The sequence below is a fragment of the Leisingera sp. ABD4_442 genome, assembly GCF_056160905.1.
The window spans coordinates 1-56,361 of sequence record NZ_JBSWYB010000022.1; the positions used below are offsets into that span (position 1 = coordinate 1).

General features: G+C 59.2%; 52 protein-coding genes and 5 pseudogenes (1 of these 57 only partly in view). 28 read left to right on the forward strand and 29 right to left on the reverse strand.

The window, feature by feature from the left end; all coding sequences use genetic code 11:
- Positions 1-158 precede the first annotated feature (158 nt).
- The gene (locus ACXAHG_RS15440) at positions 159-356 is read left to right on the forward strand and encodes a hypothetical protein (protein ID WP_475058825.1); all 198 of its coding nucleotides are present in this window, start codon (positions 159-161) and stop codon (positions 354-356) included.
- Between the two features lie 296 nt (positions 357-652).
- On the opposite strand, the gene ACXAHG_RS15445 is transcribed toward ACXAHG_RS15440, so the two are convergent.
- Positions 653-982: a hypothetical protein gene (locus ACXAHG_RS15445; protein ID WP_475058680.1), complete on the reverse strand. Its 330-nt coding sequence runs from the start codon at positions 980-982 to the stop codon at positions 653-655.
- Positions 983-1,028: 46 nt separating this feature from the next.
- On the opposite strand from ACXAHG_RS15445, the pseudogene ACXAHG_RS15450 reads away from it, so the two are divergent.
- Positions 1,029-1,124: pseudogene (locus ACXAHG_RS15450) on the forward strand (transposase); the annotation flags it as partial.
- Here ACXAHG_RS15450 and ACXAHG_RS15455 read toward each other — a convergent pair.
- The 6 genes and pseudogenes from ACXAHG_RS15455 to ACXAHG_RS15480 all read right to left on the reverse strand — a co-directional run.
- A pseudogene (locus ACXAHG_RS15455) lies at positions 1,098-1,391 on the reverse strand (transposase zinc-binding domain-containing protein); the annotation flags it as partial. The pseudogenes ACXAHG_RS15450 and ACXAHG_RS15455 sit on opposite strands and share 27 nt — an antisense overlap.
- 12 nt (positions 1,392-1,403) lie before the next feature.
- A complete protein-coding gene (locus ACXAHG_RS15460; protein ID WP_475058683.1) occupies positions 1,404-2,291 on the reverse strand; it encodes a tyrosine-type recombinase/integrase in 888 nt (295 codons plus the stop codon).
- 353 nt (positions 2,292-2,644) lie between these two features.
- The gene (scpB, locus tag ACXAHG_RS15465; RefSeq protein ID WP_475058685.1) at positions 2,645-3,244 is read right to left on the reverse strand and encodes an SMC-Scp complex subunit ScpB; all 600 of its coding nucleotides are present in this window, start codon (positions 3,242-3,244) and stop codon (positions 2,645-2,647) included.
- A 1-nt stretch (position 3,245) separates the two neighbouring features.
- Entirely contained in the window at positions 3,246-4,151 is a 906-nt protein-coding gene (locus tag ACXAHG_RS15470) for a DUF1403 family protein (RefSeq protein ID WP_475058687.1), read from the reverse strand.
- 264 nt (positions 4,152-4,415) lie between these two features.
- Complete coding sequence (locus ACXAHG_RS15475) at positions 4,416-4,709, reverse strand: CcdB family protein (RefSeq protein ID WP_475058689.1); 294 nt, start codon at positions 4,707-4,709, stop codon at positions 4,416-4,418.
- Positions 4,710-4,720: 11 nt separating this feature from the next.
- Complete coding sequence (locus ACXAHG_RS15480; RefSeq protein ID WP_475058691.1) at positions 4,721-4,942, reverse strand: type II toxin-antitoxin system CcdA family antitoxin; 222 nt, start codon at positions 4,940-4,942, stop codon at positions 4,721-4,723.
- A 44-nt stretch (positions 4,943-4,986) separates the two neighbouring features.
- On the opposite strand from ACXAHG_RS15480, the gene ACXAHG_RS15485 reads away from it, so the two are divergent.
- Complete coding sequence (locus ACXAHG_RS15485; protein ID WP_475058694.1) at positions 4,987-6,033, forward strand: tyrosine-type recombinase/integrase; 1,047 nt, start codon at positions 4,987-4,989, stop codon at positions 6,031-6,033.
- A 124-nt stretch (positions 6,034-6,157) separates the two neighbouring features.
- Positions 6,158-6,436 (forward strand): annotated as a pseudogene (locus tag ACXAHG_RS15490) (DDE-type integrase/transposase/recombinase); the annotation flags it as partial.
- Positions 6,437-6,444: 8 nt separating this feature from the next.
- Here ACXAHG_RS15490 and ACXAHG_RS15495 read toward each other — a convergent pair.
- From ACXAHG_RS15495 to ACXAHG_RS15520, 6 genes are all read right to left on the reverse strand, one after another.
- Complete coding sequence (locus ACXAHG_RS15495) at positions 6,445-7,251, reverse strand: IS5 family transposase (protein ID WP_475058696.1); 807 nt, start codon at positions 7,249-7,251, stop codon at positions 6,445-6,447.
- Positions 7,252-7,832: 581 nt separating this feature from the next.
- Positions 7,833-8,993, reverse strand: a complete 1,161-nt coding sequence (repC, locus tag ACXAHG_RS15500) for a plasmid replication protein RepC (RefSeq protein ID WP_475058698.1) — start codon at positions 8,991-8,993, stop codon at positions 7,833-7,835.
- 248 nt (positions 8,994-9,241) lie between these two features.
- Entirely contained in the window at positions 9,242-10,249 is a 1,008-nt protein-coding gene (gene repB, locus ACXAHG_RS15505) for a plasmid partitioning protein RepB (protein WP_475058700.1), read from the reverse strand.
- A complete protein-coding gene (gene repA / locus ACXAHG_RS15510) occupies positions 10,249-11,457 on the reverse strand; it encodes a plasmid partitioning protein RepA (protein ID WP_475058702.1) in 1,209 nt (402 codons plus the stop codon). The genes repB and repA overlap by 1 nt, the downstream gene beginning before the upstream one ends.
- Before the next feature lie 699 nt (positions 11,458-12,156).
- A complete protein-coding gene (locus tag ACXAHG_RS15515) occupies positions 12,157-13,269 on the reverse strand; it encodes a Fic family protein (RefSeq protein ID WP_475058704.1) in 1,113 nt (370 codons plus the stop codon).
- 382 nt (positions 13,270-13,651) lie between these two features.
- Positions 13,652-14,461, reverse strand: coding sequence for a helix-turn-helix transcriptional regulator (locus tag ACXAHG_RS15520; protein WP_475058707.1), 810 nt, complete (start codon positions 14,459-14,461; stop codon positions 13,652-13,654).
- A 116-nt stretch (positions 14,462-14,577) separates the two neighbouring features.
- Between ACXAHG_RS15520 and ACXAHG_RS15525 the strand changes: the two genes are divergently transcribed.
- The 3 genes from ACXAHG_RS15525 to ACXAHG_RS15535 all read left to right on the forward strand — a co-directional run bounded on the left by ACXAHG_RS15525 (position 14,578) and on the right by ACXAHG_RS15535 (position 17,708).
- Positions 14,578-15,525, forward strand: coding sequence for an ornithine cyclodeaminase family protein (locus ACXAHG_RS15525; RefSeq protein WP_475058709.1), 948 nt, complete (start codon positions 14,578-14,580; stop codon positions 15,523-15,525).
- Positions 15,526-15,543: 18 nt separating this feature from the next.
- Complete coding sequence (locus ACXAHG_RS15530) at positions 15,544-16,665, forward strand: aminotransferase (RefSeq protein WP_475058711.1); 1,122 nt, start codon at positions 15,544-15,546, stop codon at positions 16,663-16,665.
- A gap of 815 nt (positions 16,666-17,480) precedes the next feature.
- A complete protein-coding gene (locus ACXAHG_RS15535; RefSeq protein ID WP_475058714.1) occupies positions 17,481-17,708 on the forward strand; it encodes a hypothetical protein in 228 nt (75 codons plus the stop codon).
- A 5-nt stretch (positions 17,709-17,713) separates the two neighbouring features.
- On the opposite strand, the gene ACXAHG_RS15540 is transcribed toward ACXAHG_RS15535, so the two are convergent.
- Complete coding sequence (locus ACXAHG_RS15540; RefSeq protein ID WP_475058716.1) at positions 17,714-18,592, reverse strand: LysR family transcriptional regulator; 879 nt, start codon at positions 18,590-18,592, stop codon at positions 17,714-17,716.
- Positions 18,593-18,849: 257 nt separating this feature from the next.
- On the opposite strand from ACXAHG_RS15540, the gene ACXAHG_RS15545 reads away from it, so the two are divergent.
- Both ACXAHG_RS15545 and ACXAHG_RS15550 read left to right on the forward strand, forming a co-directional pair.
- Positions 18,850-19,650: a 3-methyl-2-oxobutanoate hydroxymethyltransferase gene (locus ACXAHG_RS15545; protein ID WP_475058719.1), complete on the forward strand. Its 801-nt coding sequence runs from the start codon at positions 18,850-18,852 to the stop codon at positions 19,648-19,650.
- 97 nt (positions 19,651-19,747) lie between these two features.
- Positions 19,748-20,566, forward strand: coding sequence for a phytanoyl-CoA dioxygenase family protein (locus ACXAHG_RS15550; RefSeq protein WP_475058723.1), 819 nt, complete (start codon positions 19,748-19,750; stop codon positions 20,564-20,566).
- Positions 20,567-20,768: 202 nt separating this feature from the next.
- Here ACXAHG_RS15550 and ACXAHG_RS15555 read toward each other — a convergent pair whose 3' ends face one another.
- From ACXAHG_RS15555 to ACXAHG_RS15565, 3 genes are all read right to left on the reverse strand, one after another.
- Positions 20,769-21,503: an NAD(P)-binding domain-containing protein gene (locus ACXAHG_RS15555; protein WP_475058726.1), complete on the reverse strand. Its 735-nt coding sequence runs from the start codon at positions 21,501-21,503 to the stop codon at positions 20,769-20,771.
- Positions 21,504-21,781: 278 nt separating this feature from the next.
- The gene (locus ACXAHG_RS15560) at positions 21,782-22,477 is read right to left on the reverse strand and encodes a GntR family transcriptional regulator (RefSeq protein WP_475058729.1); all 696 of its coding nucleotides are present in this window, start codon (positions 22,475-22,477) and stop codon (positions 21,782-21,784) included.
- A gap of 44 nt (positions 22,478-22,521) precedes the next feature.
- A complete protein-coding gene (locus tag ACXAHG_RS15565) occupies positions 22,522-23,247 on the reverse strand; it encodes a maleate cis-trans isomerase family protein (protein ID WP_475058732.1) in 726 nt (241 codons plus the stop codon).
- Between the two features lie 275 nt (positions 23,248-23,522).
- On the opposite strand from ACXAHG_RS15565, the gene dctP reads away from it, so the two are divergent.
- The 15 genes and pseudogenes from dctP to ACXAHG_RS15640 all read left to right on the forward strand — a co-directional run bounded on the left by dctP (position 23,523) and on the right by ACXAHG_RS15640 (position 39,756).
- A complete protein-coding gene (dctP, locus tag ACXAHG_RS15570; protein ID WP_475058735.1) occupies positions 23,523-24,425 on the forward strand; it encodes a TRAP transporter substrate-binding protein DctP in 903 nt (300 codons plus the stop codon).
- A 65-nt stretch (positions 24,426-24,490) separates the two neighbouring features.
- Complete coding sequence (locus tag ACXAHG_RS15575) at positions 24,491-25,102, forward strand: TRAP transporter small permease (protein ID WP_475058738.1); 612 nt, start codon at positions 24,491-24,493, stop codon at positions 25,100-25,102.
- Between the two features lies 1 nt (position 25,103).
- Entirely contained in the window at positions 25,104-26,399 is a 1,296-nt protein-coding gene (locus ACXAHG_RS15580) for a TRAP transporter large permease (protein WP_475058740.1), read from the forward strand.
- 125 nt (positions 26,400-26,524) lie between these two features.
- Positions 26,525-27,679 carry a M24 family metallopeptidase gene (locus ACXAHG_RS15585; protein ID WP_475058743.1) on the forward strand — a complete coding sequence of 385 codons (1,155 nt, stop codon included), beginning with the start codon at positions 26,525-26,527 and terminating at the stop codon, positions 27,677-27,679.
- 11 nt (positions 27,680-27,690) lie between these two features.
- Positions 27,691-28,860: a M24 family metallopeptidase gene (locus ACXAHG_RS15590; RefSeq protein WP_475058745.1), complete on the forward strand. Its 1,170-nt coding sequence runs from the start codon at positions 27,691-27,693 to the stop codon at positions 28,858-28,860.
- A gap of 108 nt (positions 28,861-28,968) precedes the next feature.
- On the forward strand, positions 28,969-29,127 hold the full coding sequence (locus ACXAHG_RS15595) for a hypothetical protein (RefSeq protein ID WP_475058747.1): 159 nt from the start codon (positions 28,969-28,971) through the stop codon (positions 29,125-29,127).
- Positions 29,128-29,131: 4 nt separating this feature from the next.
- The gene (locus ACXAHG_RS15600) at positions 29,132-30,538 is read left to right on the forward strand and encodes an amidase (protein ID WP_475058749.1); all 1,407 of its coding nucleotides are present in this window, start codon (positions 29,132-29,134) and stop codon (positions 30,536-30,538) included.
- A 2-nt stretch (positions 30,539-30,540) separates the two neighbouring features.
- Positions 30,541-31,779: an FAD-dependent oxidoreductase gene (locus ACXAHG_RS15605; protein ID WP_475058752.1), complete on the forward strand. Its 1,239-nt coding sequence runs from the start codon at positions 30,541-30,543 to the stop codon at positions 31,777-31,779.
- Between the two features lie 11 nt (positions 31,780-31,790).
- On the forward strand, positions 31,791-32,069 hold the full coding sequence (locus tag ACXAHG_RS15610; protein ID WP_475058754.1) for a sarcosine oxidase subunit delta: 279 nt from the start codon (positions 31,791-31,793) through the stop codon (positions 32,067-32,069).
- On the forward strand, positions 32,066-34,945 hold the full coding sequence (locus ACXAHG_RS15615; RefSeq protein WP_475058756.1) for a 2Fe-2S iron-sulfur cluster-binding protein: 2,880 nt from the start codon (positions 32,066-32,068) through the stop codon (positions 34,943-34,945). The genes ACXAHG_RS15610 and ACXAHG_RS15615 overlap by 4 nt, the downstream gene beginning before the upstream one ends.
- 2 nt (positions 34,946-34,947) lie before the next feature.
- Entirely contained in the window at positions 34,948-35,574 is a 627-nt protein-coding gene (locus ACXAHG_RS15620; protein WP_475058759.1) for a sarcosine oxidase subunit gamma family protein, read from the forward strand.
- Between the two features lies 1 nt (position 35,575).
- Entirely contained in the window at positions 35,576-36,637 is a 1,062-nt protein-coding gene (locus ACXAHG_RS15625; RefSeq protein ID WP_475058761.1) for a threonine aldolase family protein, read from the forward strand.
- 102 nt (positions 36,638-36,739) lie between these two features.
- A complete protein-coding gene (locus tag ACXAHG_RS15630; RefSeq protein ID WP_475058763.1) occupies positions 36,740-37,549 on the forward strand; it encodes an aspartate dehydrogenase in 810 nt (269 codons plus the stop codon).
- A 2-nt stretch (positions 37,550-37,551) separates the two neighbouring features.
- Complete coding sequence (locus ACXAHG_RS15635; RefSeq protein ID WP_475058766.1) at positions 37,552-38,526, forward strand: threonine/serine dehydratase; 975 nt, start codon at positions 37,552-37,554, stop codon at positions 38,524-38,526.
- 261 nt (positions 38,527-38,787) lie between these two features.
- Positions 38,788-39,756, forward strand: a pseudogene (locus ACXAHG_RS15640) (IS5 family transposase).
- 536 nt (positions 39,757-40,292) lie between these two features.
- Here the strand turns inward: ACXAHG_RS15640 and ACXAHG_RS15645 are convergent.
- The 6 genes from ACXAHG_RS15645 to ACXAHG_RS15670 form a co-directional block, all read right to left on the reverse strand.
- Positions 40,293-41,228, reverse strand: a complete 936-nt coding sequence (locus ACXAHG_RS15645; protein ID WP_475058768.1) for an aminotransferase class IV — start codon at positions 41,226-41,228, stop codon at positions 40,293-40,295.
- A 220-nt stretch (positions 41,229-41,448) separates the two neighbouring features.
- Complete coding sequence (locus tag ACXAHG_RS15650; RefSeq protein WP_475058771.1) at positions 41,449-41,787, reverse strand: SDR family oxidoreductase; 339 nt, start codon at positions 41,785-41,787, stop codon at positions 41,449-41,451.
- Entirely contained in the window at positions 41,787-41,897 is a 111-nt protein-coding gene (locus tag ACXAHG_RS15655) for an SDR family NAD(P)-dependent oxidoreductase (protein WP_475058828.1), read from the reverse strand. The genes ACXAHG_RS15650 and ACXAHG_RS15655 overlap by 1 nt, the downstream gene beginning before the upstream one ends.
- A gap of 64 nt (positions 41,898-41,961) precedes the next feature.
- Positions 41,962-42,171, reverse strand: coding sequence for a hypothetical protein (locus ACXAHG_RS15660; protein ID WP_475058773.1), 210 nt, complete (start codon positions 42,169-42,171; stop codon positions 41,962-41,964).
- Positions 42,168-43,346: a TauD/TfdA family dioxygenase gene (locus tag ACXAHG_RS15665; RefSeq protein WP_475058776.1), complete on the reverse strand. Its 1,179-nt coding sequence runs from the start codon at positions 43,344-43,346 to the stop codon at positions 42,168-42,170. Before ACXAHG_RS15665 ends, ACXAHG_RS15660 begins: the two co-directional genes overlap by 4 nt.
- Before the next feature lie 83 nt (positions 43,347-43,429).
- A complete protein-coding gene (locus ACXAHG_RS15670) occupies positions 43,430-44,392 on the reverse strand; it encodes a GlxA family transcriptional regulator (protein ID WP_475058778.1) in 963 nt (320 codons plus the stop codon).
- Between the two features lie 107 nt (positions 44,393-44,499).
- Between ACXAHG_RS15670 and ACXAHG_RS15675 the strand changes: the two genes are divergently transcribed.
- Together ACXAHG_RS15675 and ACXAHG_RS15680 are read left to right on the forward strand one after the other, a co-directional pair.
- Positions 44,500-45,540 (forward strand): zinc-dependent alcohol dehydrogenase, encoded by a 1,041-nt coding sequence (locus ACXAHG_RS15675; RefSeq protein WP_475058781.1) that lies wholly within the window; start codon positions 44,500-44,502, stop codon positions 45,538-45,540.
- Positions 45,540-46,484: a peptidyl-alpha-hydroxyglycine alpha-amidating lyase family protein gene (locus ACXAHG_RS15680; protein WP_475058783.1), complete on the forward strand. Its 945-nt coding sequence runs from the start codon at positions 45,540-45,542 to the stop codon at positions 46,482-46,484. Before ACXAHG_RS15675 ends, ACXAHG_RS15680 begins: the two co-directional genes overlap by 1 nt.
- A gap of 181 nt (positions 46,485-46,665) precedes the next feature.
- Here ACXAHG_RS15680 and ACXAHG_RS15685 read toward each other — a convergent pair whose 3' ends face one another.
- Complete coding sequence (locus tag ACXAHG_RS15685; RefSeq protein ID WP_475058786.1) at positions 46,666-47,505, reverse strand: LysR family transcriptional regulator; 840 nt, start codon at positions 47,503-47,505, stop codon at positions 46,666-46,668.
- 62 nt (positions 47,506-47,567) lie between these two features.
- Here ACXAHG_RS15685 and ACXAHG_RS15690 point away from each other — a divergent pair, with 62 nt between their 5' ends.
- Together ACXAHG_RS15690 and ACXAHG_RS15695 are read left to right on the forward strand one after the other, a co-directional pair.
- Positions 47,568-48,824: a TauD/TfdA family dioxygenase gene (locus tag ACXAHG_RS15690; protein ID WP_475058788.1), complete on the forward strand. Its 1,257-nt coding sequence runs from the start codon at positions 47,568-47,570 to the stop codon at positions 48,822-48,824.
- The gene (locus ACXAHG_RS15695) at positions 48,821-49,582 is read left to right on the forward strand and encodes a class II aldolase/adducin family protein (protein WP_475058791.1); all 762 of its coding nucleotides are present in this window, start codon (positions 48,821-48,823) and stop codon (positions 49,580-49,582) included. Before ACXAHG_RS15690 ends, ACXAHG_RS15695 begins: the two co-directional genes overlap by 4 nt.
- Before the next feature lie 80 nt (positions 49,583-49,662).
- Here the strand turns inward: ACXAHG_RS15695 and ACXAHG_RS15700 are convergent.
- The 5 genes and pseudogenes from ACXAHG_RS15700 to ACXAHG_RS15720 all read right to left on the reverse strand — a co-directional run.
- A pseudogene (locus ACXAHG_RS15700) lies at positions 49,663-49,776 on the reverse strand (IS110 family transposase); the annotation flags it as partial.
- 384 nt (positions 49,777-50,160) lie between these two features.
- On the reverse strand, positions 50,161-52,161 hold the full coding sequence (locus ACXAHG_RS15705) for an ABC transporter ATP-binding protein (RefSeq protein WP_475058793.1): 2,001 nt from the start codon (positions 52,159-52,161) through the stop codon (positions 50,161-50,163).
- A 17-nt stretch (positions 52,162-52,178) separates the two neighbouring features.
- The gene (locus tag ACXAHG_RS15710) at positions 52,179-53,339 is read right to left on the reverse strand and encodes an ABC transporter permease (protein WP_475058796.1); all 1,161 of its coding nucleotides are present in this window, start codon (positions 53,337-53,339) and stop codon (positions 52,179-52,181) included.
- Positions 53,340-53,342: 3 nt separating this feature from the next.
- Positions 53,343-54,335, reverse strand: a complete 993-nt coding sequence (locus ACXAHG_RS15715) for an ABC transporter permease (RefSeq protein ID WP_475058798.1) — start codon at positions 54,333-54,335, stop codon at positions 53,343-53,345.
- 89 nt (positions 54,336-54,424) lie between these two features.
- On the reverse strand, positions 54,425-56,361 hold the 3' portion of the coding sequence (locus tag ACXAHG_RS15720; RefSeq protein ID WP_475058801.1) for an ABC transporter substrate-binding protein. The gene runs 118 nt beyond the window's last position; 1,937 of the gene's 2,055 nt are visible here — the last part of the coding sequence; its start codon lies beyond the right edge, outside the window; it ends in the stop codon at positions 54,425-54,427.

Below are 56,361 nucleotides of genomic sequence, written 5' to 3' on the forward strand. Positions count from 1 at the left end.
ACTATTTCCTCCGGCTTGTGCCGCTTGTTCGCCATTCTCAGTCCTCCGTTTCCTAAACATAACGGTGGGCCAATTCAGATGGGGCACTCCACTCGATAATACGGCTCCGGCCGACGCATCCCAACCATGTCTGGAGTGTCGATTTCGTTCACGACAAGCTGAGCAATGGGCGGAGCTACAAGATGCTGACGGTTCTGGATGAATACACCCGCCAGGCACTTGCGGTGGCCTGTGAGGGCCGTAGACACCCCGCCCGCGACTTCGGAACCTGTGGCGATAACCGGATGGGCCTCCCGGTTGGCTTCCAGTTCTGCTCGCTGACGTGCCAGCGCGTAATCGTAATTCTCCTGATATGAGCCAGGGCCAAGAGCGCCGTAGACAGCGCCCACAGCCTCGTCGCCGACGCCAAAGGACACGCCTTGGCCCACTCCTTGCAACGCTGCATTCTCCGGGCTGACGTTCACGTGGTTGCGCATCGCATCAGGGTCAACCATCTGCCCGGTGCGCGGATCGGTCACGGTCCCCACAGGTGGCTGTCCGTAGGTGCCATCAGCGTTGCGCTGTGGGGCAGCGGTGCTACCGGCGGCCATTTCATGCTCTTGGCGGCGTCTGCGTGCTCTCGCCAGGGCCAGTGCTTTCTGCTGTTCAGGTGTCATTGAAACAACGCCCTTTCCTCTGGGGTTAGGAACTCCCAGTCTTCTGCAGCGACACCCGCCGGGATGCCTCCGGCGCTACCGTCTGGTGCCCCCCCTGTTTCCTGTGGGATAGCACCGCCGGTCTGCCATGCGTTGCGCATGTCCCGGAACATGCTGCGCAACTGGTCGATGTTTGCCAGGGATCGCTCACGGATGCCGTCACCGCCAAACAGCCCGCCAACAGAGCCTTCAGCGACGGTCAGCGGGTCTGTCGGGTCCAGCATCATCTGGTTCATTAGGTCAAGGTCCGGGCCGTTCAGCACACCGAGATTGAACAACTCTTTCATTTGCAGCTGGATGTTCCGGCGCTCGGCAAGGATTGCGTCCTTGGGCTTACCCGAAGAGTTCGGCAAATGGTCAAGTGTCTACCGCCAGTTCCGGCGTTGGACCCTGGCCGGGCTCTGGGAGCAGATCATGGATGTGCTGAACGCAAGCGGCGCGGGCCGCCATCCAGTCGCGTGCAGCAGGCCCCTGGCATTTAGGGCAGTGCCGGTTTTTGCAGGAATTGTACGCGATATGCTGGTGGCCGCACTTGGCGCAGGCCGCCACATGCCCGCCGAGCGCCTCGGTCCGGCAGGCTTCAATCGCTGACATCACCCTGAGCTGGGCAAGGCTGACATGCCCCGCATTGGCTTGCCGCCACGCAGACCCATAGGCCCGAAAGATGTCCGCAACCTCCAGCTTGGGCCGGGCCACTGGCCCCAGGCGCTACTCCAACCCTCGTCGGAGGGTCTCGTCCTGAAGCAGCTTGATCTGCTCATAGGGGCTGACAGTGCTCTGGATCGTCTTGGTGGCCACCTGGGTGTAGCGCGCCGTGGTTGATAGCTTGGCATGGCCGAGCAGCACCTGGATCACCCGCACATCGGTGTTGGCCTCAAGCAGATGGGTGGCAAAGCTGTGCCGCAGGGTGTGCAGTGTTGCTGCCTTCTTGATGCCCGCCATGTGCTTGGCCGAGGTGAACGCCCGGTTCAACTGCCGCGGCGACAACGGGTTGATCTTGGGCTTGCCCGGGAACAGCCAGCCCTCAGGGCGGGACTCACGCCAATAGTCCCGCAACAGCGCAAGCAGATTGGGCGATAGCATCGCCTTACGATCGCGCCCGCCCTTGCCGTCATCGACGTGGATCAGCATACGGTCGCTGTCGATATCCGCGACCTTGAGATTGCAGACCTCGGAGGCGCGAAGACCCGCGCCATAGCTGATGCCGAGAGCCGCGCGATACTTGAGCCCCGGGCCGGGAACGGCGGCCAGCAAGTCGGCCACTTCCTCGACGCTGAGGACTACGGGCAGTTTGCGGGGCTTGCGATGAAACTGCATGAAGCGCTTCATCTCCGCGCGTCCGCAGGTGATGCCAAAAAAGAAGCGAAGGGAAATAATGCGCACGTTGAAAGTGCTGGCCGAAACACCGTCTTCAGTCATCTTGAGCTGATACAATCGCAGTTCTTCCGGCGTCGCCGTATCCGGGGACCGGCCGAGAAAGGCTGCAAAATGCTTCACGTTGCGGATATGGGCTTTCTGGGTCTTCTCCGCCAGACCCCGGATGTTCATATCCTCGATCATCCGTCGGCGCAGCGGCGTTCCTCTGTCCTTTGTCATGGGAACCTCCTGTCTGAACGATTGGGAAGAACCCAATCGTTCAGACAGGCGACGAACATCGCAAATTACGAACCGCTACGGGCGGTTCGAACCATCAGCAAAAAGCGCTGATGCCGCGGAGCGGCTTAGTCCTCCCGCCCTTCTGTTGAAAGACAACGTGTTGCTGACGCAGAGTGTTCAGCGCTGCATGAAACGCGAGCATCTTTCTGATCAGGCTTTGCGCGTTGGCTTCGGTGCGGAAGATGTCTTGGCCAATTTGCGGAAGTTCAGGAGCTAGCGTGAGGAGGAATTCGTAATTTGCGCCGCATGGGCCGTACAGTCAGAGGCGCCTTAATCAATTCCCTAGCCCTGCATCAACTTTGCGCCAGCCCGATCCCTGCATCTTCCAGCTGCTCCCTTTCGGGCAGATCGCGCAGGCTTTCCAGCCCGAAGGCCATCAGAAACCGCCCGGTTGTCACGAAGGTATACGGCGCGCCGCGGCTGGGGCTGCGGGGGCCGGTTCCGATCAGGCCCTGCGCATGCAGCCGGCCGGTCAGGTCGCGGCTGATCTCCTTGCCGAAAATGTCCTTCAGCCCCTCGCGGGTGACCGGCTGGTGGTATGCGACGGCAGCCAGCACTGCCACATCGAATTCGCTGAGATCCAGCGCTTGCCCCCCGGCGTCTGCAGCCGCCTGGATAACGGGAGAATAAACACGCCTTGTGCGCAGGAACCAGGCGCCGCCGGCACGGGCGATTTCATAGGGGCGCTCTGCCAGCTCCGCCGCCAGATCCTCAACCAGAAGATCGATTGACGCCCCCTGCCCCACTACCCGCGCAAGATCTTCCCGGGGCACCGGTGAGGCAGAGGCAAAGAGCACGGCCTCGATGCGCCGCATCCATTCGCGCCAGCGCGGCCCCGGTGGCAGGTCTGCGAGTTCGCGGTCAAAATCCGGCTCAGCGCGGTCCTTTGCCATATCAAACCCCGTACAGCCGGAACGTGCCGCGTCCGGTCAGCTCTCTCACCACGCCAAGCTCTACCAGCCGGCTGCATAAGCGCCGCGCCGCGCGGCCGGACATGCCGGCACCGCTGGCAGCGCCTGTGAGCACAGCGGGCGCCACAGCATCCCGGGTCAGGAACCATTCCACCGCCTCCCCTGCCCCTATGGCGCGCAGCTTAGCGGCGGCGGCCTTGAGGTTTTCCGACCTGCGGGCCAGATCCACAGCCAGCCTTGCCGTCTCAACGGCCGAAGACAGCAGCGCCCGGTGCACCGCCAGCCGAAGTTCCTCTCCTGACTTGCGCAGATCCCGGGGGGTCAGGCCGGCGGCCAGCAGCGGAACCATATGATCCCAGCCTAAGGCGCAGGCCAAAGCGGCCTCCCCCAAAACCAAGGCCTCTGTCTCCGCACGCGGGGCCTCAGCCGAAACCGCCTCCAGCACAGCCGCCGCCTGCTGGACGGGCGGCCCCTGCCCTGCATCAAGCCAGGCTGCAATCTGCTCCGGTGCGCACGCCGGCAAGGCCCGCTGCAGCGATCCGGCGGCAACCGGCCGCTCTGCGGCACGCTGCCAGGACAGATAGATTTCCCCCGCCGGCCCGGGCTTATCCCCGGGACGCAGCAGATGCACCGCATCGCGCAGCTCGGAGGCCCTTTCAGAACGGCCGGAGAGCGCTGTGCAAGCTTCCGCCGCCCGCAGCGCCAGCCTGTCCCGCAGCAAGGCTTGGGGCACGTCCTCCCGCTGCAGCACCATATGCAGGTGGCTGAGCGCGGCGCCTGACAAAAATGCCGCATCTTCAAGGGTGTCCGCCCGGGCCCGGGTGATCCAGAGCGGCATCCGGGGTATCCTCTGCAAGCCGGGGTTCAGGTTCGGGCGGGCGTAGATCATACCCCGACATTATCCGCTGACGGCGCTTTTGGCCACAATATAGAGTATAAACCGCCGCACTTTGCCGGATTGAGTTACGTCCGATAACGTTGCCTTACCGGACATGAATGAATACCCTCCAGAAGCATGAGCAGAGCTGCAAAGAACAGGCCGAAACCACCCGCTTCAAATCCCTCCACGGCTGAGGTTTCCGTCTCAGAGCACCGCAGCGCGATGAATTGCGGTCAGCGGCACCAGACGATTGTGCTGCTCAGGAAGGCACTGTCAAAAGCCGTCAATAAGGATATCGAGGCCGCGCTTCAGCTGATCCCGCTCATTGTGCAGGGATCCAACCCGTTCCTGCAGTTCTGCTGCCGGAACAGCCGCCAGTTCCTGAATACGGACAATCCAGCTCTTTCCGTCTATCCGGACCCTCGGCGTCAAACCGGGAAAGACAGTATATGCACCCTCTTCCCGCAAAGGCGCCACGATCCTGGACGCATCAATGCCAATCAAGCCGGTCTGAAGATCGACGACAAGAATGCCGCTTTGCATACGAAACACATCGAACTGAGCCATCAGAACACCCGTCAGAACGTGCGGTATCCGGCAAGCGGCAAGCCGTTTTCCTCGACTTCCCGGGCGTACGCTTCAAGCGCCTCCCGGTTTTCCTCGCGCCAAACCCGGTTCCGTTCAAGCCGTATGGCATCCGAAATGGCTGCTTCCGCCAGACGGGACATGTTGAGACCGAGGGCTCTCGCCTCCGCGGTCACACCGCTGTCGAGCGTGAGGTTCACTTTTACGCGTCCCATGGCAGGCGTCCTTACTATCCGTATAACTAAGGAGTATACTACATATGCCTGATGATCTCAAATCCCAAAAGAGCTCCGGCCCGGAAACCGCTGTTCCTGAGGGAGCTGCCGCCTCGGGGTCATTGGAGCGGCTGGCCGAAACTGCCCGCGGCTATGCCAGCCAGGCAACGGCCGAAAACACCAGAAAGGCTTATGCCAGGGACTGGGCTCATTATTCCAGCTGGTGCCGGCGCCGCGGTGCGGACCAGTTCACGCCGGATCCGCAGCTGATCGGCCTCTACATCACCGAATGCGCCGCGCCTCAGAACGGCTCCCCTGCCCTCTCCGTTCCGACCATAGAACGGCGCCTGGCGGGTTTGTCCTGGAACTATCAGCAGCGCGGCCAGAGCCTCGACCGCAAGGACCGGCACATTGCCAGCGTGCTGGCCGGAATCCGCCGCAAGCATGGGCGGCCTCCGGTTCAGAAAGAACCGGTCTCACCGGACGAATTGCTGGCAATGGCCGCCTGCTTCTCCTTCGATCTGCGCGGCATGCGCGATCGCGCGATCCTGCTGATCGGCTATTCAGGCGGCCTGCGCCGCTCTGAAATTGTTGGCCTGGACGCCGGCCGCGGCGATACTGATGACGGCAAGGGCTGGGTTGAAATTGAGGATGGCGGTGCTGTCATTGTTCAAAGGACCAAAACCGGCTGGAAGGAAGCTGAGATTGCCCGCGGCTCATCCGAACAGACCTGTCCTGTGCACGCTCTCGAACAATGGCTCCACTATGCCAAAATCGATCATGGGCCGGTATTCCGCCGTGTCGCCCGGGACAACAGCAAGGTCCTGGCAGACCGTCTTTCAGACAAGCATGTTGCCCGGCTGATCAAACGGACCATGCTTGAGGCCGGCCTTCGGCCCGATCTTCCGGATACAGAACGGCTGAAGCTGTTTTCCGGCCATTCCCTGCGGTCCGGGCTTGCTTCTTATGCCGATGCTGATGAACGATTTGTGCAGAAACAGCTCGGACACGCATCCCCGCAAATGACCAGGCGCTACCAGCGCCGCAGAGACCGCTTCCGGGTGAACCTGACTAAAGCCGCAGGTCTGTAACGAGTCCGTTGCATTAATCATCGAGATGTCGGAGACATCGTTGCCCCAAGCTGAGGAATGAGCGACGTCCCCGCGCAATCCGTTCAAGCGGCACCGGTTTCCGCGCGAGGTCATCCTGCTTGCGATGCGTTGGTACTGCCGCTACCCGCTTTCGTGCCGGGAGGTACGAGATATGCTTGCCGAGCGGGGCGTTGATGCCTTGACGGTTCACCGCTGGGTGCGAAAGTTTGGTCCCGAAATCAGGAAGCGGGCCCAAGTCCGGCACAGCTTCTGGCGCGGGTGGCAATGGCATGCCAATGAGACATACCTTCGTGTGGACGGGTGCTGGCGTTACCTTTGGAGGGCCGTGGATCAGTTTAGTCAGCTGATCGATTTCAGCCTGACGACGCGGCGGGATGCTAGGGTCAGGTTTCATAACCAATAGATGACGATAGCTGCGAGAGCGATGGCCGAGAGGAATACCTTGGGACAGCGGTCATAGCGTTTTGCGACGCGCCTACAGTCCTTGAGCCTGCCGAACATAATCTCGATCCGGTTTCGCCGCTTGTACCGGCGCTTGTCATATTTGACCGGGGTTTTGCACTGCTTCCGGTCGGGGATGCAGGCGCGTATCCCTTTATCTTGCAACGCTTCTCGGAACCAGTCAGCGTCATAGCCGCGATCTCCGAGCAGCCATTTGACGTTTGGCAGACCGCAAAGCAACGCCCGCGTGCCGATGTAGTCGCTCACCTGACCGGCGGTAACGAACAGGTCGAGCGGCGCCCCTGGCTGTCGCAGATGGCGTGCAGTTTGGTGTTCATACCACCCTTGGTTCGACCGATCAGGCGGCCACGCCCCCTTTTTCGCGGCCATGCTGGTCGCTGTGCGGTGGGCTTTGAGATAGGTAGCGTCAATCATCAAGGTCTGTTCTTCGCCGTGCCCGGCGGCCAGATCCGCCATCATCCGCGCGAAGATGCCTTTCTCGCTCCAGCGCTTCCAGCGCCTGTAGAGAGTCTTGTGCGGTCCATAGGCTGCAGGGGCATTGCGCCACCTAAACCCATTGCGGTTGATGAAGGTAAACCCGCTCAAAACCCGCTTGTCATCGACCCGAGGCTTACCATGCGACTTCGGAAAGAAGGGTTTAAGACGCGCCATCTGCGCATTGGTCAGCCTGAAGAGCTCAGACCTTTCAACGCTCCGTTTCCGGAACCGTGAATCACGCGTAGCAGCGGAAATCAATGTATCCTGATCCTAAGGCAGCTAGAGCATTTCTGTGCCAAGCGCGAGACACCGTGCGGTGTTATCAGCCGCTTAGACTCGTCACGGACAAGGCGCACAGCGATGCAAAGATGATAACGAGGTCGTCTTTATTGTCAAACGGTTCCAGGAGGCCGCGCGATAGGCAAGCAAAGCCAAAGTCAAACACAGCTCTCCGCCATTAAAGTTATGGATCCCCATGGGATCATACCGCTAGGTAAAAGAGCCGCTTTCAAGCGACCTGAATGCTTCAACGTGAGTGTGTAGATCTCAACTGAACTTACGTCGTACAGCCTTTCTGGTTTACCCGGGTAAACCCTTTGTGGCTTACCCTTCTTGAGACAGAGTGTTTTAGCGCTTCTTGGTTCCTACGCTTCGAAGCGACAAAATCTGAAAGCCGAGGAATGAACGCCGTATGACTAGATTGCGGAACGCATCAATCTGCCTTGTTAAGGTGTTACTAGCCTGGATGACAACCGAGCTGAACAGGTCTGAGCTAGTGTTTTCGAAGAATGCCTTCTCAATCAATTTTGCAAGCAATGCAAACGGAGTGTTTTGATGGTTTACCCGGGTAAACCATCAAGGGATGAACAGTTGCTTACTTTCTTGGTAAGGTTCTGGATCAGCCGAACTGGATCGAAGCGGCCAGTTGCAGAACCGTTTGTAAGGCTTCGCAGATAGGCACCGGGAGACCGAATATTCTTGTGCATTTGTGTCATAGCTAAAAGAGTCAAAGTCAAACCTCCCTTCCCCATTTCCCGCTCGGCGCTGTCCAAAACGTTTCGGCTCACTCCGAGCATTGGTGCGAGAAATCGCGACAACTGATGCAAGTCTACCCAATTCCGAACTGGTGACTGTGCGAAACTTAAAGCCTCAGGACAGGCTGCTAAGACGTCAGCCATAGTGAGCGAAGGTGCTTCCTTGTGGGCTGTCTTTGTCTTTTTTACTTCGCTGAATGCTTCAAGTACGATCTTGGTCTCTTCAGATTCAATTTTTTTCTGTATTGACCTCTGATGGTGGCGGACATTTTGACCGTCATCGGAGGACAAAACTTCAGCCTCAAGCAGTGTTTCGCTGCCAGACACGGTCTCGACGCAGGGTGGGGGAGGGGTTTCAGAGGGTGTGAATCGCCCAATGAGGGCTTCCAGTTCTGTACGGTTTAGGCGGCGGCGAAGTGCGAGTCGGATGATGTTGTCTTCTTCCGAGCCAATGGGCCACTGTCGCCGCAGCGTGGAAAGGTGGTCGCGCAGCAGGCGGATGCGGATGGCCTCTTCTTCGGCCTCTGCCGCAAGTGCTGCGATCTCCCTAGCACGTTCTAGAAGCGGACCCAGATCAAAGCCATAGGCCTGCAAAATGCTGCCGTCACGGGCGCGGTGCACATAGCGTTTGCCGTTGGGGGATTGAGTTCGGCGCAGAAGGCCGACCTCGAGCAACCGGGCAATCTGGCGCCGCATTGTGCGCTCTCCCATGCAATTGGCTCGCTCGCAAAGCTTTTCGTTCGAGGCAAACACCACCCAGGTGCCGGTTGCCCCGCGCTCGCGGACGAAAGAGACCAGCGCTTGCAGCAGGCTGAAATGCCGGTCCTTGAGGCTGAAGGTGTCCTTGGCTGCTTTGAGATTGGTGATCACGTCCCAAAACATTTGCCGTGGATCGCCGCCGTCCGGGCAGGAGAGATCGGCCGGGGAAGGGACCCCGGTTGCCGGAATAAGCTGTTTGAGTGCCATCTGCTCTTCACGAGGGACCAGGAAGCCACACCTTATCCTTCTTGTGCCCCGCCTAACGGCAATTTTTGGCACAAGTTACCCGTCAACCGGATGGGTTGTTGTTGACAGTTCAGAAGAGAGCGGGGTACATCTTAGGTGCAAACATAGATGGGGCTCTCTGGGATTACGGTCTTGGGGAGCTTCTCTTTTTTGGTCTCCTGTATTGTGCCTCCTTGCTGGTGTTGCCTGGTATGCCTCGGGCGCCCTTTTCAGGACGCCTGTTCCTCTTGCCACTGCGTATGCAGGCGCAGGAGGGCTTCTTCTCCGTGCCGGTCAAGCCATTCAGAGAATTCCTGTTGTTTCGGGTGTGTCCGCAGAATGGTGCGTCCTCCGGTCGTAAGAACCTCCCCAATCTTGGCGCCGCCTTCCGGTGCGCGCACGGCCCGTGCCGGTTTCGGGGTAAGGGCTTCCGGTTTCCTTGGCGCCAGTTGCGCCTCCACTCTCCGGGCAAAAGCGTCGAACCGCTTGGCCGACTCCAGCTTAGCATCTGCCTCTGTCACTGGCACAGTGGCCGGGTCGATTTCATGCTCCAGTACTTTCTCCGCCAGCGCGTGCCAACGTTTCCAGCCAACACCTGGTGCTTCGCCAATCCACTCGATCACATTGCGCGGGATCGAGTGGCGCACCTTGCGCATATGGGACAGGTGGCTCTTGCTTACCGCTAGCGCTTCGCGGATCACCGCGGGGGCGTATCCGGCTTCTTCCAAGTCACCCGCAAACACGGCCTTTTCGATGAAAGAAGGATCCTTGCGGTGGTTATTCTCCTGGCCTTGCGCAAGGATCGCTTCCTCATCTGACAGGGTGCGCACTAGTGCTTTGACCGGGATACCCAGCTGCTTGATCGCGGCGAGGCGACGGCGGCCATAGACGACCTGGTAGCGCCCGCTCAGCCGCGGATGCGGCCTGAGCAGGATCGGCACTTGCTGGCCGTGCTGGTCGATGCTTTGCTTCAGCTCCTCTAGATCGTTACCGTCCAGCTGGAACCGGTCGCGCATGCCGGTATCCTCGATCTGCTCCGGATCGATTTCCTGCACGCTGCGCTGCGCGGTTGATCGGATGTCATTTTCCAAGGCTGCTACGGGACCGCGGCGGAAGGCTTGGGGAATGGGCGCCTCGCGGGCGGCTTCGACAGGATCGCGTTCAGCCGGGGCGGCCGCTTCCTCAGCCTCGGCACCGAATTCAGCCATCAGCCCCTCAAAGACGTTTTTGCGCGCCATCAGCTTCTCCCCCAGGCCGCCTGCACAGCGGTTTCGAATTCATCCGCCACGTGGTTTACTGATTCCATCGCTCGCTCCAGCGTGGCGCGGTTCATTTCGGCTCTATTAGCTTCGTAGAGTGTCTTTTGTGACAGGCCCGCATCGGAAACTGCAGTGGACTTCAGGAACGGTTCGGTCATCAGCCGCTGCCCGAAATGCATCCGGAGGAACGATGCCATCTGCGATTGCGGCATGTCCGAAGGTTCATAGCGGCACAGGAGATAACGCTGGAAATCATAGTCCAGCCGCTGATCGTTGCGCTGTACCACTTTTAGAAGTGAGGTGGCCATTGTGAGATACTGGCTGAGGCTGGCCACGTCGATCATATTCGGGATCACGGTGATCAAAAGGCCGGTGGCGGCCACTAGCGCCGACATGGTGAGAAAGCCCAGCTGCGGCGGACAGTCGATGAACACCACGTCATAGCGGTCCTCAACCTGGTCGATCGCCGCCTTCAGCCGAAGGTAGAAGGGCGGCTGTATACCCTTACGGATCGCATGTGGGGTCTCTGTCTCGTATTCCGACAGGATCAGCCCGCCAGGCGCCAGGTCGAGGTTCTGGAAGTAGGTCTTTCGGACCACATCTTCCATCGGGGCCGGATCCTGGTACCGCACGGCGTCATAGATTGTGCCGGAATCTGTCAGATCGAGTTCGGGGTGCAGACCCAGCATGGTGGTAAGCGACGCCTGCGGGTCCATGTCAACTGCCAGCACCCTATACCCCTTGAGCGCGAAACGCTGCGCAAGATGAACGGCGCTGGTTGTCTTGGCCGAGCCGCCTTTGAAGGTCGAAACCGCGATCACCTGTAAATGGTCGGTGCCTACCCGGCCGGGCAGGAACTGCAGTGGGTCCTTTGCTGCCCGCGCCATCGCTAGGCGGATGTCCTGAATGTTTTTGCCGGTATAGAGCCTGTGCCCGCGCCCGTCGGTATTCACATCGGGAATCTTGCCGTCGAAATGCAACTTACGCAGATGCGACTGGCTCAGCCCGAGCAGCGTGGCCACTTCACCCGAAGTGAACGGCCTAAGCTCTTTCTTCGCTTCCGGAGCGAAGACGTTGCGCATATGCTTGTCCAAGGACTGGCGCAGCCGAGCTTCATCCTTAAGCAGATCGTCAAAGACATCTGCCCCTGGCGGCATCCCGATAGCGGGTTCGATTTGTGCCGTCATTCACTGCTCCTTGTCCGGCCGTCTTTATCGCGGCTCTTCCGTAACGCCAAACGGCCGCTAAGCAGCTTTGCGCGTTACGGTTTCTGTGATGCCACCAAACACCCGCTCCTTGCAAGAGATTTCCACGTAGTGATGATTGTAGTCATGTAAGCGTCTACCGCTATATCTAGAATTCTTGCACAGCTGAGTATTGTTAATATGTTGAAAAATATTAGCTTTATAACCTCTTCAGGCGGGGTGAAGGCTGACTCCACTTGAAAACTGACGAGGACGGTATAGCGGGGCACAGCGTTGGCGCGGGCCGCTTGCCTAGAAAACACTCCTTGAGCGATTCTCCTGGAGACTGCAGTAAGGGCCATAAGCTACCGCTATTAAACGCATCCTGGATGAACGCTTCCATAACGCATTCAAACCACATGGTCGCACCTAAGAGCTTCCACCGCTTTCCGACTACATCACCATTTTTTAATCTAAGCGCCTTTGGCTGGCCGCTACTAGTCGCTCTAGGATGCCCGTACATGAGTTCATCTCAATCAACCACTGGCAGGGCAAACAGAGCGAAACTTGACGAAAAAAAGATAACGGTCTGACCAGTAGAACACTGAACTATCTGAAACGAGAGCCGGACTGGGCGTTTTTTTCACTGGCCACCTGAGAAATACAGCGGACTAGCAGTAGCCGCGGAAGCAGTTGGCGTTCTTAGGTCTTATCGTCCAGGTTCAACCAATATCGCGTATAACGACGTTCGCCAGTCCGGTTGAGCGCACCCTTTTCAACGAGATCCTGCAGATCCCGGGTTGCTGTTGCCCGCGATGTACCGGTGATCTTGAGGTAATTCTCAGCACTCAGCCCGCCTTTGAAACCTTCAGGGCCTTCTCTGAACATCCGCGCAATTGCCTTGGCTTGCCGGTCGTTCAAATGGTCCCGGAGCCTGTCATAGAAGCGTGCCTTACCGATGAAGAAACCGACCCGGTCAAGTGTGACCTGCTGAGCCTTCAGCACGATCTCAGCGAACCAGACAAGCCAGGCTGTCACATCAAGCGTTTTTTGGTGCACTTCGAGCTGGTCGTAATAGGCTCTCCTTTCCCTTTCTATGGTGAAGGCAAGGGCAATGAGGCTTGGTTGACCGAGGTTCTGCGCCAAAGATTTTTCGGCCAGGGCGCGGCCCAAACGGCCGTTCCCGTCTTCGAAGGGGTGAATGCTCTCGAAGTAAAGATGGCTCAGCCCGGCCCGGGTCAGGGCAGGGAGCGGCTCAGGAGCGTCCGGCCCGGTGGTATTGAACCAGCCAACATAGCGCTCCATCTCGCGCAGGACCTGACCCGAGGGCGGAGCTTCGAAGTGTATTGTAGGCCGGTCAAGGCGGCCGGAGACGATTTGCATTGCTTCCGCGTGCCGCCTGTAGCCGCCGATGGCTTCAAGACGGCGGTCATGGGACAGGAGCATATGGTGCCAGCGAAACAGCGTTTCGTGAGAAAGCGGGCCTGCAAAGCTGGAATAGACATCCACCATCATCTCGGCGACACCTTGCTCTCGCGGCTTTGCCGGGTAGCTGTCAGGCGCCAGCCCCAGATGGCGGCGCAGCGAAGACTGAACGCTGAGCCGGTCCAGGATTTCACCTTCGATGGCACTGGTTTGCATTGCCTCATCGCTGAGTAGCTCGATGCGGATCTGCTCGCGTTCAGAGTGGCTGACTTGATGCACGGCTCCGAGAATCTCGCCGGAAGACAGCAGAAATTGCCGTTCTAGTGACTCGAGAGCTGAGGTGTCATATCGAAAACCCGGCCACCCGGGCATTTTCCAGTTCCATGGCATGAGGTATAGCAATCTCTTCTATAGCTCAAATATCGTCACATTTTGACCTATAGAGGTCAATGCTATCGATCAACAGCTATCCAGCTGGACTCGGTGCTATATGGACGCGGATGCACGACTTGTCATTCTCAAGTTAGGGGAATTCACTTTCGAATAGGGCCTTGGCTTAAGCTTGAGGCAGCGCCCGAAAAAGACTGCACTCAATTGGCATGCTAGCGGGTCAGTGCACTCACCGAACTTCTGGCCGCTACGGGCCCATTGCCATTTTGCCCGGCCGGAGAGATAGCGCGTAACGTAAGACCGTTAGGCAAAACACTCAAAATCATCGTCATTGCCGCCACGCTGTAAGCTGGTGTCTCGGAACTTGGGAAGAATACTGCTGCTAGCGCGCCTTGCTCTGCCATTGCAGGAAGGCATTGAACAGCTGCTGCTGGGTGCTGATGCCCAGTTTGGCATAGGCGTTCTTGCGGTGGGTCTTGACCGTCGGCAGGGCAATCCCGAGGGTCAGGCTGATCGACAGGCTGGAATGGCCCTTGAGGATCATCTGCACGATCTCCGCCTCCCGCGGGGAGAGGGTGCTGCGGGCAAAGTCCTGCAGCGTCCGCTCAGGTTTAGCTGCGCTGAGGTCCGGGGCCTGCCGGGACCAGAGCCGGGCGAAAGCTGCCCCGAACAGCGGCAGGAAGGGGCGCAGCCGGTCCAGCAGATCATCAGGAAAACCGCCGTCTGCCGCAGGACGGGCAAAGCTGACCTCGCCCATGGCACCATCCGGCAGTTCTGTCAGCAGGGTGAGTTCCACCAGCCCCGCGGGCCAGCCGGGGGTTCGGTAGCCGATTTCCTCGGCGTCCTCGACCAGAATGTCCGGGGTCTCCGGCGCTGGGTTCCAATTGTCGGGCGCAAGATCCGCCATCCGGTAGAGCCCCGGCTGCAGCCCGTCGAGCAGCGCGTTATAGACCGGGTTCAGCAGGTAGGTGCTGTTCACATAGAGCTGCACCGCGTCCTTGGCGGCGCCTTGCGGGTAGCTGTCATCCAGGTAGTGCGGGCGCTGGCCAGGGCGGTTCACCACGCAGAAGGCGGCGGTGAAAGGCAGAAGCGGGCGGGCGGCGGCGATCAGCCCGGCCGCGCCGCGCTGGCCGCTGATGATGCTGGCCAGCGCGCTGTTCGCAGCCGCAATGTCAGTGCCTTGAAATTCCACGTTATCCTCCCGGTCTGCCTGCCATATCACGCGGCGGGGTGGCATGCATCATCCTTGGGGATGATGGCGGCAGGGCAGGGGGGCCGCTACCCTTCGGGCAAAGAAGGAATTTGCCGATGACGAAAACCCCGATTGTGTTGGATGCCAAAGCCGTGGCGCAGCTGCTGCCGCAAGTCGATGTGCTGCAGGAAATGCGGGCGCTGTTTGCAGACCTGGGCCACGGTCAGGCGGTGCAGCCTGCGCAGACATTGACGCAGTTTCCGGAAGGGCAGGGGGATTTCATCACCTATCTGGGGGCTGCTGCAGGGGCGGGCACCTTTGGCGCCAAGCTGTCACCTTATCTGCCGCGCGAGGGCAGGCCGGTGATTGCCGCCTGGACCGTGCTGATGTCGATGGAGACGGGCCAGCCGCTGATGCTGTGCGACTCCGGCCGTTTGACCACCGAACGCACCGCGGCCACCACGGCGCTGGCGGTGGATCTGCTGGCAGGCGATGGGGCTGCGCGGGTGGCTGTGATCGGCTCCGGCGCGGTGGCGCAGGCGCATTGGCGGCATGTGCAGGGTCTGCGCGATTGGCAGGAGGTGCGGGTCTATTCGCCCGGCCTGGGTATGGATGCGGGCAAGCAGGCCGCTTGGCGCGGGATCTGCCCGAAGGCAGAGTTTGCCGCCAGTGCGGAAGAGGCCGCGCGGGGGGCGGATGTGGTGATGCTCTGCACTTCTTCGGGGACACCGGTTCTGGATGCGGCGGCGGTTGCGCCGGGGGTTCTGGTCACCTCGATCAGCACCAATGCGGCTGAGGCGCATGAGATTACGCCTGCCTTCCTGGCCTCGGCGCAGGTCTATTGCGACTACCGCGAGACCACGCCGGCAAGCGCCGGGGAGATGGTGCTGGCCGCGCGGGATCATGGCTGGAGCGCGGATCAGCTTCGGGGTGATTTGGCGGAGCTTGCTGCCGGAACCTGCGAGGGGCCTGAAGCCGGACGACCGGTGTTCTTCCGCTCCATCGGACTGGGGCTGGAAGACATCGCCGTCGCCTATGCCATCTACCGCGCCGCAACCGCTTGAGGAACAGGAGAGAGACCCATGCATATAGACCCTTTTGGCGTCGAAATCTGGATGAACGAGTGGGAGACCAAATGCGAATGGAATCTCGCAGAGACCTGTGTTGAGAGCCTGACCATAGAAGAGCTGCTGCAGCTGGCGGGTAAAAACTCTGCTGATCTGTCCGAGCTACTTGCGATGAAGATGACCTATGGCGCGATCGAAGGCTCGGACCGGCTGCGTAATGCCATTGCGGCTCTGTATAAAGGGCAAAGCCCGGAAAATGTGATCGTCACCCATGGCACCATCGGCGCCAACATGCTGGTGCACAAAGCGCTGGTCGAGCGCGGTGACCGCGTGGTGGCGGTGGTGCCGACCTATCAGCAGCATTACTCGATCCCGGCCAGCATTGGTGCGGATGTGCATCAGCTGCGCTTGCGCGGGGAGAACGGGTTCCTGCCGGATCTGGACGAGCTGCGGGCACTGGTGACGCGGGAGACGAAGCTGATTGCCATCAACAACCCCAACAACCCGACCGGCGCGCTGATGGACCGGGCGATGCTGGAGGAGATTGCCGCCATTGCCAGCGAGGCGGGGGCCTGGATCCTGTGCGACGAGGTCTACCGGGGTACTGATCAGGACGGGGACGGGATGACCGCCTCGATCGCGGATACCTATGAGAAGGGAATTTCCACCGCCGGCATGTCGAAGGCCTATTCACTGGCCGGGTTGCGGCTGGGCTGGATCGCCGGGCCGAGGGAGGTGATTGAGGCGGTGGCCATTCACCGCGATTACGACACCATCTCGGTGGGCATGATCGACGATCACTTTGCCGCGCTGGCGCTGGAAAACCGCGAACAGGTGCTGGCGCGCAGCCAGCGGATCACCCGCGGCAATCTGGAGATCCTGTCCGACTGGGTGGATCTGGAGCCGAAGATCTCCTGGGTGAAGCCGCGATCCGGCACCACCGCGCTGCTGAAGTTCGATCTTCCAATGAGCTCGCGGGAGTTCTGCGTGGCACTGCTGAAGGAGACAGGGGTGATGTTCACGCCGGGTTCGGCCCTGGGCATGGAGGGCTATGTGCGCATCGGCTATGCCAATGGGCCGGAAGTCCTGAAGCAGGGGCTGGGCCTTGTATCTGACTTTTTGGCAGCACAGGGATAGCTGCGCTCTGATTAGGCGTGGCTTTTAGCGTCTCAAAGTATCGAAACTAGAGAAATGAGGTTCGGCTTCGCGACGCTGGTGGGAGCCATCCCCCCCCTGGCTACGTCTCGCATTTTCATTCTTTTGCGATGCTGCACGATACACCAAGGACCGCTATGACGGGCTCCAAGAGCGAAGGCATGGTGCCCTTCGGGGCACTCAGATTTCTACTCTACCGGAGTGTTCTGTGTCTCCGCGTTTAGGCCCGGCGGATGAGACGATGCGTCCGAAGCCCGGATCCCCGGCCTTTGGTGGTGTGTTCCGGGGGAGGCGGCCATGGGTTCAAGTCCAAATTAGATGTGTCCGATAATTGACATTTATTGGACATAAACGGGATCCCCAAAATGCCGCGGTTTCTACTGTACACTGTGACGAAAAGCGCCGTGCCCGCATAACTTCGTGGTATGACATGTGCCCGTTCAACGTTTGGCGACGGCCTTGATCTAGTACTCCGGATGCTGCCCTGGGTCACTGCAGGCGGCCGAGGCCTGCGCGGTGCCGTGCATCTGCTGCGCCCCGGGGATCAGTCAGGGCCGGCGGGGGAGATCTACGCTGCGTTGCGCCTGGTCCGTCCCAATACTTGCGGTGCAGGATGTTGGTTATTGGCTGGGCGCTGCGGTTGAACGGGCGGCACGCCTGAAGGCTGCTGCGCCGAAGCCGCAGGCCAGAGGGCGCGAGAGGCTCCGAAAATTCCCTGAGCAGGGCTGCCGTTCTGCCTGCGATGCTGCCGTTGCCGGATAGCGCGGCACGCCGGTTTTGCGGCTGTCTGGTCGAGCTTGGCGTGGGTGTTGGGGCAGGGCGCTCGTGACCGCCATACGATCGAGGATCTGGCGGCGGATCTGGACGGGCGCGCTTTTGAAGTGGTGACGGCTAGACAAGGATGGATACTGCGTGCCAGGTCTGCCTATGCACCGGTGATCCGGGCTGCGGCCTATCCCGGAGAACAGGTGCTGGACCTAAACGAGTTCGATGTCGCGGCGCCGACGGCCACCGCCTATCACTAGAATCCTTAGTCAGAACACCATGACAACAACCAATCCCGGAATTGGCGCGCGGCAGGGCGTAGAGACGTGTGGTCGCGGCTGATCAGGAAAAAGTGCTCCGGGCCGCGGATCGGCGGGTGCCCCAGGCACGGGACTAGCCCGGCGGCTTGCATAGCCCTGTCACTCGCAGGCGCACGTGCAATGGCAATTGCATTGCCACCTTGCGCCATGCCTATCGCTGTAGAGGTGTCGTCGGTGTACACGAACTTTGGCGCTTCGGGATGCAGCTTGTAGTGATCAAACAGGAAATTCCAGCCCGCGCGCTCAGGCGCGACCTCTATCAGGCGAAACTTCAGCAGATCCGCGGGCGATTTGATGTCCTGGACGATCTCCGGACGGGCAACCGGGTAGAGGCTCTCGCCTACTAGAACATCGCTGTCTAGCCCGGCCGTTTTCTGTCGGCCAAATACGATCTCCAAATCGTTGAAATAAGGCGAATTATCCAGCCGTCGGAAACCGGTGTTCAATGTCACAGCCACGTTTTCATGCTCTTCTAGAAACTCGGGCAATTTTGAGGCCAGAAGCCCCTGCGCAAAGATCTGCACCGACTGGATGAAAACCTGCTGAGTGGGGCTCTGACCGAACAACCCCCGGGTGGCGTTCTCAACCGATTGCAACGCCTGCTGGACCAGCGGAAGATAGGCGACACCGGCATCCGTCAACACGACGGATCGCGCATGCCTTTCGAACAGAGACCGGCCTAGCCGTTCCTCCAGCGCTTTGATCTGCTGGCTTACCGAAGGGGTGGTCATATTCAATTCCTGCGCGGCGCGCGTAAAGCTTTCGTTGCGGGCTGCGGCTTCGAAGACGCGCAGCCAATTGAGGGAGGGGAGGGCAATAGGCATCCTCAAAGGTTAGGTGTTTCCTAACCTCAGTGTCCAGAAAAAGGCGTACTTGTAAGGCGAAACAACGCGCTATCCCGTCAGCGGCGGCTGAGGTTAAGGGATTTCAACTCATTCCTTGAATTACGGGCATGTCTCTCGCGACGGACCCGTCTAGCCGTATCCGGTTTTCGGACTCGATGCTGCCAATACGAATGGGCGGTGAATGCAAGCAGAATGGGAAGCGTGCGATGAAGAACATTTATACTTTTGGCCGACAGATGGCCAAACGCAACTTTACGGTAAAAGACCTTCAGGATCTGAAACACTCGGACGGTCCTGCCCTGACGATGTGCAACCCGGGCAACGCGGCCGAAATTCAGGCCTGCGTCGAGGCTGGTATCGACACACTGACTATTCGTGATGACCAGATCGAAATGGCACGCGAAATCGCGCCGCATCATTTCGCGATAAGCGGCATGAACTATTGGGGCGAATTCGTCACCAAGGATGATTTTCTGCGGCACGCCATCAGCTGTATGGAACGGGGCGCCGACGCCTATTATTGCAGCAGATCGTATGCTGTGATCGAAACCCTTGCGCGAGAGGGCATTCCGGTCCAGGCACATCTGGGCCTGGTGCCATCGCTCAGCCATTGGGCGGGGGGCCTACGTGCCTTGGGCCGCACCGCGGATGAGGCCATGAAGATCTATGAGGACTTCAAGCGCTGCGAGAACGCGGGCGCCTTTGCCTGCGAGATCGAATGTGTGGCCGATGAGACGCTGCAACTGCTTAACAAGCGCACGTCCATTGTCACCGTTTCGCTGGGCTCGGGCAGATCCGGCGATATCGTTTCGCTGTTCATGGCGGATATCTGCGGCGAGGCGGATATCAAGCCAAAACACGCCCATGCCTTTGGCGATCTCTCTCCGATCCATAAGCAGCTTTATGATGCTCGGGTCAAAGCCCTGTCTGCCTTCCAGAGCGAGGTCAGCACTGGCTCGTTCCCTTATGCCGAACAGACGATCCGCATAAAGGACGGAGAGCTGGAGAAGCTGGAAGAGGCGCTGGATAAGCTCTGATCCGGCCCGGCGCACGCCTTTGGGCGTTCTCAACCAACACAGATTTCTTTCGGCCTCCCTTTGGGATGGGGGGCACGTGATAGCAATGGAGGACAAGATGTTATCGCAAGAACAGATCAATACTTATGAAGAAGACGGCGTTGTGGTGCTGCGCGACGTATTTTCGCCCGATTGGCTTGATGTCGTGCGCAAGTCGATTGACTATGGCCGCGCCAATCCGGGGCCGATGTATCTGGATTATTCCAAGGATACAAAGCCAGGTACCTATTGCGCCGATATGTGGATCTGGCGCGAGAATGAGTACATGAAGGATTTCATTTTCAACTCTCCCGCGGCCAGGATGGCCGGCGAGGCGATGCAGGTAGAGTCCATTGCGCTGATCACCGACAACTGGATGGTGCGCGAAGCAGGCGCTGTGAACCGCGCTCCCTGGCATCAGGACAATCCGTATTTCGACGTCAGCGGCAAATGGTGCGTGCTGTGGATGGGACTGGAACCCGTTGGCAAGGGTGGCGGCGTCGTGTTTCTGAAAGGCTCGCATAAATGGGGGCGAAAGTTCATGCCGCTGAGCTTTGCTGGGGCAGGTCAGAAGGCACCGACTGTGGAGGGGTATGAGCCGACGCCCGATTTCACAGCGGATCTGGATCAACATGAAGTGCTGGAGTTCGAGCTGGCCCCAGGTGACTGCATGATCTTCGATTCACGCACTTTGCATGGCGCTCCCAATCCGGTGCCGCCAGCTGAAACGGTCAACCGCCTGACCATGCGGTTCGCACAGGGCGACGCACTTTACGAAAAGCGCGGGGTCTGGACGGATGAGCAGACCAAGTATTGGGACGCGCATGGAATGAAAGAGGGTAATCGCCTCGTAGAAGGCAGCCTGCTGCCCCTTCTCTGGCAGCGTGACTACAACTGATATTACTATAGCCCCCGGCCAAATGTACTTGGCCGGGAAAACTTGCCGGGTGGCTTCGATTGGATAACACCTTTTGAAAACTGCGGAATCTACCTCGAAGATCGGCGCGTCTGTATTTGTCACGGCACGAGCCATCAGTTGCGCCGGTGACTGCCGGCTGTTCAGCCCTGATGGCCGGAGGCGCCGCGTGTTTTGCAGCTGCTCACAACTTGGAAAGCCCTTGTTTAAGATGCTCCGCGAAGCCCGAAGTTTCCATATGCTTCCGCAGGCGCTGGTTATATCCTCCGGGCGTGTTCAGGGCCTGGATCAGATGCTGGCAATCCGAAGTGGCTTGCAGGCTAGAGCCGACTAGAACACGCAGAAACGCTTCGCCCTGCTCGGCATTTTCAATATTCTCTCCCAGCCATTCCCCGGCCTGCTGCACCATGACAGTTGCCGGTGAAAGTACCGCTTGCGCGGCAAGATAGGAGGCGAGCTCCCCTTCATCCTTTATTTGAAAGATAGAATTGCGTGCCCCAAAAAGCTCATTGGTGATTGCAGCATCGCCCAGGACCAAGATTGGAGATCCTCCGGTGGCAATGCCTGGGAAAGGGATCATATTAGCCACGGCCTCCGCCGGCGCCACCATTTCCGTCAGCTCTTTGAGCGTCGGACCGGACATGAGTGATACGATCTTTTGGTCTGACCTGAATGTCAGGGAAGATAGAGCGGACCTTGCTTGGTCAGCCATTAGGCCCAGGAAAATGATGTCACTCGCATCAAGGACCTTTTGATTGTCGGCGACGGTCACATTTTCAAATTTTCCAGCTAGCCGGGAGGAGTGCGCTTCTCCGCGGTGGGAAACAGTGATTTGGTGACCGTCCTCAGCCATCCCATCGACAACAGCGGCAGCTATGGTGCCTGTTCCAACAATTCCAATCCTCATAGCAGCACGCATTCTCCTCCAGTTTGTTGCGTTGATAAAAAATGTTAGAACTCAACGTTCTAAGCGTTTGCTAGCTCCCTGCGGAAGCGGCCGCAAATATCGCCGTACGGTCGGCAGGAATTCTAGTGAGGCGTGCCGCTGGCGCAGAGGGAGCATCATACCCGTCCCGCGCATTCTCTCGTTCCTGTTCCTTAGTCAAAGCAAAGGCCGGCTAAGTGAGGCAAAGCCAGAAGAATTGATCGGCTCATGGCTTGAAGAGCTCTTTCGATTGCGACCTCGGCCAAATGAGCCTAGTGGCTTCGGCTTTCGGTATCTGCCAGCAAGTGTTTCTTGATCAACTGGTAGCCATACCCAATTTGAATTCTTTGAATGTGCCCGATTGCAGCTATGTCTTCGCGCTCCAGAGCGATCAAAAGGTCTGAAGTCTCTTCGACCAGCGCCTCATAGACTGCAGGCCCAGCTGTTTTCTCCATGCGGTGCCAAACACTGGAGGCTTGAAAATATGCCTGGCTCCAGAACTCACGAAGTATCGTATTGCCGATCAAAGAGGCGATCAGGGTTTGCAGCCTCTGATTCAGCGACACGAACTTCAGCGAATCGGCCTGTTCATTCAGCTCGATTGCGCTTTGGTGAATCGAGCGCGCCTCCTCATAGTGGTGGCGCTCAATAACTGCAGGTGACAGCTTTCCAATCAGCGTGGCCAGCTCCATCCTCATCTCATAAAGATGGTGGATCCGCTTGTCGGAAAGCTTAATGACAACTGTTCCGACCCCATTGCGCGTTTCAACCAATCCAAGATGGCCGATACGCGCAATTGCGTCCCGGACCGGCGTCCTGCTGACCCCAAACTCCTTTGCTAGCACTGCTTCCTTCAGTTGATCGCCTGGCTGGTAGTGGGCGAAGCAGATACGTTGAAGGATCTGATGTTGAATCTGATCAACGGTCGTTTTGGGTTGTGATTCGACATTCGGTTCAGCGATAGCCAAGGTTTTTTGCCTTCCATTTTGCCGGGTCTCTTAGTGGTTTCGTTTCAATGCTCTCTCAAGAGGCGCCCGTATCCGAGGATACTATCTTCGATCCCTGCTTGTCTAAGTACATCCCAAGCCATGGCCTGGTTAGAACAGACAACCGGTTTACTCAGTGCCTTTTCGAGCTGCTCAACAACTTCAATAGAACGGAGAGCACCGCAACTGATGAATACAGCCTCAGCTTCATCAGAATTCACAGAACACGCTAGTTGCTTGATCGTTTCCGGCCGTACCCGGATCATGTCGCTGTCCCGCTCAAGGTTCAATCCATGAATATTCGTGACCTCGAATCCGCGGTCTTCGAGGTATTCCTTTTCTTGCAGATTAACCTCGTCCAGATAGGGCGTGCAAACGGCTACTTTCTTTACATTTAGCGCTGTTAAAGCGTTGATCACAGACGTGATTAGGGAAGTGGCAATGGCATTCGGCGCACCTTTGCGCAGTTCCTGAAACACCTTGTCTTCTCCGAGCACCAAGCTGCCCGAAGTGCATGCGTAGCTGACCACATCGAGACTGCCATCAGGCAGCAAGGTAGATGCTGCGCGCGCAAGATCGCCGCCCACGCCAGTCAGGCTTTCCACCGTAATGCTGTCGGGAATGGTCACGCGAGTGAAATGGGCGCCGACGCCTTTGGGCATGAGGGCCATCATGTCTTCTTCGATCGTTTGCTCTGTGGCCAACAAGACGAAACCAACCTTAGCCCGGTAGTGACGGCCTTCATCAAACATGTTTTGTGTTGGGTTTTTCTTTAGCTGCATGCATCAGACTCAATATGGGCGATTTTTGTACACATAAATCCACTGTTGACATATAGCTGTATGCAGGTCAAGTTCTCGAACAGCCTGCCAGGGGGGTCTCCATGTGCAGGCATCGTTCGCATCTAAGGGAGGTATCTTCGCAAATGCAGGTATCGAAAATTCTGAAAACTGGCGCTGTTGCGCTCGGACTGGCCGGGTTCACCGCGTCAAGTTCATCGGCTCAGGACATCATCCTCGGCCACGTCATGGACCAGGAGCACATCTTCCACAAAGTCTCGGAGCAGTTCATCGAACGCCTCGACGAATTGTCGGGCGGCACCATGACGGTTTCATATCATCCGGGTGGCGACTTGGGTGACTGGACGTCGATCGTGGAGCAGGTTGCACAGGGTGCGGTTCAGATGACCATGTCCTGGAACCACTCTGAGCTCGATCCGCGTTGGGATGTTTCGATCCTTGGCTATATCGCCAACGACTGGGAGCAAGGGAAAGAAGTCTATGGCCCCGGGTCGACCATGAATGAAGTCTACAACGGCATCATGAACGATCTGGGTATGGAACTGCTGGGCACCATCCCGACTGACTTCACCGGCTTTGTTGTCCGCAAGGGTGTCGATACCCCGGTCAACTTCCCGGCCGATGCCGAAGGCTTTAAGATGCGCGTGCCTGGCCAGCCGATGGCCATCGAGCGTTACAAAGCCACCGGCTTCTCGGCCGTTCCGATGGCCTTCTCGGAGGTGCACACAGCGCTCCAGACCGGAGCAATTGACGGCCGGGCCTATTCGCCGCCGTCTGAAGTGCTGCTGTTTAAAGACGTCTTGAGCTCCTACGTCTTCACCCGCGAAAACTTCGAACACACTTTCTGGAATGCCAACAAGGCGTGGTTCGACAGCCTGAGTGAAGAGCAGCAGGGCTGGATCAAGACCGCTGCGGACGAAGCCGTGACCTGGGCTTGGGAAAATGCTGAAGCTGAAAGCCCGAAATGGTTCGAGCAAATCAAGGAAGCTGGCATCGAAGTGGTAGAGCTGACCCCGGAGCAGCTTGAGGCCTACCGGTCCAAGATCGTCGCCGTCGAATACCCCTACATGGAAGGCATCATCGGTGCCGAGGTTATGGGCGAAATCAAGAAAGCCGCTGGTGTGGAATAACACAACCTGCTCGGGAAACGCAGCTGAGGAGTGTTGCGTTTCCCGTCACGGCGCGGGAGGAAACCATGACAAAAGAATTATTACATACTGACAGCCTTGATAATCTGACGACACCGGCACCAATCGTTCCGGTTCCGCCGGCAGATGAAAAGGGCGCTCCTGTCTATCGCGGGTTTAATGGGCTATACACCGTTGAAGCCACGATCGCTTGGGTCATGCGCGTAATCATGTTTGTTGCAATGATCTCGCTGGGGCTTGTCATGGCAGCGCAAGTGTTCATGCGTTACGTGATTTCGTCGCCCTTCCTCGGGATTGAAGAGATGGCGCCGATGCTGGCGCTCTGGATCTACTTCATCGGGATGGCCTACTGCTCACGGGAACGCGACCACATTGAGGGCGGTGTGATGTCGCTTGTGTTTCAAAACCGCAAGACCCTGCTGGCGTTCCGGCTGCTCGGATCAGTAGCCTGCCTGATCGCATTGGCTGTCTTCGCAAAGTACGCCTGGGATTTCGCGTCGTTCAATTTCAACCTGAACCGCAAGAGCTCTTACATGAAGCTGCCTAAGTATCTTTGGGACTTCAGCATGATCTTCGGCTTTGTGCTGATGAATTTCTATATGCTCCTGCAAATTTTCCTCGAAGCGCGCGCGCTTGTCACCGGCAAGGGAGGCGAATGACATGACCCTATTCTTCATCGCTATTGCACTGGTCATTATTCTGCTGCTGATTGAGGTTCCGGTTGGTTTTGCCTTCGGGATAGGGGCTCTTGCCTTCGGTAGCTTGCAAGGCACCAATATCTCGTTCCACGCGGGCTTCGGTTACTCTCAGGTTAGCGCTTTTTCGCTGCTGGCAATTCCGCTCTTCATCCTTTCGGGGACTCTAATGGGCGCTTCCGGTATTTCCGAGAGGTTGCTGGATTTCGTCAATTCCTTTGTTGGCCGTACGAAAGGCGGGCTAGGTGCAGTGACCGTTGTGACTTGCGCCTTGTTCGGAGCCATCTCCGGCTCCGCTTCGGCTGCCATCGCTGCGATTGGCAAGATCATGGTGCCGCGCATGATCAATGAAGGTTATCCGCCGGGCCATGCTACGGCGCTGGTCGCTGTGTCCTCGGTGCTGGCGCTGATGATCCCGCCGTCTATTCCAATGATCGTCTTTGCCATTGCGATCCGGGAAAGCGTGGCCAAAGCGTTTCTGGCGACAATGGGCCCAGGGATCCTGCTGGCGATCATCTATTGCGCATTGAACTTCTGGTTCTTGCGCAAGAACACCACGATCACCGTGGCCGAGAAAATGCCCTTTTCGGAAACCGTTAAGGATATCGGCCGCACCGGCAAGCGGGCGAGTCTGGCAATCATCATGCCGATCATCATTCTGGGTGGCATCTATTCCGGCATTGCGACTCCGACAGAAGCTGGATCGATGGCATTGGTCTATACGCTCGCAGTCGGCATGCTGATTTACCGCACGCTGCCGTTTGACCGCTTGTTTGACTCGACGGTTGAAGCGGCCCGGCTGACCGGTGCGATCCTGATGGTATTGTTCTTCCTGTTCGTTATGAGCCGCGGCATGGTGCTGGCTAAGGTACCGACCCAGTTTGCCGACCTGCTGCTCACGATTTCGGAGAACAGAATCGTCATCCTGCTGCTGATCAACTTGCTGTTGCTGATTATGGGCATGATCATCGACGACGTGTCGGGCGGTGTTCTGGCAGCCATCATCCTGTTGCCGGTGACGCAGAAAATCGGGCTGGACCCAATCCACTTCGCCGCAATTGTTGGGACGAACCTGGGGCTTGGCAATATCTCTCCGCCCTGTGCGCCGCTGCTCTATATGGCAGGTGGGGTCACCCGGCAGCCCTTGTCCACCTACGTCGGTCCAACCATGAAGTTCCTGCTTCTGGGGCATTTGCCGATGGTCTTCATCGTGACCTTCGTACCGCCGGTTGCCCTGTTCCTGCCGGGACTGCTGGACTGATTTTGCTCCCCGCCTGCCGGCGGGGTCCACCCCAACTTACCGGGATAAGGCGCTGCCCGCTCGGGAGGCCTGTCTTCGGCTGTGTCCGAAAGTCCCGATCGACTTAGCTAGTGAGGAAAACCAACATGCTTGAACACGCGAAACAAAGAACAATTGAACTTCAGGCCCGTATGAAAGAGGCGGGTATTCAGAAGGCCGTGTTTACCGACGAAAGCTCAATGGCGTATTTGGCCGGTTTCTGGGGTTATCTGGGGATCGAGTTCGGCCGCCCGTCGATGCTGGTCGTGGATGCGGACGATGCGCCCATCGTCATCACTCCGCTGATGGAATCTGAAATGGTCGGGGCAATGACCTGGGTTGAGGACGTGCGCACCTGGGAAGACATCGGTCAGCGCACGTGGGGCCGCGCTCTGGCTGGTGCACTGGGTGAAAACCCGTCTGAGATCTGGGTCGAAAAGGGTTCGATTCCTGCGATTGTCCGCAACCACCTGGACGAAACCTATGCAGGCGTGCCGCTCAAGGACATCTCTCCTGTGCTGGGCGCAATGCGCACCATCAAATCGCCGCTTGAGATCGAGGTGATGAAGCAGGCCGGTGAAATCGCAGGTGCGATGATGCTGGCGGCGCATAACTCGCTGAAAGAAGGCGCGCAGGAATATGAAAGCGCGCTGGCCGTGATCGATGCCGGTTCGCGCAAGGCCGCGGGTTTCCTGACCGACAAAGGCTGGGACAGCTTCGTGTCGCCGATGATCCACAACCTGCAGATCGTGCAAAGTGGCAAGAAAACCTCGATGGTGCATGGTCGTGCCAGCGTGAAGGCCTATGAAAAGTTCGATCCGGTCTATTTCTGCTTCTGCAACATGGCGCAGTTCAAACAGTACAAGCTGGGCTTTGACCGTATGTTCCACGTCGGCGACGTCAAGGATCTGGACCGCAAAGTACAGCAAGCCGCGATTGACGCGCAGCAGGCCGCGATCAACTCGATCCGTCCGGGGATTCTGGCCGAAGATGTCGCTGCTGCCGCAAACGAGGTCTATCAGGAACGCGGCTACGAGACCGGCTACCGCACCGGCCGTTCCATCGGCGTTGCCTATCTGGAAGCGCCTGAACTGAAAGCAGGTGACAAGACTGTGCTGCAGCCGGGCATGACCTTTGCCGTCGATGGCGGCATCTCGGTTGATGGCGTTACCGCAGGCCGGATCGGCGACTCGATTGTCGTGACCGAATCCGGGTTCGAATACATCACCAACTATCCCCGCGAAATTCTGCTCAGCAAGTAAGGGCACATTTGATGAAAGACATGATCATGAATTCCATGCCTTTTCCCGCGGACGAGCTAAAGGCACGCGTTGACCGCGCGTGCCAGGCCCTGGCGGATAACAATCTGGACGGTATCCTGATTTCGGTTCCCGAAAGCATCTATTACCTGACCGGTATGGATCACTGGGGCTTTTTCGCCGCGCACGTCGTGATCCTGAACCGCAATGGTGAGATGGGTCTGGCCTGCCGTGCGATGGAAAAGATCACCTATGATAATCAGGTGAACAACGCTGCGTTCTACGGCCACAAAGACCATGAGGAACTGTCTGATTACGTGCATCAGGCGATGAAAGACCTGGGCATCATGGGCGGGCGCGTCGGCATCGAAAAGCGCAGCTTGTTCCTGACCCCGCGCCATGCCGAGCGGATTCAGGACGACGGCGCCGGTACGCAGTGGAGCGATGCCTCGGGCATCATCGACGATATTCGTCTGGTGAAATCGCCGCTTGAGATGGAGTACACTCGCAAAGCCGCCCGCGCTGCCGATATGGGTACGCTGGCCGCGATCGAGGCCGTGCGTGATGGCGCATCGGACTACGAAATCTCGGCCGCTTACCACAACAAGATGATCCTTGAGGGCAGCGAGTATCCGGGTTTCGGCCCATTCTTCCGCCCCACCACCCGTCTGGGTGAGGAGCACACCACATGGCGGGGTGACACGTTCGGCAATGGCGATGCGGTCTTCATGGAAACCTGCGCGGCATACCGCAAGTATCAGGCACCGATGGGTCGTCTGGTCTATGTCGGCGATGCGCCTGACGGCGCCCATGAATCTGCTGAACTGGCTATCCGCGGCATGAAAGCCATCTGTGAGGCGCTGAAACCCGGTAACAAAGCAGGCGATGCTTATGATGCTTGGCGTGATGTTGCTGCCAGCGCCGGTCTGAACGATTACCACCGCCATCATTGCGGCTATCTCGTCGGCATCGGCTTCCCGCCCAGCTGGACCGGCGGCTCGATGGTAACCTCGCTGTTCCCCAACTCGGAACGCAAGATCGAGGTCGGCATGGTGGTGCACGCCCACTCCTGGTTCACCAACACCGAGGTCACCGACTACTTCATCTCGAACACTGTGATGGTGACAGAGAACGGCGGCGAAGTGCTGACCAATCAGACGCCGGAAACCCTGATCCTGCGCTAAAACATTATGGCGTGCCGGATCTGGCGCGCCATCCCCTCTGGACGCTTTTGCCCGAGAATCCACATGGAAAAACTGACCAAAGAAACGCTGACAGGGATCTGCAGCCAAATGGCTTCGCATGACTGGAGCGATGCTGAAATCAACGAACTCGTCGACCCGCAGCTGGGCATCATCACCGGGTTTCAGGACCTGCTGGATGAGCTGGAAGTCCTGCGCAAAATCGACCTCGGCACAACCCCGCCCGCTCTAACCGTGCAGAAACGATAGACTAATGACCACCGAGATTGCTTTTGACACTGTGCGCAGCCTGAAATACAGGCTGGCTGCCCGGGAAATCACCCCCGCCGAACTGGCCGGTGTGTTCGCTGATCGTATTGAGCAACACAACGACCGCTCAAAGGCGTTCATTACCGTCACGGACAAGACTGCGCGTGCGGATGCCGCTCAGCTGACCGTCGATGATCTGGCAGCGTCACCTTTTGCCGGTATTCCCTATGCTTCGAAAGACTTGTTCGATGTGAAGGGCGTTCTGACTTCTGCTGGTTCCCGGGTGTTCCACGATCGCATTGCAACCGAGGACGCCTTTGCCATCGCTCAGATGCGCAGCGCTAAGGCCGTCAGCATGGGCAAAGTCAACTTGCATGAGTTCGCTTATGGCGCCACTGGTGAGAACGAAGTTTATGGCACCTGTGTCAACGCCTATGACACAACCCGTCTGGCGGGCGGATCTTCGTCGGGCTCGGCCGCGGCAGTGGCCTTTGGCCTAGTGCCTGCGGCGCTTGGCACTGACACTGGCGGATCGGTGCGTGCGCCTGCCGCACTGAACGGGCTAGTCGGTCTGAAGCCCACGATTGGCCGTGTGCCCACCACAGGTGTTGTTCCTTATTGCTGGACGCTGGACCATGTTGGCCTGATGACCCGGGACGTGGCCGATTGCGCAGATTTCCTGAGCATTGTGGCGGGATATGATCCTCGTGACCCTGGTGCGCAGAACATACCTGTCGACAATTATGCCGCGGCCTTGAATCATGACATTGCAGGCCTGAAAATCGGAATTCCGTCGAATTTTTACTATGAACGCACGGATCCGGAGATTCTGGCGGCGATGGAGCAGGTCAAGTCCTTCCTCAGCCTCAAGGGTGCTGAACTGGTCCCCGTTAAATTCCCTGATTTGGAGCATAGCCGCGCGGTGTCGCTGACCGTGCAAATGCCGGAAGCATTGAGCGCGCATTCGGCCTATCTGCAGGAGCGCGGTGATCTTTATGGACAGGATTTCCGCGCCGGTCTGGCGCTGGGGCAGACCCTGCTGGCCGAGCACTATGTCCGGGCCAAACGGTTCGTGGAAATGTACCGGCAGGAAACAAATGCGCTGTTCGACGATGTCGATCTGATCCTGACCCCGGCCACTCCCGAAATCGCTCAGAAAGTCGGCACCGTGAAAACCACACGCGACGGCGTGGACGAGGCGGTTGGCAATGCGATCACCCGCTTTACCACCTTTTTCAACATGTCCGGCCACCCGGCGCTGACAATGCCCTGTGCGATGCATTCCGAAGGCCTGCCCATCGCATTGCAACTGGTGGGCCGGTATTTCGAGGAAAGCACAGTCTTGCGTGCTGCACATGTCATCGAGAGGGATGGCGCCTTTTCGATCCCGCTCCCGAAAGTGGACGGCTGACAATGGTTCTTGCTCTGCTCAAATACGGCCTGTCCCGGCGTTATCCGGCAAAGGAAGAAATCCCGCAAACGCCGGACCTGAAACCGCATTATGACGTGGTGATCATCGGCGGCGGCGGCCACGGGGCGTCTCTGGCCTATCATCTCGCAGCCAAGCACGGCATCACCAATGTGGCGATCCTGGAAAAGAACTATCTGGGCGGCGGTAACACCGCCCGGAACACGACGGTGATCCGGTCGAACTATATCGACCAGCGCTCAATCAAGTTCTATGCCAGTTCGTTGCGGCTCTATGAAAACCTGGCCAATGAGCTTGACTACAACCTGATGTATTCCCGCCGGGGCCAGCTGACGCTGTCGCATTCCGACGGTGTGTCCCGTGCGCTGCGCCTGCGCGCCGACAGCGGCACGTTCCATGGCGAAGCGAACGAGATCCTGGATCGTCAGCAGATCAGGGAGCTGGTGCCGTCGCTGAATCTGGATATCGAAGGTGCTCCGGTCCTGTGCGGTCTGTGGCACCCGAACGCAGCCACGGCCCGGCATGACGCTGTGGCCTGGGGCTATGCGATCCGGGCCTGTGACCGCGGTGTGGAGCTGCACCAGAAAACCGAGGTGACGGGGCTGGAAGTGACCGGCAACAAGGTCACCAAAATCCGCACCAATCGCGGCGATGTCTCAGCGGGAACCGTTATTCAATGCGTGGCCGGGTATTCCTCAGTGCTGGCGGCCATGGCCGGGCTGAAACTGCCGATCAGGTCCTACCCATTGCAGGCGATGGTGACGCATCCGGTGAAGCCGTTCCTTGATCCGATGGTCAGTTCCACAGCGTTGCACTGCTACATCTCGCAGTCGGCCCGCGGCGAGCTGGTGATCGGCGGCGGGTCCGACCCGTATGAGCTGTATAACACCCGTTCGACCCTTGATTTGAAGGAGGGTCTCGCGGCCTCAGCGCTGGAAATGTTCCCGTTCATTGGGGAGATGAAGATCCTCCGCCAATGGGCCGGGATCACCGACATGACGCCGGATTACAGCCCGATCATGGGGCCTTCGCCCATAGACAATTACTGGCTGGATGCCGGCTGGGGCACCTGGGGGTTCAAGTCTACCCCGGCCAGCGGATTTTATCTGGCGCAGGCGATAGCCGAAAACCGGGTACCCGACATGATCAAACCCTTCCAGCTTGACCGGTTCAGCCGGTTCGATCTGGTCAACGAAATGGGGGCCACTGCGGCCAGTCACTAAGGACTACTCCCATGAAACTGATGACCTGCCCGCTGAACGGGCCCCGCAATATCACTGAGTTCCAGTGCCACGGCGAAGTGCATGTGCAGCCTGACCCGGACAGGGTCAGCGATACCGAGTGGACTGATTTCGTCTGGATGTCGAACAACATGGCTGGTGTGGTGCGCGAATGGTGGTGCCATACGCCGACCAATTACTGGTTCCTGGCTGAACGCCACACGGTCACCGACGAAATCCTGAAAACCTTTCCCGTTCCCGTGGACGGACCCTTGGGGGATGCACCGCAATGACGATTCAGCAACGGCAGGGCGCGCTGATCGACCCGTCGAAAAAGATCAGCTTTACCTTTGACGGCCGCCGGTTCGAGGGCGCGGCCGGAGACACCATTGCCTCGGCTCTGGCGGCCAATGGCGAATGGGTGATTTCACGCTCATTCAAATACCACCGCCCGCGCGGGGTGCTGACTATGGCGGCGCAGGACGCCAACACGCTGGTGCAGATCGGCAATGAGGTCAGTGTGTTCGCCGACCGTCACCCGATCTCCGAGGGGCTGGAGGTGCGGGCCCAGAACGTGAACGGCACTGCCCGCAAGGACCGGGACTTCATCATGAACCGGTTTGGCCGTTTCATGCCTGTCGGGTTCTATTACCGGACCTTCTACAAGCCCAAGGGCATCTGGGAAAAGATCTGGGAACCGGTCATCCGTGCAAAGGCAGGTTTGGGCAAGCTGGATATCAGCAAGCCGACCGAAGGTTATTATGACAAGGCCTATGGCTGGTACGATGTGATTGTCGTTGGCGCCGGTCCCGCCGGCATGGCGGCGGCGCTGTCGGCGGCGGATGCCGGGGCTTCAGTCCTTTTGATCGACGAAAATTCGCGGATTGGCGGTGCGCTGAACTATGCCCGCATGGAAGTCGGCGGCTTGCCCGAAAAAGTTGAGCAGCACCAGAATATCGAAGTTTGGACGGATGCAGTTTGCAATGCCTGGTATGCCGATAACTGGCTGCCGGTCATTCGCGGCAACCGTCTGTACAAGCTGCGTGCCATACAAGTTGTTCTGGCAACCGGAATGATTGAGCAGCCCGCGCAGTTCCGCAACAATGACCTGCCGGGCATCATGCAAGGGTCTGCGGCCCAGCGGCTGATCAAGCTTTACGGCGTCAAACCCGGGCAGCGGGCTGTGGTGCTGGCGGCCAATGACGATGCCTATGGCGTTGCCTTGGACCTTTTGGATGCGGGCGTGGAGCTGGCGGCCATTTGCGATCTGCGCAAAACCGTTCCCGATGACCCGTTCAGGGCTGAAGCAGCCGTGCGCGGCGTCAAGATATATAGCGGCTGGTGCATCTACGAGGCATTGCCCGCTCCGCAGCACCTGCATGTGAAAGGGGTGACAATCGCGGCGATAAACGACGAGGGAGCTGCCTCCGGGCAGCAGCGGTTCCTGTCCTGTGACCTGGTCTGCATGTCGGTTGGCTATACCCCGGCATACCAGCTGCCGGTGCAGGCGGGTGGCAAGGTGTCCTACGATGATGAAAGCGCCCTGTTCACGATTTCGGGCCAAAGCGCTGATGTGCATCTGGCTGGTTCGCTCGATGGGGTGTTCAGTGAGCCGGATTGTGTAGCGCATGGCACTGCGCTGGGTGCTCTCGCCGCGCGGCGATGCGGGTTTGAGGTTCCAGAGACTCTGCCACTGCCTGGCCGCAGAGCAGTGTCGCCAAACCATCCCTGGCCGATCTTCCCGCATCCTGAGGGCAAGGACTTCGTTGATTTTGATGAAGACCTGCAGATCAAGGATATCAAGAATGCAGTGGCGGACGGCTACCGGGAACTGGAACTGGTCAAACGCTTCTCGACCGTTGGAATGGGCCCCAGTCAGGGCAGGCACGCGGCGCTGGCAACCGCCCGCCTCGTTGCAAAGCACTCTAACCGGAGTGTTGCCGAGGTTGGTGTGACGACGGCGCGGCCGCCATTCACGACGGAGAAGATTGCAACGCTCGCAGGCCGTAAATTCACGCCGCAGCGCCAGACCCCTATGCATGCGCTGCATCAGGCTGCGGGAGCTGAATGGCTGCTCGCGGGCAATTGGCAGCGCCCGGCCTACTATGGCACCAGCAGCGATCCGAAAGCTGTCATCGCCGAAGAAGTCCTGAACGTCCGCAACAATGTGGGCATGATCGATGTCTCAACCCTAGGCGGGCTGGATGTGCGCGGGCCGGATGCGGCTGAGTTCCTCAACCGCATGTACACTTTTGCCTACGCTAAGCTGCCGGTGGGCAAGACCCGCTATCTGCTGATGACCAATGAGGCAGGCACAGTGATCGACGACGGCGTCGCCTGCCGTCTGGCCGAGGACTATTTTTATGTCACGGCGACGACCACAGGCGTGGACCGGATTTACCGCAACATGTTGTGGTGGAATGCGCAATGGCGCCTGGACGTGGATATCGCCAACGTGACCGCGGCTTATGCAGGCGTGAACCTCGCTGGGCCGAATGCGCGCAAGGTGCTGGAAAAACTGACCAGTGACATTGCCGTCAGCTCAGAAGAGTTTCCTTATCTCGCCTATCGGGAGGGCCATGTTGCGGGTGTTCCGGGGCGGGTGTTCCGGGTCGGCTTCATCGGTGAGCTTGGCTATGAAATCCATGTGCCGTCGCGTTACGGCGCCGCCCTGTGGCAGGCAATTGCCGATGCCGGTCAACAGTTCGGGATCCGCCCCTTCGGGCTGGAAGCACAGCGGATCATGCGGCTGGAAAAGGGCCATGTGATCGTGGGTCAGGACACCGACGGCATGACTACTCCGGAAGAGCTGGATATGACCTGGGCTGTGGCCAAAAAGAAACCTTTCTTCATTGGCAAACGCAGCCTGGAGATCCGCGGCCAGCATCTGTCGGACCGTAAGCTGGTCGGTTTCACGCTGGAGAAAATGCCCGCCACCGGCCTGGAAGAGGGAAACATCGTCATTAAGGACGGCGACATCCGCGGCTTTGTCACTTCGGTGGCAGAGTCACCAACGGCCGGGAAAGTCGTTGGGCTGGCCTATGCTCCGCGTGAGGACGGTGCAATCGGGCAAGAGTGCACGCTGCGGGCCAGCGACGGCAGTTTGCATAAGGCTGCAGTGTGCTCGCCCCACTTCTACGATCCGGAAAACAAGCGGCAGGAGCTGTGATCATGGCAGAAACGCAGGCGCATAACCCGGTCGCGCAAAGCCCGTTCGCAGGCTGCAGCGGTATTTCCGATGCAGCCCGCCGAACAGGCGGTGTCCGTCTGGAAGATCTCTCAGCCCTGCCCAGAAACGGGTTCAAGGGAAAGGGAACGTCTGGCTGGCTGGCCCAGCAGGCCGGAAATATGCCGCAGGAACCGAACCAGGCTGTGATGCTGGGAGATGGTACAACCTTGGCCTGGCTGGGAGGCGAGGAATACCTGCTGTTGTCCGGCGCCACGGGTGGCGGCGGTTTGGCTGGCCGTATCGATCAGGACTGGGCTGCAGACCGGGCCAAGGGTGTTCAGGGGATCGGATTTCCATTGCCGCGCGCGGACACGCACAGCTGGCTGCGGGTTTCAGGCGCGAATACCCCGGAAATGATGGCCAAAATCTGTGGAGTCGATCTGCGGCCGGAGTGCTTTGCCGAAGGAGCGGTCGCTCAGACAGTTGCCGCCCGCATCGGTGTGATCCTGATCCGGGCCGATTGGGAAGGCGAATACGGGCTTCACATGCTCTCGGATTGTGCCTCGGCAGGCTACCTGTGGGCCGTTCTTCAGGATGCGGCAGACGAATACAACGGTGGGGTTTCGTAAGATGGCAGGCTATCAATTCAACTCGGATAACGGGTCGCCTGTCTGTGATCAGATCATGCAAGCGCTTATGGCTTGCAATTCCGGCATGGAAACAGCCTATGGCGCAGATCAATGGAGCGCGCAGCTCAACCAGGCCTATTCGCTATTCTTCGAGCGGGAGTGCTTTGTTTTCCCGGTGCCTACTGGGACGGCAGGCAACGGTCTGGCACTGGGGGCGGTGACACCGCCTTATGGAACGATTTTCTGCCACCGGTCTGCTCATATCGTTACTACCGAATGCGGCGCGCCTGAATTCTACTCAGGCGGCGGCCGGATGACACTGATCGATGGCGAGCATAACAAAATTCGGCCTGACGCCTTTGCGGCTGCGCTCGAGGATCATGGCATAGGTAATGTGCACCATATGCAGGCAAGTTCGTTGAGCCTGACCCAGGCTACCGAAGCCGGGGTCACGTACTCGCTGGCGGAATTGACGGAACTGGCAGCAGTTGCCCGGGAAGCAGAGTTGAAGGTTCATCTGGATGGGGCCCGGTTCGCCAATGCTTTGGTGCATCTGGGCGCGTCTCCGGCAGAGATGACCTGGCAGGCCGGTATCGACGTGCTGACATTCGGCACTACCAAGAATGGCACGATGAATGCCGAGGCCGTTGTCACCTTCGATCCGGAGATCGCCAAGGTGCTCCGTTTCATGCACAAGCGTGCAGGCCATCTTTCTTCCAAGATGCGTTATTTGTCCGCGCAACTGCTCAGCTATCTTGAGGGAGACCTATGGTGGTCCAATGCAGCAGTGGCAAACGGTCATGCTGCCCGCGTAGCTAAGGCGCTGTCCAGCTGCCCGGGAGCGCAACTGGTAAATCCCGTGCACATCAATGAGATCTTTGCAGTATTGCCCGCCGGATTGCAGCAGGCCTTGGCTGACGCAGGGTTCAATTTGAGGCCCTGGAACTGTGGCGCGGCTGGCCAGGGTATCCGCATGGTGATGTCCTACTGCGAAAATCCAAGCAGCATTTCAGATTTTGAATCCGTTTGCCGTCAGGCGGCAAGTTCCACCAGCGCTGGCTGACGCAAACGGGTTGTGCCCTCGCTGTTCTCCCCCGGCGAGGGCACCTTTTTGCCTGCGGCAATTGTATGCGGCGGTACTCAGGACCAACGGAACGAGGAAAAAATGAACGCAACACTAGGAATTGCCGGTATTGGTGCTATCGGCACAAACGTGGCTCTTGCTATCGACCAGGGGGCCGTGCCTGGATTTTCTGTCAAGGGTATTGCTGCAAGCAGCCCAGAGCGGTTGGAAGGGCTCAACAGGAAGCTGTCCCGTCCGGTTCCGTTCGTGGATTTCGCAGCGTTGGCGGAGAACTGTGACTGGGTTCTGGAATGCCTGCCGCCCGCTTTGTTTGATGAATTAGCAATGCCCGTCCTTAAGGCCGGCAAAACTCTGGTTGTGATGTCCTGCAGCCAGCTTCTGGGACGCGAGGATCTTGTCAGCCTGGCCTGCGAAACAGGCGCAAGGATAGTTGTTCCCTCCGGAGCTATGCTGGGGCTGGATGCACTCAAGGCTGTTGCCGCCGGTGAGATCCGCTCGGTCACGATCGAAACCCGCAAACCGGTGGCGGGGTTGGCCAATGCCCCTTATCTGGCGGAGAAGAATCTGGATCTGAGCGGCCTGACCGCGCCTCTCCAAATCATCGCCGGATCGGTATCGGAGGTGGCCAGGGCATTTCCCGCCAATGTCAATGTGGCAGCAGCACTCAGCCTGGCAGGCCTGGGGGCGGAGCGCACACGTATGGAGGTCTGGGCGGACCCAACACTGACACGCAACAAGCATACGGTGCGTGTTACATCAGACAGCTCGGATTTCACTGTGAGCATCCAGAACCGTCCGACTGAAGAAAACGCAGCAACCGGGCGGATCACGCCGCAAAGTGTGATCGCGCTGCTGAAGAACCACACCGCGACCCTGCAGATTGGAACCTGACTATGCTGACTTTTGAAATGATCCGCTCTGCTGCAATAGGCCTGGACGGTGTAACCCGGGTCACACCGCTGCTGGAATCTGAACTGCTCAACAAAAAGCTCGGCTTTCGTCTGATCGTCAAACCTGAATGCTTGCAAATAACTGGTTCATTCAAAATTCGCGGTGCATACACAAAGATCGCAGCACTATCTGAAGCGGAACGCAATGCTGGCGTGGTTGCATTTTCGTCGGGCAACCATGCACAGGGCGTAGCTGCGGCGGCGGCGGCTTTGGGCGTGAAAGCAACAATTATTATGCCTGCAGATGCGCCTGAAATCAAACTGACGAATACAGTCGGATATGGTGCGGAGGTTATCACCTATGACCGCGAAACTGGAGACCGTGCTCAAATCGCGAGCGATGTTGCGGAGAGAACCGGTGCAGTTCTGGTGCCGCCATACGATGATTTCACCTTGATGGCCGGGCAGGGGACAGTGGGATTGGAGATTGCTGGGCAGCTGAAGCAAATGGGTGTTCAGGCTGATGCTCTAATCTGCCCGGTCGGTGGAGGCGGGCTGATTGCCGGGATTGCCACTGCTTTTGCCGAGCTGTCGCCGGATACGCGAGTTTTCGCTGCAGAGCCCGAGCATTTCGACGACATGCGCAGATCGTTGCAGGCCAAAGAGCGGATTGGAAATGAAGCCGGTCACCAGTCTGTGTGCGATTCCATCGTTACACAGATTCCAGGGACATTGACGTTTCCAATTAACCAGCGTCTTTTGGCTGGCGGGCTCACAGTCTCAGACCGGCAAGCAATGTCAGCAATTCTGCTGCTCATGAATGAGATGAAAATTCTGGCTGAGCCGGGTGGGGCCGTGGCAGTAGCCGCGGCACAAAAACATGCAGAAGAGTGGGAAGGAAAGACTGTTGCCGCTGTCGTTTCAGGGGGCAATGCGGACCTTTCTCTGATAGCAGATAGCGCGCTAGGAACTTCCTGAAAGCTCCACGCGTAGTTTCCGGTCTGAGCCTCCTGGTCGATGACTGGCTACTTGCCGTGAGACGAACGGCTCAATGTATGTATCGGCGGCTGTTCGCAAATGATTTCTGGCACGTTCTCGGAAGTCGCTCATAAGTATCTGGCCTGTTGATCGGCACGCGGACCGTGGCCTTGTTGGGGTTAACCCGCTGGTTGAAGCGGCCTTGTTGCACAAATCGTTCGAGGGATTCACTGCATGAATCCAGCATGATAGCTGGGAGGCATGAGCAGTTGGGCCCCTACGAAGTACAAGACCACGAATTGGTCGGCTTACAATGAAGCGCTGAGGCGGCGCGGTTCGCTGACGGTGTGGTTTGATCCCGATATGGTGTGGAAACCACCTCCGACCGGAAAACGTGGTCGGCAGCTGAGCTTCAGCGATGCGGCGATCCAGACGTGCCTGACGATGAAGGTGCTGTTCGGTATGCCGCTGCGGCAGATGACTGGTTTCGTCGAAAGCCTGCTTCGGTTGATCGGGTTGGACTGACCGGTCCCGGACTTCAGCACCTTGTTCCGTCGCCAACGAATGCTGAACGTGGCCATCCCCTACCGTGGAGGGGAAGGCCCGCTGAACCTTCTGATCGACAGCACCGGTATCAAGGCCGAGGGCGAAGGTGAGTGGTGTGCCCGAAAGCCCCTCCCGCACATGCTGTGCATGTGCTGCCGGGCAGCGGGTGGCACCAAGCGGCGCATCTGGCGCAAGATACACATCGGAATTGACGAGGAAACGCTGGAGGTCAGAGCCGTGGAGATCACCGGCAGCAATATCGGTGACGCGCCCATACTCCCGGAACTGCTGGACCAGATCGAAGCGGATCAGGGCAACGCATCGGTCACCGCCGACGGAGCTTACGATACCCGAAAGTGCCACGAGGCAATCGCTGCCCGAAATCCCGCCGCTGTCATACCGCCACGCAAGAACGCAAAGCCTTGGAAACCAACGACTCCCGGCGCCGTCGCCCGCAACGAAGCGCTGCGAGCCTCGAAGTACTTGGGCCGCGCCATCTGGCGACGGTGGAGCGGCTACCACCGTCGGAGCCGTGTCGAAAGCAAGATGAACTGCATCAAGCTGCTTGGCCAATCCCTGATGGCCCGAGACTTCGAGCGCCAGGTCGCCGAGCTGCAGGTTCGTATCGCCGTGCTGAACGGCTACACGGCGCTTGGCATGCCTGTTACGCGGCCCGTGGAATAAGTGGGAGCTGCGTTCAGCCCCCGTTTTGTGCAACAAGGCCCATTACCGACATGAGCCTCAGAAATTACGACGGGTTTCCATCGTCCGGGCCCTACTGGCCGAAAGGAAGCGCGACGCCCAATTTGGCTTTGCTGGCTTGCTGAAGAAGCTACTAGCCAAGTGGACTGGGTCAGACCTTCCGTGACTCCAAGGAAACTCGCGGACGATCCAAACGCCCTGCTTGTGGATCTAAGGGAGCGTAACCTTCCCCCCTTTCGATTGGCCTCAGATTGCCGGATCACGACTGGTGCTCAAGCGTTGGTCTGGACACTACTTTGTCCAGTCCGGACCAGCATCTCTCAGGTTTTTCATTAATCTATGCCCGCGGCAGGACCAGGCCTGCACATGCGGCGCACAGACACCTCTGTCGACCTCGTTCACACGCACATAGTGGTTGATCTGTATGTACTCAGGGTGAAGTGCAGCTACGATTTCGCGCGGCAGCTCTTCTTTGCCAGCAGAACCCGGAACTTGCGCCAGACGCTCAGTAGCCACCGTTACAGACCCGTGCTCGGCGGAGCATCGGACAGGAAATTCAGATACTGGCCGACGTAATCCATTCCCGCCAGTTCGGCAAAACCATCCATAACGCGCTTGGTGACAGGGCCTGGCACGCCGCCTTCGTAATGGTGCCCGTTCAGCGAAGCCACCGGGCAGGCGCAAAGGCTGGTGGAGGTGAAAAACGCCTCTTGCGCGTCCAGAGCAGATTCAAGCGGCAGATCCTGCTCGCGGAGGGGAATGTCCAGCTCACTGCACAGGTCAATCACCACCTGCCGGCTGACACCCGCCAGAACATACTCTGTCGTGGGCGTCAGAACCACGCCGTCGCGGACCACAAAAAAATTGCAGCCCGCACCTTCAGCGATATTGCCGTTGTGATCGGGCATGAGGGCCCACGCCCCCGGAAACTCCGCAGACACCTCTTTCTGCGCCAGGATCATGTTGAGATAGTTGTTGGTCTTGGCATTTGGATTGATGGCGCGGGGCGCGATCCTGCAGCGCCCGGTCATCCTGGCATCGATGCCGTTAACGAAGAAGGGAGCCCTCGCCCGTAACGGGATCGGGATGCAGTCGATAATGACTGTGGCCCCGGAGTTTTGCGGAGGTTCTCCGTCAAAATTCTGCAGCCCGCCGGTGACGCGAAGCGTGACCCAGTAGTCTTCATCGGGACGCAGCATGGGCAGGTTGGCCTGGACCAGGCTTTCCGTCGCATCAATCATTTCCTGGCGCGGCATTCCGGGTTCGATCCTGGCGTAGGAAAGGCTCTCAATCAGCCGGTCGATGTGCTCTTCCAGCTTGAAGAGCTTTCCGCCAAAGGTTCTGATCGTGTCAAAAACACTGTCGCCGTAAACCAGTCCCAAATCTCTGATGGATACGGATGCTTCACGCTCCGGAACAAGCGCCCCGTTCACATAGGCAAGCCGGTCTGCCATCTCGAACCCTCCCATTGTTTTGATAGAAATGCAGCAATCTGGCGGCCGCGTGTCATGCTTGTTTGCGACATCCTCAGGGATTGCCGGTAAAACACCGCCATGGGTCGAAGGATGGCATCGGTGGGATACTTTCCTTCAGGCAATGCTCACATTCTTGCGCCGGCCTTATGCGGACTGCGTTGCCCATACCGGTGCGCAAGCAAATTGGAACAGCATCTGTTCACCTCCTGAGCAATTGCCCGCCATCGACCGGCAGGTGAACCCCGGTTAAGAAGCGTGCCTCATCCGAGGCCAGATACAGAGCCGCATGGGCGACGCCCCAGGCGGTGCCCATCTTGCCGCCCAGGGGGATCGATGTGTCCCGTTCCGCAATGCGGGTCTGTTTGTCTTCGGCCTTCTCCGTCAGTACCGCGTCCACGGCCAGTGGCGTATGCATCGAGCCGGGCAGCACCGCATTCGCACGAATACCATGGCTGGCGCATTCCACGTCATCGCTGTTGTCAGCCCGTTCATCCCGGCTTTGGAGGTATTGTAAGCGATGTAGCCATTCCCCGACCATTAGGCCGCGGTTGAGGATATGTTGACGATTGCTCCGCCGCCCTGCGCCTGCATCACCGGCAGGACAGCACGGCAGCTCAGGTACATGCCCTTCATATTTGCATCAAGGATCCGGTCTCAAACCGTTTCGTCATGCGCGGCTGATCCGCGATGCGGGCGCAATCCGCGCCTTGTGTCACATCCGCCTGCAGGGAGCGGGCGATACCCCCTCCTGTTCGATCTGCGCGCAGGTTTCCTGAGCAGGTCTGAGACCCCGGTCGACGACCAGCACCTCGGCCCCTTCGCGGGCGAAGAGCACGGAAATCGCCCGCCCGTTGCCGATGGTTTCACCTGGCGTCTGACCGCCGCCAATCACAATGGCCGGTTTACCACGCAGGCGCATCATTGCTCTCGCGAGGTGACACGCAGGCGGGAGTAGAGGTCATCCCGCTCCACGTAACAGCCGCGCAAATGCCGGGTGCCGCTTTGCAGATCAAACTCCGAACGCGCATGCAGCATCCGGCGGTTGTCGAAGGCAATCAGATCGCCGGGTTCCAGGCGGAACTGGACCACATATTTTGGGTCCTTTACCAGGCGAAGCCACTTAATCAGCGCGGCATAGGCCGCCTCCATCTGGCCGAACGGCACATTCAAGGTGCCGCGTTGATAGACCGCAATACGGATTTCCTTGAAGCTGCCGTCTGGGTTCAGGTCGATCACCGGCCCGTCCTGGCGGTATTCGGTCGATTTGGTGTGATACTTCCAGGTCCAGCGCGTCTCGGTCAGGATACGAAAGGTCTCCGGGTCCTCGTGTCGCAGATCGTCGGCCACGCGGAATCCATCGGTGAAGATACTGTCACCACCAGTCGCATCATTGGCCATACAGAACAGCATCTGCACGCCAGGCTGCAGCTCGCGCGCTGGCAGGTCGGTATGCAACGGCAGGGCAAAGGTCGTGTAGGCCAGGCTGTCATCGCCGGACCGGTCTGCCTCGACCCGGACATTGAAGTAGGGACCGAAGTTGGAGTTGCGGATCGGTCCGATGCGGTTTGCCGCCTTGCCGACGGTGTGTTCTTCAACCGGCAGGTTGCGCAACAGGCCAAGCCCGGTATCGGTGATCGCCTTGACCCAGTCATGCAGCGCATGATCATCATCCAGAACCGTTGGCCCGTCAAAGGTCGGAACGCGGGAGACAAAGGAAGCATCCCAATACTCCAGGCCGCTGTCCGCCGTCATCGTGGGCACCGAACCATCGTAGGTATTCCGGCGCAGCCATCCGGGGTGGTACCGGCTTTCGTAGTCCTCCGGCTGCCAATGCACCACCAGTGCCCCGTCTTCGGCCCGAACGGAGCCCGCATTGAGCTCTTCGGGCAATTCATCCAGCAGGTACAGCTGTTCGCGGGTGGTGGGGTTCAGCGTGCGCTCGGCTGCGCAATTGTCCCGCAGCCAAAGCGCGTGATACCGGCTTTGATACCCGTCCGCCCAGGTTACAGTTACAATCTTCCCATCCGTTACGGCCTGTTCTACGGTGGCATCCAAGGGATAGCTGTCAAAGTCCGGGGTTCTGAGATCGGTTGCCATCTGCTGCTCCTGCTGTATTCCGGGAAAGGTTAAGCCCGGAAAGGAACCCCTGAATTGTTCAAAAGGAGCTAAAAATTGTCAATTCAGCGCGAGCGCTTTCTGCAAACCGAAGGGGTCATATCGTAGTGCCGCCGGAAAGCGGCGTTGAAACTGGGCGCATCGGCAAATCCGCAGGCCAGCGCGATCTCCTGAATCTGCGCCCGGCCATGCTCCAGAAGTTCCCGCGCCCTGCGCATTCGCAGCTCCATGTAGTAGGATGAAGGGGATTGCCGCAGCTCGCGCTGAAACAGCCGCCGCAGCTGCCAGACCGACAGGCCGATGCGGGTGCAAATCTCTTCCACTGTCAGCGGTTCCTCCATATGGGCCTGCATGATTTCGATGGCCTGCGCCAACCTGCGGTCCGAACGCATCAGTTGCTGTTCCCGCCGGGTCCGTCGCGCCAGCTCCCCCTCCGGCGGCGGGCGGTAGGCAAATATATCGGCGACATTACGTGCCAGCTCGGGACCGCATTCGCGTGCAATCAGCGCCAGCAGCATATCAAGCAGCGAGATCACCCCGGAACAGCTCATCCGCCGTTCACCAAGGGTCCACAAGTCTTCGGACAAAAGCGCCTCATCAAACCGCTCGGCAAAGGCCGCACGGGACTCAATATGCAGCGCTGCCTCGCCCTGTTGCAGCAACCCGGCCTGCGCCAAGATGAACGCCCCGTTTTCCACAGCCCCAAGGACAGCCTGCTTGCGGTTTTGTCCATGCAACCAAGCCAGCAGGGCGGGTGTCACTCCGGCCTCCGGCTCCCAGGCAGCGAACACCAGCGCGATGGGGGCATGCAGGATGTCCTGCATCCGCCGCGTCGGTGCAACCGGAAGGCCAGAGCTGGGCATCCCCGCCACGCCTTCCGGGGTCACAATATCCCATGTGAACACAGGACGCAGCGCCTCACGATTGGCGACCCGCAGCACATCCACCGCCAATGCCAAAGCGGACAAGGTGAAACGCGGCACCAGAACAAGAACGATGTGAATGGGAGTATCAGGGCCTGCAGTCATTCCTGAAGTTAGGAATACTTGCCCGAGAATGGCAAGAACATGCTCTGATCCTGCAATTTTGAACGCCCCTGGGCTTTTATCGTTTCTGCAATAAGGAACGGATCATAATGCAGCAGAACTCAACCATGACAGCGGCGATCTTCCGTGCGCCAGGGCAGCCGCTGGAGCTTACCACCCTGCCGCGTCCGGTGCCCGGCCCCGGAGAAGTGCTGATCAGGACGGGAGGTTGTGGCATTTGCGGTACCGATCTTCATGCGGTGAACAACCCGGACTGGCCACGCGATCTGGTGATGGGGCACGAGATCGCTGGCACCGTGGCGGAACTTGGCGCCGGAGTGGCGGGGCCGGCACCGGGAACCAAGGTTGCAGCGATGCCGCAGATCACCTGCGGCCAATGCTCTCACTGCCTGCGTGGCAACAGTGATGCCTGCGCAGATGTGAAATACCCCGGCAATGACGCGGGCGTGCATGGCGGCTACGCGGAATATGTGATCGTGGGGGCACAGGATGTGGTTCCGTTGCCCGCTGATGCCGATCTGACCCTGGCTGCCGTGATGCAACCCATGGCCTTTGCCTGGGAGACGGTGAAGTCGCTGCCGCCCAAACCGCAGATGCGGGCGCTGATCGTGGGCGGTGGACCTGCTGGCCTTGGCATTGCGCAATGGTGCAGGTTCTACGGCATGACCCATGTGGTCGTCAGCGAACGCAACCCTGCCCGGCTGGAAGCAGCCAGTGCAATGGGCGCTACGGCCGTCATTGACGCCAACGCCCGCCCTGACACGATGGCCGCCTATGAAGAGCTGACCAGCACCCGGCCCGATGTGATCTTTGAAATGGTCGGCCTGCCGGGCATGATCCAGCACTGCGCTGATATCGCCGACCCCGGGACCACTTTGGTCGCCGCCGGCTACTGCCAGGAAGAGGATACCATTCGCCCGCACAAGATCTGCGAAAAGCGGCTGCGGCTGATCTTTCCCTATTACCACGGCATCAACGCCTTCCGCGAAATGGTGCCGCTGATGGTGCAGGGGCGCATCGACCCCAGCCCGATGATCAGCCACCGCATCCCGCTAGACGAGTTGCCCGCAATGGTCACCGCCATGCAGCGCCCCACAGATCAGATCAAAACAGTCGTGGAGTTCCCCTGATGCAATATGCCCGTGACGACAGCTGGAACCCGCTGTCGCATCTGCAGGATGTGACCGGCATCGCCGCTGGTGCCGGGGGTCGCATCCACGTTCTGCACCGCTCTGCCGCGCCGCTGACCATCGTCCAGGATGGCAAACCCGTGTCCGAGCATCTGGCGAACATCTTTAGCAATCCGCACGGGCTGACCCTGGGGCCGGACGGGCAGATCTGGATCTCAGACAACATGGATCATACGCTTCGGGTGTTCTCGCCCGATCATGAATTGCGGATGCAGGTCGGCGAAGTCGGGCAGGCTTCCGACACCGGCTATGAGCCGTGGTACGGCGCGGTGAAGCGGTCGGCGGGTCCCTTCAACATGCCGACCAACACCGCGTTGGCGGCAGATGGGTCATTCTACGTGGCCGACGGCTATGGCAACGCCTGCATCCATCATTTCGCCCCTGATGGCACCCTGATCCGCAGTTGGGGCGCGCCCGGTCAGGGGCCCGGAGAGTTCAACCTGCCCCACGGGATCATCGTCGACAGTCAGGACCGAGTTCTGGTGGCCGATCGGGAAAACTCCCGCATTCAGCTGTTTGACGCCGAGGGCGGGTATATCGAGGAATGGCGCGACGTGAACCGGCCCTGCAACTTTGACATGGATGCTGCGGGCAATCTCTACGTCGCCGAGCTTGGTTTCCACACGGGTTTGCCTCCGGGCACGCCCTATGATGCAGACGCACCGCGCCCGCGCATATCAGTGTTGTCGCCGCAAGGCGAACGCATTGGGCAGATCGGCGGGGACGGGACGGCGCAACCAGATCTGTTTTTCGCGCCTCATGACATCTGCGTCGATTGCCATGGAACAATCTATCTCGCCGAAATCCCCATGAGCGCCTGCGCCGACTGGGGACCAAAACCTGACCCCAACCACCACGCCCTGCATCGCTTCTTGAGGAAGTGACAATGCCTGGCGAGGAAAGCAGACACGAAAACGGCTGCTTCAGAACAGCGATTGGCACGTCTGCCCCGCAAACGTACTTTGTCGTCTTTCGCTGCTCTGCCAAAACCGGGCGCATATTCCTCAGCCGGGAAACGAATTACAATTCTCCGCTGGTTGCAAAGTTGAGGAGATTGCAGTGAATTCACGATACGTTCCGGTGTATCAGATTGAGCGCCGCACCGAGGTGAGGCGTTTCCTGGGCGCCCCGCCTGTAAGAGATGAAGGCCTTTGTGAGAAAGGCGGGGGTACCGGGGACACGAACAAGCTGACCGTTCTTGATGTGGCGCTGTGCAATACGGCCAAGGACAAAACCGCTCATTTCTCCGCGAAGGCTGAGGACCCGGGCGATATCGCCGGAATGGGCAAAGGCCGGGGGCGCCAGTCCCTGATCTTCGATCCAGGCGGCTTGCTGTGCGTTGACCTGCTCATTCCAGTCCACACGCACAATCCTGTCTTGCCAATGTGCCAGGCTTTCGGGGGATGTCACGAGGATCAGATCATCCTCGAACAGCTCTTCGCAATGGATGCCGGGCAGCGAGATTTCCTCGTACATCAGTGCGATATCGACAAGCCTGGCATTCAGCAGCCGGCGTGCTTCGGCTGGAAAACCGCTATCCAGCCAAAGTGAGATATCGGGCATCATGTCCCGCATGGCAGCGGCCCATTGCGGAACGAAATCCTGGATAAAGCCATAAGCACAGATCATCCTGACCGATGCTGCAAAAACATTTGCCGCAGAAGCGGCTGACATGCCATCCTCTACAGCTTTCAGGGCTGTATGGGCAAAAGGCAGCAACCGCTTGCCACGTTCCGTTAGGCGCACCCCATATCGGTCACGCGCCAGAACCTCGTATCCAAGGTGATCTTCCAGCGTCTTTATCCTGAGCGTCAGTGCTGGCTGCGACAGATTGAGAGCGTTCGCAGCTTCCTTGAAACTGCCCCGCTCGGCCACGGCGCTAAAGGCTTTCAGGTTGTTCAGCATTTGATCAATCCGATTAAGATTTTCAAATCATGTAGCAATAATCTTCAAAATTGCAAAACCTGATGCAGTGCGTAACCTGCCCCTGTCCAAATAACGGAAAAGAGGTTTCGACGATGCCAGTCCCCAACTTGCCTCCGACGCCGGATGATCATTTTTGGCTGACCGACGTTCCGCTGATCTCGGCCAAGCTGCAAGACGGTATGGCCGTTGTCACTTGGCAGGATGGTGTCAAAAGCCGCTATCACGGTATTTGGCTGCGCGATAATTGCGCCGACCCGTCAAGCACCGATCCGGTCAGTCATGAACAGCTTTTCGAGCTGGACAACCTGCCAGACGATCTGGCGATTGCCCGAGTCGCCGTTTCCCCGAACGGTGCGCTTGAGGTAGCATGGCATCCTGATGGCCATGTCAGCCAGTACCACCCCGGCTGGCTGCGGGCGCATGACTATTCCAACGGCGCCCGGCCCGTGTTCGACCCGGAGCCAGAGATCTGGGAAACCCCGAATTTCCCTCTGCCCAACGTCACAGGCGTGGCCTTCATGGATGATGACACGGCGGTCTTGGACGCGCTTGAAGCGGTGGCACGCACCGGGCTTTGTGTGGTGAGCGACCTTGCCACTGCCCCCGGAACCGTGGCCGAGGTCGGGGCTCGTATCGGCCCGTTACACAGCAGCCATTGGGGCCGTGTGTTTGATGTCAAAGTGGTCGAGGATGCCGCCAGTACAGCCTATACGGCGCTGCCCTTGCCCGCCCATTCGGACTTTCCCAACATGGAGGCACCTCCGGGGCTGCAGATCCTGCATTGTCTGAACACGCCCCCCGCGGGCGGGGAAAGTGTCATGATCGACGGGCTGGCCATTGCCCGTGACATGCGCCGCGACCATCCCGAAGATTTCGACCTGCTCTGTGAGGTGGATTGGGAGTATTTCAACCGGGCGGGTGGCGCGGTTGACGTGCGGCACGCCACACCCGTCTTCGTACAAAACAATGCCGGTGAGGTACGGGAGGTGCGCAGCGCGCCCTTCATGCGGGCGCCTCTGATCTGCGATTTCGACATGATAGAACCCGCCTACCGTGCCTTTCGCCGCTTCGTCGCCGCGCTCAACGATACTCGTTATCGGATGATCATTCCCTTCCGCCCGGGTCTGGCCATTCTGTTCGACAATCGCCGAATTCTGCATTCTCGACTAGGCTTCGATCCCGTTGTCGGACGGATGCGTCATCTACAGGGGTGTTACCTGTTAAAGGACGCCTGGATGTCCCGCCGCCGCGCCATCATCCGCGCACAAACCAAATTACAAGCAAAGGCCGCCCAATGACTAAATATTCTGATGCCGAATGGCAGGATCGCAAGGATGTCGCCGCGCTCTGCCGGTTGATCGCCCTGCACCGGATGCAGGATGCGGCCAATCAGGCGGTGATCCTGCGCAGCTCGGAAAACCCCGATCACATCATCACCCACCGTCTTGGCGACTTTCTGGAGGAGGTCACAGCCAGCAGCCTGATCCGGGTCGATCATGACGGGGTGGACATACATACCGGCGAACAGGCCGAACTCGGTGTGATCGGTGGCCTGAACGGAGGCTTTCTGAATCTAGCCGTGCCAATTTTCGAAGACCGGCCCGAGATCAACTGCCTGATCCATGCCCATGCGAAATCAACTGCCGTGGTCGCAACGCAGAAATGCGGCCTGCGTCCACTCAGCCAACCCGCCTTGTTCATCCTGCCACAGCTTGCTTACTGGCCCTATGTCTTCTTCGAGGACGAAACCTTCCGCGATAAGTTCAGGGACATGTTCCGGGGCAAAAAGGTCTCGCTTACCTACAATCACGGGTTCTACACACTGGGCACCACTCCGGCTGAGGCGTTTTTCCTAACATTCTATCTGGCGCAGGCCTGTGACTTGCAGGTGACGGCCATGTCAACGGGCACCGACCTGCATGAGATCCCGGCCGATGAGGCGGCCATGATCGCAGACCAGATGATAGATGCCGAAGAATACCACTATGACGGTTCCATCGAATGGGGTGGCTGGATGCGCATGGTCGAACGACAAATGCCCGGCTATGCCGACTGAGGCGTTGGCATGTGCGGCTGGAGACCGCATATGTCCGGCTAACCAGGGTCATAGTTGTCATTCGTACACCGTGCAGCATCCAGAACCTGGGCTCGCTGCAAAGGTCTATTGAACGCAACTTGCCCGTCTTCACTAACGCCATGGACGTGGAAAATGGACTTGGCCATGTCAAGGTCAACAGTGCTAACTTGCATGGGGTGGCTCCTCTCAAACGCAGATACTGACACCTGCACAATGGCGCATTGCGCCGCCGGAAGCGGGAGCCATCCACCCCATCTGCTTTGCTGCAGAAAACTGCCGCTGCAAAGTTGCGAACTATGGGTGCCCTTCGGAACCTGACCGGCCCATACTAGACATTCATTGCCACTTTTCTAGCCGCGGCGTACTTCTCCAAAGCGGCCATTAATGAACTACGCAGCATTAAGTGGGCGAAGTTCGACGCGAATCCGGGCCACCCGGCGCTAGCAGCGAATGTATTTCCAGCCGCGGCTATGCGCCGGAGGCGGAACTGCAAAGCTGACAGTGAAGACCATTGCCCCGCCTTGCAAGGGCGCCTCTAAAACGCCTGAGAAATCAGCTTAGTTACTCAGCTCGTATTGCACCTTCGCAATGTCTTCACGGTAAGCGCTGGCCTTGGACCCACTGTTCATTTCCTCTTCGCGGCGCATTTCAGAAGCCAGATAGCAAGATACGAAATGGCCGCCGCCAATGTCCCGGAAACGCGCCTCAGCCCCATCAGGAACGCCACTGGAGGCTTCCGCAACAATCCGGAACTGGTCGCCGTGCGGCTCGACCACTGGATGCAGCGAAGCGTCGTCAAACTTGACCGGCGCAAAGACGGCATCCGGGTCGGGGTGCGGGATCGCGCTCAGCAGCGCCTTGGTATATGGGTGCTGCGGCGAAGCAAACAGCTTGGCCGTCGGCGCGTATTCGACAAATTGCCCGCGGTAGAGCACCGCAATACTGTGGGAAATCTGTGCGACCACCGCCAGGTCATGGGCGATGAACAGGAAGGAGGCACCGGTTTCCTCCTGCAGCTCGCGCAGCAGATCGACGATCTCCGCCTGGGTCGACACATCCAGCGCCGACACGCTTTCGTCGCAAACCACGAACTCAGGGTTCGAAACCAGCGCCCGGGCAATGCAGATCCGCTGCCGCTGACCGCCGGAAAACGCATGCGGGAAGCGCCGCAGATGCTCCAGGTCCAGCTTGCAGCGGGCGGCGATCTCCCGCACCCGTGCGTCGATCTCTTCGCGGTTCTTCATCAGCCCGCCGGCCACCAGCGGTTCGGCAATGATATCGCGCACCGTCATACGCGGGTTGAGCGAAGAATACGGATCCTGGAACACCAGGCTCATCCGCGGCCGGAACGCGCGCAGCGCCTCGCCTGCCAGATCATGAACAGCTACGCCCCCGCCGCCGCCTTCCTTGAAGGTCATCCCCAGCTTCTGCCGCACCTGGCGCAGCTCGCCTTCGGAGGCATGGGCCAGATCCACATCGCCCTTGGCCGTGTGAAAGATCACTTCGCCGCCGGTCGGGTCGATGGCGCGCAGCATGGCGCGGCCCACGGTGGTCTTGCCCGAGCCGGACTCGCCAACCAGCCCGACAGTCTCGCCCTTGCGGATCGAAAAGCTGACGCCCTTCACCACCGGCAGCATCTCGGTTTCGGTGCGGAACAGTTTTTTCTTCTTGATCGGAAACGCGACGCGCAGGTCCTGCACGTCGATCAGCCGGCTGTCCTCTCCAGGCTTTGCCAGAAGGGCCGGCGGCATCACCGTGTCCAGCCGCGGGATCGCGTCCAGCAGCCGCTGGGTATAGGCCTGCTGCGGATTGCGGATCACCTCGCGCACATCGCCGCGCTCGACAATCTCGCCCTTGTACATCACCGCCACTTCATCGGCGATCTGTGCGATCACGCCCAAGTCATGGGTGATAAAGATCATCCCCATGTTCATCTCGCGCTGCAGGTCCTTCATCAGTTCCAGCACCTGCGCCTGGATGGTGACGTCCAGCGCGGTTGTCGGCTCATCTGCAATCAGCAGCGACGGCCCGGCCGACAGGGCCAGCGCAATCATCGCCCGCTGCCGCATGCCGCCCGACATCTCGTGCGGATACTGGTCGATCCGTGCCGACGGGTTCACGATGCCCACTCTGTCCAGCATTTCGATGGCGTATTCGCAGGCTTCCTTCTTATTCATATCGCGGTGGCGCCGGATCGCCTCCGTCACCTGATTGCCGATGGTATAGACCGGCGAGAAGCTGGCCATCGGCTCCTGAAAGATCATGCCGATCTCGCCGCCCCGGATGTGGCGCATCTCGCGGCTGTTGCGATGCAGCTTCTCGATCTCGATCAGCTCCCCCGATTTGCTGGTGAAATGCATCCTGCTGCCAGCCCCCAGGCTGGAGGTGCCGGGCAGCAGCTGCATCAGCGCCTTGGTCGACACCGACTTTCCGGATCCGGATTCCCCGACCAGCCCCAGCGTCTTGCCCCGCTCCACCGCAAAACTTACATTCTTGACCGGCGTCACCAGCCCTTCATCCGAGCGGAAGGAGACCGAGAGGTTTTCGATTTTCAGCATGGTTCCGTCCTCTCCGGTCAATGGTTTGCGCTGTAGGGATCAGCCGAGTCGCGCAACCCGTCGCCGACAACCGTGAAGGCCAGCACCGCCACCACAACGAACACTGCAGGGATGAACAGCCAGGGCGTTTGCTCAATCGCCCGCACCGACTGCGCCTGCTGCAAGAGCACGCCCCAGGACACCGACGGCGGCCGCAGGCCCAGGCCGACAAAGCTCAGCGCGGTTTCCGACAGGATCATGTAAGGGAAGGAAATCACGAGATCGACGATGATGAAGCTGGTGAAACTGGGCAGCATGTGCTGGGCAATCACCCGCCCCGGCCGGGCACCTGCCAGCCGCGCCGCCACCACGTAATCCTCATTGCGGATCGACAGCAGCTGCGAGCGGATGCGCCGCGCCAGCGTCGGCCAGCCGAACAGCCCCAGGATCAGCGTCATCGCGAAATAGACCTGCGTGGTCGACCACTCCTTCGGCATCGCCGCGGCAAGTCCCATATATAAAGGAATGATCGGCACCACCCGAATCACCTCGGTCACCCGCTGGATCACATTGTCGATCAGACCGCCGAAGTATCCGGCCACGCCGCCGATCACCAAGGCCAGCACAAAGGAGATCAGCACCCCCAGCACCCCGATCGACAGCGAGGTGCGGGTGGCATAGATGGTGCGGCTGAACACGTCGCGGCCCAGGTCGTCGGTGCCCCAGAAATGGAGTTTCTGGTCTGTGTCCGGGCTCAACCCCACCAGATGGCGGTCGGTCGGAATGAATCCCAGCAGCTTGACCGTCTCGCCCTTTACAAAGAACTGCAGATAGTGGCGCACTTCCGGGTCCGGCACCGATATGGAGCGCAGCGTGACCGGATCGCGCTTGGTCTTGGTGCCGTTGACGAAGGGCGCAAATGAACAGCCGCCCGCATCACAGAACTTCGGCACCTGCGGCGCGCCTTCAATATACTGCGTGTCCCGCGTCACCGGACCATAGGGCGCAACAAACTCGGCAAAGATCCCCGCCAGCGCCATTATTCCCAGCAGCGCCAGCGCCACCATCGCCGCCCGGTGGCGGCGGAAGCGCCACCAGATCAGCGTCCACTGCGACGCCGAGTAATACTTCAGCTCTGCGGCCCGCGCCTTGGCGTCTGCCGCGGTTTGCCCGCCCATCGGATTGCTTGCGTCACTCATGGATCACACCCCCAGTTTGATACGCGGATCCAGCCACGCCAGCAGCAGGTCGGAGACAAAGTTCATAAACACGATGGCAAAGGTCAGCAGCAGCAGGATCGCGCCCGCCACGTTCATGTCGAGATCGAGGTACGCTTTCAGCAGCAATTCCCCCAGCTCGGTCAGCCCCAGCACCACCGCCACAATCGGCAGTTCCGAGAAGATCCGGTTCACGTCAAAGCCGATGGTGGACACCACCGGGTTGATCGCCAGCCGGGCCGGGTATTTGATCAGCAGTTTCGCCTCCGGCACCCCGCGGGCCCGCGCCGCGGTCACGGACAGCTTGTTCAGCTCATCCGACATCGTCGCCCGCACCGTCTGGATCTGATAGGCCACCGCCGACCAGGCCAGCACCACTGCGGGCAGCCACAGGTGCTTTGCCATGTCCCAGGCCTTGGCCGGCGACCAGGGCGCATCGCGGTACTGGTCCGAAAACAGCCCGCCGATGTCCGCCCCGAACCAGCGGTTGGCAAAGTAAAGCATCACCAGCGCCAGCAGGAAGTTCGGCAGCGCCAGCCCGAGGTAGGAAAACACCGTGAGGCCGTAATCCACCGCCGAGCCACGACGCACCGCGGCATAAATGCCGACGGGGATCGACACCAGATAGGTCAGCAGCAGGGTCGAGAACAGAATGCCCGCGGTCAGCCACACCTTGTCGCCGATCACTTTGGTGACCGAGGTCTCAAAGGCAAACGCCTGGCCAAAGTCGCCGCGCAGGACGATGCCGCCGATCCAGTCGAGATAGCGCAGCAGCATCGGCTTATCTAAACCCAGGTCGCGCCGGATTGCCTCAATATCCGCTTCGGTGACATTCACCCCGGTGCCGGAGTACTTGCGGAACGCATAACGGTCCGCATAGTCCCCGGGCGGGATTTCCATGATCAGGAAGACCATCACCGATACCATGAGCATGGTGATGACCATCCCGGCAAATCGTTCCAGTGTGAATCTCAGCAAAACGGCATCTCCCCTATCCGTCCCCAAAGGGCCAAAACCGGAGCGCAGGCGGGCTGCGCCCCGGTGTCTTGTTCAGGCCGGGGCCTGGATTACTGCTGCAGCCACCACTGGGCAGGGCGGTAGGGATAGGTCCAGTAGAAGTCGTAGGTCTTGGACTTGATCGGCTTCACGTTCTGCAGGTCGTTGCGGTGCAGGAACGGGGCCACGATGTCGCCAACGGTGCCGATTTTCAGCATGTTGTCGGTGTGGATCTTGACGATCTCGCTGCCCAGTTTGTTGCTGGCATCTGTGCCCATTTCCACCTGAATAAACTGCTCAGACAGGTCCCACAGTTTCTTGATGTCGGCCGGCGGCTCGATGCCTTCGGACCCGCCGCTGGTCTTCCACGCGGCCCAGCCGAATCCAGTGCCTGGGTTGAAGAAGTCGCCAAAGGGCGGAACAAACACGGTCACGTCCTGACTGATGGTGGGGCCGGCGTTGCCGTCGTATTTCCACACGGTCAGGTCCAGGTCATTGTTGTTGCCCGACGCGCGGTATTCGTCCGAGGTCACCTCTTTCAGGTCAACCCGCACACCCACGGCAGACCAGTAGTCGCGGACCAGTTCCTGCATCTTCACCGGCGCGCCTTGCGAGGAGTAGACCAGACGCACAACCAGCGGCTTGCCGTCCGGGCGCTCCAGGGTGCCGTCGCCATCGGCGTCCTTCAAACCCATTTCGGCCAGCAGCGCCTTGGCCGCTTCCGGATCGTAACCGATATCGCGGTTCAGCACGTCGTCCGAGACAAAGGACACGGTCTTCGGCTCGGCCGGCACGCCCTGCATAGGCTTGCCCTGGCCCAGGTAGACGATTTCGTTGATCTCATCGCGGTTCATCGCCAGCGACATCGCGCGGTTGAAACGCACGTCGCTGAAAATTTTGCGCAGAGCTTCGTCCTGGTGGGTGCGGTTGAAGGAGTAAAAGACGTTTTCGCCAAATGTCGGGGCGAAGTTAATGGTGTAGCCGCCCTTGCCTTCGTTCTCCTTCAGCAGCGGGAAGTCTTCCAGGAACACGGCCTGCTGTTTCCAGACCACTTCGCCGTTCATGATCTTGAGGTTCTGAACCTCTTTGTCGCCCACATAGGTTTCAACGATCTCGTTGATGTAAGGAAGCTGGTTGCCGGCAGTGTCGACCTGGTGGAAATAAGGGTTCGCTACCAGCTTGCGGCCTTCGGCGGTTTCCTCGACCACGATGTAGCTTTCCAGCGTCGGCACCACCGCGCGGCCGATCTGGGCGGCCTTTTCTGCGTCTTTCAGCAGCGGGCTGGGCACGTCTTTCCAGTCCGAGCCGCCATAGTAGAAATCAACAGCCGCCGCGGCGTTTTCAAAGCCGTATTCCTGTGCCAGCGCTTCGGCATTCGCGTTGTGCCTGGGCATAAACTGGCCCAGGAAATGCTTGGGCTGGAACGGCTGGCCGTAGTCCACGGCAAAGCGGTTCAGAATGCCCGGAGTCGGCACCGGGAAGGTGAACTTGACGGTGGTGGCATCCAGCGCTTCAACGGCCGCCTTCTCACCGGCAAACAGCCAGCGGTCTGGAGTTTTGTCATAGACGTCAGCGTTATAGATGATGTCTTCCATCCAGAACACCACGTCCTCGGCGGTGAAGGCTTCGCCGTCCGACCACTTGTGGCCCTCGCGCAGCGAGATGGTCAGCTGGGTGTAATCCGCATTCCATTCCCAGCCCTTGGCGATGTTCGGCACCACGGTCTGCAGGTCATCGGCATAGCGGACAAAATTCACGTGGCGCACCGACAGCAGGTCCGAGGTCCCGGATTCGGTGCCCTTGGATAGGCCAGTGATGGCGCCGCCATACTGGCCGACGGTGTCATAAGGCATCACCACCAGCGGCTCGGCCGGCAGGCGCTTGGCCACGGCGGCCAGTTCGCCGTTGCCTTGGATGCGGGCGTTCAGATCGGCAATCGCCGGGTTCTGTGCGAACGCCAGCTCGCAGGATGCAGCCGATTGCAGTTCCATCAGTTCCAGTTGCTGCG

Excerpts from the sequence above, each read along its gene's own strand:
- ACXAHG_RS15565 (WP_475058732.1), bottom strand. The coding sequence starts at position 23,247 with ATGTTTGATGAAGGCCGTCACTACCGGGCTAAGGTTGGTTTCGTCTTG.
- ACXAHG_RS15605 (WP_475058752.1), top strand. The coding sequence starts at position 30,541 with ATGGTTCTTGCTCTGCTCAAATACGGCCTGTCCCGGCGTTATCCGGCA.
- ACXAHG_RS15550 (WP_475058723.1), top strand. The coding sequence starts at position 19,748 with ATGTTATCGCAAGAACAGATCAATACTTATGAAGAAGACGGCGTTGTG.
- ACXAHG_RS15530 (WP_475058711.1), top strand. The coding sequence starts at position 15,544 with ATGCATATAGACCCTTTTGGCGTCGAAATCTGGATGAACGAGTGGGAG.
- ACXAHG_RS15585 (WP_475058743.1), top strand. The coding sequence starts at position 26,525 with ATGCTTGAACACGCGAAACAAAGAACAATTGAACTTCAGGCCCGTATG.
- ACXAHG_RS15615 (WP_475058756.1), top strand. The coding sequence starts at position 32,066 with ATGACGATTCAGCAACGGCAGGGCGCGCTGATCGACCCGTCGAAAAAG.
- ACXAHG_RS15600 (WP_475058749.1), top strand. The coding sequence starts at position 29,132 with ATGACCACCGAGATTGCTTTTGACACTGTGCGCAGCCTGAAATACAGG.
- ACXAHG_RS15690 (WP_475058788.1), top strand. The coding sequence starts at position 47,568 with ATGCAGTGCGTAACCTGCCCCTGTCCAAATAACGGAAAAGAGGTTTCG.
- ACXAHG_RS15620 (WP_475058759.1), top strand. The coding sequence starts at position 34,948 with ATGGCAGAAACGCAGGCGCATAACCCGGTCGCGCAAAGCCCGTTCGCA.
- repB (WP_475058700.1), bottom strand. The coding sequence starts at position 10,249 with ATGGCGCGCAAAAACGTCTTTGAGGGGCTGATGGCTGAATTCGGTGCC.
- ACXAHG_RS15575 (WP_475058738.1), top strand. The coding sequence starts at position 24,491 with ATGACAAAAGAATTATTACATACTGACAGCCTTGATAATCTGACGACA.
- ACXAHG_RS15645 (WP_475058768.1), bottom strand. The coding sequence starts at position 41,228 with ATGGCAGACCGGCTTGCCTATGTGAACGGGGCGCTTGTTCCGGAGCGT.
- ACXAHG_RS15525 (WP_475058709.1), top strand. The coding sequence starts at position 14,578 with ATGACGAAAACCCCGATTGTGTTGGATGCCAAAGCCGTGGCGCAGCTG.
- dctP (WP_475058735.1), top strand. The coding sequence starts at position 23,523 with ATGGACCAGGAGCACATCTTCCACAAAGTCTCGGAGCAGTTCATCGAA.
- ACXAHG_RS15625 (WP_475058761.1), top strand. The coding sequence starts at position 35,576 with ATGGCAGGCTATCAATTCAACTCGGATAACGGGTCGCCTGTCTGTGAT.
- ACXAHG_RS15545 (WP_475058719.1), top strand. The coding sequence starts at position 18,850 with ATGGCCAAACGCAACTTTACGGTAAAAGACCTTCAGGATCTGAAACAC.
- ACXAHG_RS15470 (WP_475058687.1), bottom strand. The coding sequence starts at position 4,151 with ATGATCTACGCCCGCCCGAACCTGAACCCCGGCTTGCAGAGGATACCC.
- repA (WP_475058702.1), bottom strand. The coding sequence starts at position 11,457 with ATGACGGCACAAATCGAACCCGCTATCGGGATGCCGCCAGGGGCAGAT.
- ACXAHG_RS15660 (WP_475058773.1), bottom strand. The coding sequence starts at position 42,171 with ATGATGCGCCTGCGTGGTAAACCGGCCATTGTGATTGGCGGCGGTCAG.
- scpB (WP_475058685.1), bottom strand. The coding sequence starts at position 3,244 with ATGGCAAAGGACCGCGCTGAGCCGGATTTTGACCGCGAACTCGCAGAC.
- ACXAHG_RS15635 (WP_475058766.1), top strand. The coding sequence starts at position 37,552 with ATGCTGACTTTTGAAATGATCCGCTCTGCTGCAATAGGCCTGGACGGT.
- ACXAHG_RS15665 (WP_475058776.1), bottom strand. The coding sequence starts at position 43,346 with ATGGCAACCGATCTCAGAACCCCGGACTTTGACAGCTATCCCTTGGAT.
- ACXAHG_RS15685 (WP_475058786.1), bottom strand. The coding sequence starts at position 47,505 with ATGCTGAACAACCTGAAAGCCTTTAGCGCCGTGGCCGAGCGGGGCAGT.
- ACXAHG_RS15595 (WP_475058747.1), top strand. The coding sequence starts at position 28,969 with ATGGCTTCGCATGACTGGAGCGATGCTGAAATCAACGAACTCGTCGAC.
- ACXAHG_RS15610 (WP_475058754.1), top strand. The coding sequence starts at position 31,791 with ATGAAACTGATGACCTGCCCGCTGAACGGGCCCCGCAATATCACTGAG.
- ACXAHG_RS15480 (WP_475058691.1), bottom strand. The coding sequence starts at position 4,942 with ATGGGACGCGTAAAAGTGAACCTCACGCTCGACAGCGGTGTGACCGCG.
- ACXAHG_RS15705 (WP_475058793.1), bottom strand. The coding sequence starts at position 52,161 with ATGCTGAAAATCGAAAACCTCTCGGTCTCCTTCCGCTCGGATGAAGGG.
- ACXAHG_RS15630 (WP_475058763.1), top strand. The coding sequence starts at position 36,740 with ATGAACGCAACACTAGGAATTGCCGGTATTGGTGCTATCGGCACAAAC.
- ACXAHG_RS15540 (WP_475058716.1), bottom strand. The coding sequence starts at position 18,592 with ATGCCTATTGCCCTCCCCTCCCTCAATTGGCTGCGCGTCTTCGAAGCC.
- ACXAHG_RS15675 (WP_475058781.1), top strand. The coding sequence starts at position 44,500 with ATGCAGCAGAACTCAACCATGACAGCGGCGATCTTCCGTGCGCCAGGG.
- ACXAHG_RS15445 (WP_475058680.1), bottom strand. The coding sequence starts at position 982 with ATGAAAGAGTTGTTCAATCTCGGTGTGCTGAACGGCCCGGACCTTGAC.
- ACXAHG_RS15580 (WP_475058740.1), top strand. The coding sequence starts at position 25,104 with ATGACCCTATTCTTCATCGCTATTGCACTGGTCATTATTCTGCTGCTG.
- ACXAHG_RS15590 (WP_475058745.1), top strand. The coding sequence starts at position 27,691 with ATGAAAGACATGATCATGAATTCCATGCCTTTTCCCGCGGACGAGCTA.
- ACXAHG_RS15695 (WP_475058791.1), top strand. The coding sequence starts at position 48,821 with ATGACTAAATATTCTGATGCCGAATGGCAGGATCGCAAGGATGTCGCC.
- ACXAHG_RS15460 (WP_475058683.1), bottom strand. The coding sequence starts at position 2,291 with ATGACAAAGGACAGAGGAACGCCGCTGCGCCGACGGATGATCGAGGAT.
- ACXAHG_RS15485 (WP_475058694.1), top strand. The coding sequence starts at position 4,987 with ATGCCTGATGATCTCAAATCCCAAAAGAGCTCCGGCCCGGAAACCGCT.
- ACXAHG_RS15515 (WP_475058704.1), bottom strand. The coding sequence starts at position 13,269 with ATGCCATGGAACTGGAAAATGCCCGGGTGGCCGGGTTTTCGATATGAC.
- ACXAHG_RS15710 (WP_475058796.1), bottom strand. The coding sequence starts at position 53,339 with ATGAGTGACGCAAGCAATCCGATGGGCGGGCAAACCGCGGCAGACGCC.
- repC (WP_475058698.1), bottom strand. The coding sequence starts at position 8,993 with ATGGCACTCAAACAGCTTATTCCGGCAACCGGGGTCCCTTCCCCGGCC.
- ACXAHG_RS15555 (WP_475058726.1), bottom strand. The coding sequence starts at position 21,503 with ATGCGTGCTGCTATGAGGATTGGAATTGTTGGAACAGGCACCATAGCT.
- ACXAHG_RS15650 (WP_475058771.1), bottom strand. The coding sequence starts at position 41,787 with ATGGTCGGGGAATGGCTACATCGCTTACAATACCTCCAAAGCCGGGAT.
- ACXAHG_RS15475 (WP_475058689.1), bottom strand. The coding sequence starts at position 4,709 with ATGGCTCAGTTCGATGTGTTTCGTATGCAAAGCGGCATTCTTGTCGTC.
- ACXAHG_RS15680 (WP_475058783.1), top strand. The coding sequence starts at position 45,540 with ATGCAATATGCCCGTGACGACAGCTGGAACCCGCTGTCGCATCTGCAG.
- ACXAHG_RS15670 (WP_475058778.1), bottom strand. The coding sequence starts at position 44,392 with ATGACTGCAGGCCCTGATACTCCCATTCACATCGTTCTTGTTCTGGTG.